53 protein-coding genes (2 of these 53 running past the window's edge) are annotated in these 55,729 nt (G+C 73.5%); 21 read left to right on the forward strand and 32 right to left on the reverse strand.

The window, feature by feature from the left end:
* From ACGF2Y_RS24355 to ACGF2Y_RS24380, 6 genes are all read right to left on the reverse strand, one after another.
* Window positions 1-307: the 5' portion of a spherulation-specific family 4 protein gene (locus ACGF2Y_RS24355; RefSeq protein WP_392951139.1), read on the reverse strand. It extends 518 nt beyond the left edge of the window; only the first 307 of its 825 coding nucleotides appear in the window; it begins with the start codon at window positions 305-307; its stop codon lies off the left edge, out of view.
* Window positions 295-1,260, reverse strand: coding sequence for an NAD(P)-dependent oxidoreductase (locus ACGF2Y_RS24360; RefSeq protein WP_030580443.1), 966 nt, complete (start codon window positions 1,258-1,260; stop codon window positions 295-297). The genes ACGF2Y_RS24355 and ACGF2Y_RS24360 overlap by 13 nt, the downstream gene beginning before the upstream one ends.
* 218 nt (window positions 1,261-1,478) lie before the next feature.
* The gene (locus tag ACGF2Y_RS24365; RefSeq protein WP_392951143.1) at window positions 1,479-2,693 is read right to left on the reverse strand and encodes a hypothetical protein; all 1,215 of its coding nucleotides are present in this window, start codon (window positions 2,691-2,693) and stop codon (window positions 1,479-1,481) included.
* Between the two features lie 34 nt (window positions 2,694-2,727).
* On the reverse strand, window positions 2,728-4,734 hold the full coding sequence (locus tag ACGF2Y_RS24370) for a DUF3492 domain-containing protein (protein WP_392951146.1): 2,007 nt from the start codon (window positions 4,732-4,734) through the stop codon (window positions 2,728-2,730).
* A 328-nt stretch (window positions 4,735-5,062) separates the two neighbouring features.
* The gene (locus tag ACGF2Y_RS24375) at window positions 5,063-6,487 is read right to left on the reverse strand and encodes a DUF3152 domain-containing protein (RefSeq protein WP_392951149.1); all 1,425 of its coding nucleotides are present in this window, start codon (window positions 6,485-6,487) and stop codon (window positions 5,063-5,065) included.
* Between the two features lie 8 nt (window positions 6,488-6,495).
* Entirely contained in the window at window positions 6,496-7,461 is a 966-nt protein-coding gene (locus ACGF2Y_RS24380) for an alpha/beta fold hydrolase (protein WP_392951152.1), read from the reverse strand.
* Between the two features lie 112 nt (window positions 7,462-7,573).
* On the opposite strand from ACGF2Y_RS24380, the gene ACGF2Y_RS24385 reads away from it, so the two are divergent.
* The 4 genes from ACGF2Y_RS24385 (at window position 7,574) to ACGF2Y_RS24400 (ending at window position 9,624) form a co-directional block, all read left to right on the forward strand.
* Window positions 7,574-7,789, forward strand: a complete 216-nt coding sequence (locus ACGF2Y_RS24385; RefSeq protein WP_392951155.1) for a hypothetical protein — start codon at window positions 7,574-7,576, stop codon at window positions 7,787-7,789.
* 167 nt (window positions 7,790-7,956) lie between these two features.
* Window positions 7,957-8,598: a TetR/AcrR family transcriptional regulator gene (locus ACGF2Y_RS24390; protein WP_164615869.1), complete on the forward strand. Its 642-nt coding sequence runs from the start codon at window positions 7,957-7,959 to the stop codon at window positions 8,596-8,598.
* A gap of 140 nt (window positions 8,599-8,738) precedes the next feature.
* Window positions 8,739-8,966, forward strand: a complete 228-nt coding sequence (locus ACGF2Y_RS24395; protein ID WP_010061602.1) for a DUF3107 domain-containing protein — start codon at window positions 8,739-8,741, stop codon at window positions 8,964-8,966.
* 385 nt (window positions 8,967-9,351) lie between these two features.
* Window positions 9,352-9,624, forward strand: a complete 273-nt coding sequence (locus ACGF2Y_RS24400; RefSeq protein WP_392951158.1) for a hypothetical protein — start codon at window positions 9,352-9,354, stop codon at window positions 9,622-9,624.
* 43 nt (window positions 9,625-9,667) lie between these two features.
* On the opposite strand, the gene ACGF2Y_RS24405 is transcribed toward ACGF2Y_RS24400, so the two are convergent.
* A complete protein-coding gene (locus ACGF2Y_RS24405) occupies window positions 9,668-10,414 on the reverse strand; it encodes a ferritin-like fold-containing protein (protein ID WP_392951161.1) in 747 nt (248 codons plus the stop codon).
* Window positions 10,415-10,865: 451 nt separating this feature from the next.
* On the opposite strand from ACGF2Y_RS24405, the gene ACGF2Y_RS24410 reads away from it, so the two are divergent.
* Both ACGF2Y_RS24410 and ACGF2Y_RS24415 read left to right on the forward strand, forming a co-directional pair.
* The gene (locus ACGF2Y_RS24410; protein WP_392951164.1) at window positions 10,866-13,109 is read left to right on the forward strand and encodes a DEAD/DEAH box helicase; all 2,244 of its coding nucleotides are present in this window, start codon (window positions 10,866-10,868) and stop codon (window positions 13,107-13,109) included.
* A gap of 181 nt (window positions 13,110-13,290) precedes the next feature.
* A complete protein-coding gene (locus tag ACGF2Y_RS24415; protein ID WP_392951167.1) occupies window positions 13,291-14,148 on the forward strand; it encodes an alpha/beta fold hydrolase in 858 nt (285 codons plus the stop codon).
* Window positions 14,149-14,182: 34 nt separating this feature from the next.
* On the opposite strand, the gene ACGF2Y_RS24420 is transcribed toward ACGF2Y_RS24415, so the two are convergent.
* A complete protein-coding gene (locus tag ACGF2Y_RS24420) occupies window positions 14,183-15,079 on the reverse strand; it encodes an NYN domain-containing protein (protein WP_392951170.1) in 897 nt (298 codons plus the stop codon).
* A gap of 207 nt (window positions 15,080-15,286) precedes the next feature.
* Here ACGF2Y_RS24420 and ACGF2Y_RS24425 point away from each other — a divergent pair, with 207 nt between their 5' ends.
* Window positions 15,287-15,439, forward strand: coding sequence for a hypothetical protein (locus ACGF2Y_RS24425; RefSeq protein WP_006127395.1), 153 nt, complete (start codon window positions 15,287-15,289; stop codon window positions 15,437-15,439).
* Window positions 15,440-15,613: 174 nt separating this feature from the next.
* On the opposite strand, the gene ACGF2Y_RS24430 is transcribed toward ACGF2Y_RS24425, so the two are convergent.
* From ACGF2Y_RS24430 to ACGF2Y_RS24445, 4 genes are all read right to left on the reverse strand, one after another.
* Window positions 15,614-16,219, reverse strand: a complete 606-nt coding sequence (locus ACGF2Y_RS24430; RefSeq protein WP_392951173.1) for a MarC family protein — start codon at window positions 16,217-16,219, stop codon at window positions 15,614-15,616.
* 421 nt (window positions 16,220-16,640) lie between these two features.
* Window positions 16,641-17,507, reverse strand: coding sequence for a PHP domain-containing protein (locus ACGF2Y_RS24435; protein WP_392951176.1), 867 nt, complete (start codon window positions 17,505-17,507; stop codon window positions 16,641-16,643).
* A 142-nt stretch (window positions 17,508-17,649) separates the two neighbouring features.
* Window positions 17,650-18,327, reverse strand: a complete 678-nt coding sequence (locus ACGF2Y_RS24440; RefSeq protein WP_392951179.1) for a DUF6758 family protein — start codon at window positions 18,325-18,327, stop codon at window positions 17,650-17,652.
* 212 nt (window positions 18,328-18,539) lie between these two features.
* A complete protein-coding gene (locus ACGF2Y_RS24445) occupies window positions 18,540-19,124 on the reverse strand; it encodes a suppressor of fused domain protein (protein ID WP_392951182.1) in 585 nt (194 codons plus the stop codon).
* Between the two features lie 464 nt (window positions 19,125-19,588).
* Between ACGF2Y_RS24445 and ACGF2Y_RS24450 the strand changes: the two genes are divergently transcribed.
* Window positions 19,589-20,716 carry a magnesium and cobalt transport protein CorA gene (locus tag ACGF2Y_RS24450; protein ID WP_392951185.1) on the forward strand — a complete coding sequence of 376 codons (1,128 nt, stop codon included), beginning with the start codon at window positions 19,589-19,591 and terminating at the stop codon, window positions 20,714-20,716.
* A gap of 47 nt (window positions 20,717-20,763) precedes the next feature.
* Window positions 20,764-21,300, forward strand: a complete 537-nt coding sequence (locus tag ACGF2Y_RS24455; protein WP_392951188.1) for a hypothetical protein — start codon at window positions 20,764-20,766, stop codon at window positions 21,298-21,300.
* A gap of 30 nt (window positions 21,301-21,330) precedes the next feature.
* Here ACGF2Y_RS24455 and ACGF2Y_RS24460 read toward each other — a convergent pair whose 3' ends face one another.
* Window positions 21,331-22,101 (reverse strand): hypothetical protein, encoded by a 771-nt coding sequence (locus tag ACGF2Y_RS24460; RefSeq protein WP_392951191.1) that lies wholly within the window; start codon window positions 22,099-22,101, stop codon window positions 21,331-21,333.
* A gap of 189 nt (window positions 22,102-22,290) precedes the next feature.
* On the opposite strand from ACGF2Y_RS24460, the gene ACGF2Y_RS24465 reads away from it, so the two are divergent.
* The 3 genes from ACGF2Y_RS24465 to ACGF2Y_RS24475 are packed head-to-tail and all read left to right on the forward strand — an operon-like array spanning window position 22,291 to window position 25,292.
* On the forward strand, window positions 22,291-23,565 hold the full coding sequence (locus tag ACGF2Y_RS24465; protein ID WP_392951194.1) for a magnesium transporter MgtE N-terminal domain-containing protein: 1,275 nt from the start codon (window positions 22,291-22,293) through the stop codon (window positions 23,563-23,565).
* Complete coding sequence (locus tag ACGF2Y_RS24470) at window positions 23,555-24,115, forward strand: DUF1003 domain-containing protein (RefSeq protein WP_392951197.1); 561 nt, start codon at window positions 23,555-23,557, stop codon at window positions 24,113-24,115. The genes ACGF2Y_RS24465 and ACGF2Y_RS24470 overlap by 11 nt, the downstream gene beginning before the upstream one ends.
* Before the next feature lie 43 nt (window positions 24,116-24,158).
* Complete coding sequence (locus tag ACGF2Y_RS24475) at window positions 24,159-25,292, forward strand: Mrp/NBP35 family ATP-binding protein (RefSeq protein WP_392951200.1); 1,134 nt, start codon at window positions 24,159-24,161, stop codon at window positions 25,290-25,292.
* A gap of 69 nt (window positions 25,293-25,361) precedes the next feature.
* Here ACGF2Y_RS24475 and ACGF2Y_RS24480 read toward each other — a convergent pair whose 3' ends face one another.
* From ACGF2Y_RS24480 to sigE, 5 genes are all read right to left on the reverse strand, one after another.
* Window positions 25,362-26,021 carry a hypothetical protein gene (locus ACGF2Y_RS24480; protein WP_392951203.1) on the reverse strand — a complete coding sequence of 220 codons (660 nt, stop codon included), beginning with the start codon at window positions 26,019-26,021 and terminating at the stop codon, window positions 25,362-25,364.
* Window positions 26,022-26,146: 125 nt separating this feature from the next.
* Window positions 26,147-26,647, reverse strand: a complete 501-nt coding sequence (locus ACGF2Y_RS24485) for a sec-independent translocase (RefSeq protein WP_392951206.1) — start codon at window positions 26,645-26,647, stop codon at window positions 26,147-26,149.
* 148 nt (window positions 26,648-26,795) lie between these two features.
* A complete protein-coding gene (locus tag ACGF2Y_RS24490) occupies window positions 26,796-28,670 on the reverse strand; it encodes a trypsin-like peptidase domain-containing protein (RefSeq protein ID WP_392951209.1) in 1,875 nt (624 codons plus the stop codon).
* An 89-nt stretch (window positions 28,671-28,759) separates the two neighbouring features.
* Complete coding sequence (locus ACGF2Y_RS24495) at window positions 28,760-29,821, reverse strand: zf-HC2 domain-containing protein (RefSeq protein ID WP_392951212.1); 1,062 nt, start codon at window positions 29,819-29,821, stop codon at window positions 28,760-28,762.
* A complete protein-coding gene (gene sigE, locus ACGF2Y_RS24500; RefSeq protein ID WP_392951215.1) occupies window positions 29,818-30,579 on the reverse strand; it encodes an RNA polymerase sigma factor SigE in 762 nt (253 codons plus the stop codon). The genes ACGF2Y_RS24495 and sigE overlap by 4 nt, the downstream gene beginning before the upstream one ends.
* Before the next feature lie 177 nt (window positions 30,580-30,756).
* Between sigE and ACGF2Y_RS24505 the strand changes: the two genes are divergently transcribed.
* A complete protein-coding gene (locus tag ACGF2Y_RS24505; protein ID WP_392951218.1) occupies window positions 30,757-31,422 on the forward strand; it encodes an O-methyltransferase in 666 nt (221 codons plus the stop codon).
* 106 nt (window positions 31,423-31,528) lie between these two features.
* On the opposite strand, the gene ACGF2Y_RS24510 is transcribed toward ACGF2Y_RS24505, so the two are convergent.
* Window positions 31,529-31,696: a DUF3117 domain-containing protein gene (locus tag ACGF2Y_RS24510; RefSeq protein WP_003966491.1), complete on the reverse strand. Its 168-nt coding sequence runs from the start codon at window positions 31,694-31,696 to the stop codon at window positions 31,529-31,531.
* Window positions 31,697-32,012: 316 nt separating this feature from the next.
* Between ACGF2Y_RS24510 and ACGF2Y_RS24515 the strand changes: the two genes are divergently transcribed.
* A complete protein-coding gene (locus ACGF2Y_RS24515) occupies window positions 32,013-32,825 on the forward strand; it encodes an enoyl-CoA hydratase/isomerase family protein (RefSeq protein ID WP_392951221.1) in 813 nt (270 codons plus the stop codon).
* Window positions 32,826-32,832: 7 nt separating this feature from the next.
* On the opposite strand, the gene ACGF2Y_RS24520 is transcribed toward ACGF2Y_RS24515, so the two are convergent.
* Together ACGF2Y_RS24520 and ACGF2Y_RS24525 are read right to left on the reverse strand one after the other, a co-directional pair.
* Complete coding sequence (locus ACGF2Y_RS24520; protein WP_392951224.1) at window positions 32,833-33,429, reverse strand: DNA-3-methyladenine glycosylase I; 597 nt, start codon at window positions 33,427-33,429, stop codon at window positions 32,833-32,835.
* A complete protein-coding gene (locus ACGF2Y_RS24525; RefSeq protein ID WP_392951227.1) occupies window positions 33,426-33,881 on the reverse strand; it encodes a DivIVA domain-containing protein in 456 nt (151 codons plus the stop codon). The genes ACGF2Y_RS24520 and ACGF2Y_RS24525 overlap by 4 nt, the downstream gene beginning before the upstream one ends.
* A gap of 64 nt (window positions 33,882-33,945) precedes the next feature.
* On the opposite strand from ACGF2Y_RS24525, the gene folP reads away from it, so the two are divergent.
* On the forward strand, window positions 33,946-34,818 hold the full coding sequence (folP, locus tag ACGF2Y_RS24530) for a dihydropteroate synthase (RefSeq protein ID WP_392951230.1): 873 nt from the start codon (window positions 33,946-33,948) through the stop codon (window positions 34,816-34,818).
* Between the two features lie 171 nt (window positions 34,819-34,989).
* On the opposite strand, the gene ACGF2Y_RS24535 is transcribed toward folP, so the two are convergent.
* Window positions 34,990-35,775, reverse strand: coding sequence for a TIGR00730 family Rossman fold protein (locus tag ACGF2Y_RS24535; protein ID WP_392951233.1), 786 nt, complete (start codon window positions 35,773-35,775; stop codon window positions 34,990-34,992).
* A 99-nt stretch (window positions 35,776-35,874) separates the two neighbouring features.
* Window positions 35,875-36,954, reverse strand: a complete 1,080-nt coding sequence (gene dapE / locus ACGF2Y_RS24540) for a succinyl-diaminopimelate desuccinylase (RefSeq protein ID WP_392951236.1) — start codon at window positions 36,952-36,954, stop codon at window positions 35,875-35,877.
* Between the two features lie 61 nt (window positions 36,955-37,015).
* Between dapE and ACGF2Y_RS24545 the strand changes: the two genes are divergently transcribed.
* On the forward strand, window positions 37,016-37,945 hold the full coding sequence (locus tag ACGF2Y_RS24545) for a hypothetical protein (protein ID WP_392951239.1): 930 nt from the start codon (window positions 37,016-37,018) through the stop codon (window positions 37,943-37,945).
* Window positions 37,946-38,236: 291 nt separating this feature from the next.
* Window positions 38,237-38,722, forward strand: a complete 486-nt coding sequence (locus ACGF2Y_RS24550) for an ATP-binding protein (RefSeq protein ID WP_392951242.1) — start codon at window positions 38,237-38,239, stop codon at window positions 38,720-38,722.
* A 95-nt stretch (window positions 38,723-38,817) separates the two neighbouring features.
* Here ACGF2Y_RS24550 and dapC read toward each other — a convergent pair whose 3' ends face one another.
* The gene (gene dapC, locus ACGF2Y_RS24555; protein ID WP_392951245.1) at window positions 38,818-39,912 is read right to left on the reverse strand and encodes a succinyldiaminopimelate transaminase; all 1,095 of its coding nucleotides are present in this window, start codon (window positions 39,910-39,912) and stop codon (window positions 38,818-38,820) included.
* Between the two features lie 141 nt (window positions 39,913-40,053).
* Entirely contained in the window at window positions 40,054-40,374 is a 321-nt protein-coding gene (fdxA, locus tag ACGF2Y_RS24560; protein ID WP_018956287.1) for a ferredoxin, read from the reverse strand.
* Between the two features lie 117 nt (window positions 40,375-40,491).
* Between fdxA and ACGF2Y_RS24565 the strand changes: the two genes are divergently transcribed.
* The 3 genes from ACGF2Y_RS24565 (at window position 40,492) to ACGF2Y_RS24575 (ending at window position 43,498) form a co-directional block, all read left to right on the forward strand.
* A complete protein-coding gene (locus tag ACGF2Y_RS24565) occupies window positions 40,492-41,520 on the forward strand; it encodes a GNAT family N-acetyltransferase (protein ID WP_392951248.1) in 1,029 nt (342 codons plus the stop codon).
* A 222-nt stretch (window positions 41,521-41,742) separates the two neighbouring features.
* Window positions 41,743-42,624 (forward strand): tetratricopeptide repeat protein, encoded by an 882-nt coding sequence (locus ACGF2Y_RS24570; protein WP_392951251.1) that lies wholly within the window; start codon window positions 41,743-41,745, stop codon window positions 42,622-42,624.
* Between the two features lie 268 nt (window positions 42,625-42,892).
* Entirely contained in the window at window positions 42,893-43,498 is a 606-nt protein-coding gene (locus ACGF2Y_RS24575; protein WP_392951254.1) for a LuxR C-terminal-related transcriptional regulator, read from the forward strand.
* Here ACGF2Y_RS24575 and ACGF2Y_RS24580 read toward each other — a convergent pair.
* From ACGF2Y_RS24580 to ACGF2Y_RS24600, 5 genes are all read right to left on the reverse strand, one after another.
* Entirely contained in the window at window positions 43,467-45,329 is a 1,863-nt protein-coding gene (locus ACGF2Y_RS24580) for an ATP-binding cassette domain-containing protein (RefSeq protein ID WP_392951257.1), read from the reverse strand. The genes ACGF2Y_RS24575 and ACGF2Y_RS24580 overlap by 32 nt on opposite strands.
* A complete protein-coding gene (locus ACGF2Y_RS24585) occupies window positions 45,326-47,095 on the reverse strand; it encodes an ATP-binding cassette domain-containing protein (protein ID WP_392951260.1) in 1,770 nt (589 codons plus the stop codon). The genes ACGF2Y_RS24580 and ACGF2Y_RS24585 overlap by 4 nt, the downstream gene beginning before the upstream one ends.
* A 220-nt stretch (window positions 47,096-47,315) precedes the next feature.
* Window positions 47,316-47,447, reverse strand: a complete 132-nt coding sequence (locus tag ACGF2Y_RS24590; protein ID WP_392951263.1) for a SapB/AmfS family lanthipeptide — start codon at window positions 47,445-47,447, stop codon at window positions 47,316-47,318.
* 68 nt (window positions 47,448-47,515) lie between these two features.
* Entirely contained in the window at window positions 47,516-50,152 is a 2,637-nt protein-coding gene (gene lanKC / locus ACGF2Y_RS24595; protein WP_392951266.1) for a class III lanthionine synthetase LanKC, read from the reverse strand.
* A gap of 200 nt (window positions 50,153-50,352) precedes the next feature.
* Entirely contained in the window at window positions 50,353-51,330 is a 978-nt protein-coding gene (locus tag ACGF2Y_RS24600) for a winged helix-turn-helix domain-containing protein (protein WP_392951269.1), read from the reverse strand.
* A 235-nt stretch (window positions 51,331-51,565) separates the two neighbouring features.
* Between ACGF2Y_RS24600 and ACGF2Y_RS24605 the strand changes: the two genes are divergently transcribed.
* A complete protein-coding gene (locus ACGF2Y_RS24605) occupies window positions 51,566-52,861 on the forward strand; it encodes an MFS transporter (protein WP_392951271.1) in 1,296 nt (431 codons plus the stop codon).
* Here ACGF2Y_RS24605 and ACGF2Y_RS24610 read toward each other — a convergent pair.
* Complete coding sequence (locus ACGF2Y_RS24610) at window positions 52,836-53,339, reverse strand: DUF4265 domain-containing protein (RefSeq protein WP_392951274.1); 504 nt, start codon at window positions 53,337-53,339, stop codon at window positions 52,836-52,838. The two genes, ACGF2Y_RS24605 and ACGF2Y_RS24610, sit on opposite strands and share 26 nt — an antisense overlap.
* A 299-nt stretch (window positions 53,340-53,638) precedes the next feature.
* Window positions 53,639-55,729: the 3' portion of a hypothetical protein gene (locus ACGF2Y_RS24615; RefSeq protein WP_392951277.1), read on the reverse strand. 141 nt of this gene lie beyond the right edge of the window; only the last 2,091 of its 2,232 coding nucleotides appear in the window; its start codon lies off the right edge, out of view; the stop codon is at window positions 53,639-53,641.

The raw sequence follows: 55,729 nt of genomic DNA on the forward strand, positions 1-55,729 counted from the left end.
CCAGGTCGAGGTGGCCGAGCAGCCTGCCGCCGGCGGCCCGGACGGTGTCGTCCGGGGAGCCGCCGTGCAGGGCGCGTTCGCGGGCGTTGCGCAGCCTGCCCGCCGCCTCCAGGCAGTGCGGGTCGGGCCGGGAGCCGGGGCCCTCGGCGATGTTGAGGACGGCCCAGTGCAGCGGGGTGCCGGGGCGGGCCAGCTCGGCCCATTCGACGGGGGCGAGCAGGGGGTGGGCGTAGCCCGGGACGCCGAAGCCGAGCTGTTCGCCGCCCGCGGTCCGGCGAGCGGCGGCGGGAGCGGTCAGATACGGCACGCCGCCTCCATCCAGATGTCCGCGAGGGACTCCTCCAGGTTGATCCGGGGCCGCCAGCCGAGCCGGTCCCGCGCGGTGCGGACGTCGGCCTGCTGCCAGGCCCCGCAGCCGTCCGGATACGGGGACGGGGTGGCGGAGAGGTGTTCCATCACGGACTCGGCGGAGGTGCGCGGGGCGCCGATGGGCAGCCGCGCGGGGGGCGTGTCCAGCTCGTGGAGTGCGCCCGCGTACCCGGCGACTCTCGCCAGGACGGCGGCGGCGTCACGGAGCCGGACGGCCCGCCCGGTGCCGATGTTGACGACGCCCTGGGCGGCGGAGAGCGAGGCGGCGTGGACGGCCCGCGCCACATCCCGTACGTCGACGAAGTCCCGCTGCACGCCGAGGCCGCTGAGCTTCAGCTCGCCGTCGCCGGACTGCATGGCGCGGCGCATCGCCTCGGCGAGCCGGCCGAGCGGGGAACCGGCCGGAGTGCCGGGGCCGACCGGCGAGAAGACCCGCAGGACGACGGCGTCGAGGCCGGAGCCGAGGACGAGTTCGGTGGCGGCGAGTTTGCTGACGCCGTACGGGCCGCCGGGGCGCGGGACGGCGTCCTCGGCGGTGGAGGACCCGGGCTGCGACGGCCCGTACTCCGAGGCGCAGCCGACCTGGACGAGCCGGGCCCCGCAGCCGCTGCGGCGCAGGGCCTCGCAGACGGTGGCGACGGCGACGGTGTTGTGGCGGGTGAGGTCCCGGGCGCCACCGCGGGTGGCGCCCGCGCAGTTGACGACGACTCCGGGATGGACGGCGTCCAGGAAGCGGGTGAGCGCCCCGGGGCTGCCGCCCGCGAGGTCGAACCGGACGTCGGCGTCGTCGCCGCGCCCGAGGGCAGTGAGGTGGACGGCGGGGTCGGCCAGCAGCCGGTCGGCGACGAAGCGGCCGAGGAATCCGTTGGCTCCGAGCAGCAGCACCCTCATCGCGCACCGCCTCGGTGCCGACGGCGGGCTGCCGGTGCGGAGGATTGGGTGGTCATGGCGGGTTTCTCCTAGATCAGTCAGTCGGTCGTGCGGTGCTGGACGGGGCCCGCGGCGTCGGCTCCGCGGGAGTGGGTCGGTGGTGCGGTGGAACGCCTTCGGAGAGGTGGTCGGAGGTGGTGCGTCGGCGGGTCGTGCGGTGGTACGTCGGTGGGGCGGGCTCAGGTCCGGGTGTGGGCGGAGGCCCGGGAGAGCGCGAGGGCCGCGTGCAGCAGCAGTCCGAGGGCGGCCCCGCCGCAGGCGAGGGCGGACACGGCACCCGTCCCACCTGTTGAGACGAGGGCGTCCACGGGCCGGGCGAGGGGTTCGAGTCCGGGGAGCCTGGCGGAGAGGACGAGGGCCGGGGCGGCGGCCTCGACGGCGCAGGCGGCGGCGAGCGCGACGGTGCCCGGCGCGGGCAGCCCGTGGGCGGCGAGCAGCCGGGCCACGAAGAGCAGGACCCCGAGGGCGACGGCCGCGACGGGCGTGCCGCCCCCGCCCAGGCCGAGGTCGGCCAGGTACAGCAGGGGCAGCAGCGCGCCGAGGAAGAGGGTGACAGACACCAGGAACAGGGGGCGCACGCCCGCGCCGAACTCCTCCAGAGTGCGGCTGCCGGTCAGTTTGCGGCGGGCGCGGACGGTGAAGAGGTGGGCGCACCAGGCGGCCGGGGCGACGGCGGCGACGAGCCCGAGCAGCGGGGCGGGGCTGCCGTCCCACGGGCCGTCCGGGCCGCCGGTCATGACCTGGGCGAGCAGTTCGTCGCCGTACACCGCGTAACTCAGCAGCCAGCAGCCGTACACCCCGGCGCGGCCCGCTCCTTCAGGGGCGCGCAGCGGCCCACGGACCAGGCACGCCCAGAGCGCCAGGCAGGCCAGGACGACGCCGACGACGGTGACCAGGGTCCGTGTCCCGTCAGCGAGGACGCCCTCGGTGACCCGGAGCACCCCGGCGGTCGCCAGGCAGGCGGCCCCGGGGAGCAGGGCGAGAAGCGTCCAGGCGGCGCGCGCTTCGGCGTCGGGACCGGGGCCGGGCGACCCGCCTGTGGGCTCCTGCGTACGGGGCGGCATGCGGGCGTACAGCTCCTCGGCGAGGGCGAAGACGTCCCGGTGCCGGTAGCGGGCGGCGGTGCGGTCGGTGAGGCCGTGCGCCTCAAGACCTGCGGCGATCTCCAGGGGGTCCACGGCCCGTTCGCACAGGTCACGGTGGTGATGCAGCAGGGACTTCACCGGGTCGGCCGGACCACGGCGGGCCGTGGCGGCCGGGGCCCGGCGTGCCGTGGTGCGGTGCGGGATCTCCGCGGGGCGCTCCGCCGCCGGGGCGGGCGCGGGGCGTTCCGGAGCGGATGCGGGGCGCTCCGGGGCGGCAGCGGGGGTCGCCGGGTCGTCCGGACGGGTCATCGGGTGGTCTCCGTGGTCGTGGAGGGTCGGGTGGTCACGCATCGCCGTCCCCCGCCGGTCGTGCCGCGACCGCGCAGACGCCCTCCGGCGCCGGGACCGGCTCCCGCGAGTACTGCGGCTCAAGCTCACCGGGCCGGTCCGGCAGCCGGGCCCCTGGCACGGCCCGACTCGGCACGGCGGCGACGGCAGCGGGCGATCCGGAAGCCGGGACCGTGACCAAGTCCAGGTCCGAGTCCGGGGCCAGCCCCAGATCCGGGACCGGGCCCACGTCCTGGTCCGGGCCCACGTCCGAATCCCGGTCCGGGCCCACGTCCGAGTCCGGGACCAGGCCCGAGTCCGGGCCCACCGGCTGCCGAAGACGTGCCCCGGGCTGGGTCCAGTGGCCGAGGAGGCGGGCTTCCGGTGGGGTGGCGAAGGGCAGGGGGGCGCCGTGGGCGTCCACCGTGTCGGCCTCCCGGCGCACCGGGGTGTGCGAGATCAGCTCCAGGTAAATGCCGCGAAATGCCGCGAGGTTCTGTTCGACGGTGAAGAGTTCGAGCGCACGGGCCCGCGCGGCGGCTCCCAGGCGGGCCCGGCGCTCGGGGTCGCGCAGCAGCGCGAGGCAGGCGTCCGCGAGCGCCTTGGGATTGCGCGGGGGCACCACCAGGCCGGTGCCGCCGATGACCTCGACGACCGCGCCCACGTCGGTGGAGACGGTGGCCCGGCCGCAGAACATGGCTTCGACGAGGCTGACCGGGAAGCCCTCGACGACACTGGACAGCACGACCACCCCGCCCGCGCCGTAGGCCTCGGCGAGGCCGGGGGCCTCGGGGCCGCCGATCTCCTCGAAGGTGACCGGGCTGCTGCCCTCGGTGTGGGCGCCGGTGGCCTCGTCCGGGAAGAGCTGGGCGGCCAGGGCCCGGCAGTGGGCGAGATGGGCGGCCCCCTCCTCGCCCGGGGCCGGGGCGCCGAAGATCCGCAGCCGGGCGTCGGGCTCGGCGCGGTGGACCTCGGCGAAGGCGTGGAGGAGGGCGATCAGGTCCTTGGCCGGCTCGATCCGGCCGACCCAGACCAGGGTGGCGGGGCCGCCCGCGTCGTCGTCCTCGCCGACCGGGCCGAACCGCTCGGCGGCCATGCCCGGGTAGACCGTGCGCTGCCGGGCGGGGTCGGCTCCGCAGCGCTGCTGCCAGCGGCGGACGTGGGTGTTGCCGGGGGTGACGATCGCGGCCTGCCGGTAGACCTCGGCGGCGAGGCGGCGGTGGAACCCGGCGAGGAGGGCGCGCACGGGGGCTCCGTACGGCGTGCCGGAGGCGGCCAGGAAGTGCGCGCGCAGCGGGACGCCGTGCTCGGTGACGAGCAGCGGTACCCCGAAGAAGCGTTTGGCCAGCAGCCCCGGGAGGGCGGCCGCCCCGCCGGAGGCCGCATGACAGAGGTCGACCGCGCCGAGGCCCTCCTGGTCGTACCAGTCCAGCGAGAGCGGGCGCAGCGCGCGTTCCAGCTCGGCGGCGAAGGCGAGGTGGTCGGGAAGGGTGGCGCTCCGCACGGTGCGGCCGGTGCCGCGGGCGCGGGATGCGGCCTCCAGGATCCGTACGGTGGTCTCGGAGCGCAGGGCGAGGCGGAGTCCGCCGCGTTCACGGGCCAGCTCGGCGAGGCCGTGGAGCCCGTCGGCGAACAGCTCCGCGCCGGGGCCCGTACCCGGTCCCGTACCGGCCTCGTCGGGGGTGCAGATCGCGGCGGCGAGGGCGGAGAGGTGTTCGGCGAAGCGGGTGCGGTCGCGCCGCCCGTAGGACTGTTCGCCGCCGGTCACCAGCCGGGCCAGCAGGCCGCGTTCGCCGCCGCCGCGCGGAGTGCCGTCCTCGGGGGTCCACAGCGGCGCGGTGCGTACCCGGCCGACCTGCTGCGGCAGCCGGACCCAGCCCTGGCCCTCCTGGTGGGCGGAGCGGCTGAGGGCGAACAGGTCGAACTCGTGCTGCGGCAGTCCGCGCACCAGCCGGTCGCACCAGGGCCCGGACTCACCGGTCGCATAGGGATAGCCACCGTCGGTGAGCAGTCCGATCCGCACGTGTGCACCCCCGATCTCCCTTGTGGGTGGCCGCCGTTGAAACGGCGACTCACAGCGGGACGACCGTAAGCGGATACACCGGTGGCGCGACGGACGGTTGTCCGTCGCGCCACCGAAAGGGGTGAACCGTCGTAACTTTCCCGCCCCGGTCGCGTTCCGTCGCGATACAGCGGTCGGTTGTCACGGAGGGTCAGGCTCGGGCCAGCCCCTCGCGGGCCACCGCGAGGGGCTGGGCGAAGCCGGGAACGGCGGTCACACGGAAACGGCCGCCCCGACCGCTGTCACAGCGGAACGGGACGGCCGTCTCACCATCCGGACATCCGAGGGGTCAGCCGGCGGGGTGCACCCAGGGGTTGGCCTTGCACGTGATGCCTTCCACCTCAAGGGTCTTGGTCTGCTGCTGCATGACCGGAGCCAGAGCGCCGGGAGTGCGGCAGCTCACATGGTTGTAGCCCAGACGGTGGCCGACCTCGTGATTGATGAGCATCTGACGGTAGGGCAGCAATTTGTCCGGGCCGAAGGTGGCGGCGCCGTGCGCCCAGCGATAGGCGTTGATCATGATGCGGTCGGTCGCGGCGGAATCGCAGGAGACGTTGTCGATCGTGGTGTCCAGACCGGATTTGGCACACCAGTCGCCGGTGGTGCCGGGACTGGCGAGCGTGATCACGAAGTCCGGGGTCCCCGACGAGACGCGCTCGAAGGTCATCGCGCCGTTGTGCGCCCAGCTCCGGTCGTCGTTGAGCGTCTTGTGCACGGCTTCGGCGAACAGTCCGGCGTCGAGGCCGAGGCCCTTCTCCACATCGATCCGGTAGCGGTGCTTCTGCCCCTTTCCGGGGGCCTTCGCCAGACCGGGCACCGCCTCGAAGGCGCCGCTCGCCCTCAGGTCCGGCGCGATCGGAAACGGCTGCGCCATCTTGTCCGCGTACGAGAGGGGCTTGACCTCGGGCTCGGCCGAGGGCTGCTCCGGGGTCGGGCGGGCGTCGGAGCGGGAGGCCTCCGCGTCCAGGCCCTGCCGCTCCACTTCGGCGGAACGCGCGGCGGCCGCCCGGTCGCCGGAGTCCTCGGCGACCTGCCCGGCCACCACGACCGCGAGCACGGTGGTCACCGCGGCGGCGGCGATCCCGGTGCACGTCCGGCCCTTGGAGCCCCGGGGCGCGGGACGTCCGTCCGGCTCCCCGGACCCGGCGTCGTCCGGCGGCCCGGCCGGGGGTGCGGCGGGCGCGCCCGCCGGGGTCTCGCTGTCGAAGGCGTCCACGAACTCCCGGCGCGGGCCCGGCACCGGGGGGCCGGCGGGCGCCGGCTGCTGGGCCGCCCGGCCGTCCGCGGCGCGCTGGGCCGCGCGCTGGGCGGACACCTGACGGGCCACCGCCTGCTGCCGGGCGTCGGTGTCCTGGGGCCCGGCGGGTTCGCCGGGATACGGCCGGGCGTCGGCGGGGCGGCTGTCCGGACCGGAGTACTGATGGGGCGGACGCGGGGCGCCGTGGGGTGCGGGGGCGCCGTACCCCTGGCCGTGCCGGGGCACCGGTCCGGTCCCCCAGCCGCCGCCCTGCTCACGCTGTTCGGGGTGGCCGCCGCGCACCTGCGGGGCGTCGGGGGAGAACGGGCCCCGCCCGTCACCGGTCGGCGCGGGCGCGGTCCGTCTGCGGCGGCCGCCGCCGGACGTGGGCCTCGCCGCGGCGCGCTCGCCGCCCGGTTCCGCCGCCGCAGCGTCCGGGCGGATCGCCCCGGAGCCCTTTCGACTGTGTCGTCCCACGCCCCGGATCAGCTCCCGCCGCAATCGTCCAGCAGTTCCCGGAACGCCTGGGCGACCGCCTCCGGGTACTCCATCATCGCCACGTGCCCCGCGTCGGGCAGCGTCAGCAGCCGGGCGTCGCGGAAGGCCGCGGACGCCCTGCGTGCCATCCGGTACGAGACGAGCTGGTCCCGTCCGCCGTACACGAGCTGGGTCGGTGCGAGCACCCGCTCGGCCTGGCGCCACAGTCCGTGCTGGCCACCCAGGGTGTACGCGTCGACGATGCCCCGGGCCGAACGCGTCATCGCGTCCCAGAAGTACGGCAGCTCCAGCCGTCGCTCCATCTCGGCCACCGCATGGCGGAAGGCTTCGTCGGAGATCCGTGCCGGATCGCCGTAACAGAGTGCCATGACTCCACGCGTCCGCTGCTCCGCCGTCCAGTCCTTCGTGAGCCGGGCGAACAGGGGAGCGACTCCCGGCACCGCCAGGAGACCGGTCGGGACGGCGGGTCGCTGCACCCGCCATTCCGGCAGGGCCGGCGAGATCAGGGTGAGGGTGCGCACCAGGTCGGGGCGGACGGCGGCGACCCGGGTGGCGACCGCGCCGCCCAGGGAATTGCCGAACAGGTGAACGGGTCCCCGATCCTCCGCGTCCAGCAGCCGGATCACCGCACGGGCGTGTCCGGTCACCGAGTAATTGCCGTCGTCCGGCGGCGGCGAGTCCCCGAATCCGGGCAGGTCGACCGCCTCGCCGTCGACCACGTCGGACAGCAGCGGCATCAGCGCGGACCAGTTCTGCGACGATCCGCCGAGCCCGTGCACGTACAGCGCGGGGGGCAGTCCGGTCCGGTCGCCCGGCCGGCAGCGGACGTTCAGACCGATCCCCGGCAACGACACGGAGCGCAGCCGTTCGCCGTCGGCGACCCGGACGGCCCCGGCCGTGGGAGCCGCCGCGGCGGCGGTTGCGTGGACACCCGGCAGCTCGGTCGAAGACATGCGGCAATGTTACGAGACGATCACGCGCTCATTCATGTGTTCGGCATCACAGGCCGCATCGCGGGGCGGGTTGGTTGCTCCTACGCTTCAGGGGAAGGAAGGGAGCTGCACCATGACGGTCGACCCGAGCGACCCGGACACCTTCGAGGACACCGAACCGGAAGAGGCGGGGCCCGAAGCCCCCGAGGCGGACGCCGCCGAGCAGCGGGCGGACATCCGGCCCGAGAGCGACGAACAGGTGGAGAGCATCGATCCGGCCACCGCCAATGAGGCCGATGTGGCGGAGCAGCGCAGGGTGATTCCCTTGGACGAGGACGATTACCGGTAGTACGCCCCGGTTTGCTCGCGACCGCGAAGAACTGTGGCTTCCACAGCCGTCCGGTCCATGAAATTCTGCGTCCGCGCCGCGCACGCCAGGTTTACCCAAAAGTACGATGGCTGTACGGCGCAGTGTGCACGGACCGGCTGTGCTGGAACACATATTTGGGAGGCGGCGTGACAGCCATCGAGCAGACAGAGGCGGCGCGCCCGCGGGGCACACGCCTGCCCCGCCGCGCCCGACGCAATCAGCTGCTGGGCGCCGCACAGGAGGTCTTCGTCGCGCAGGGCTACCACTCCGCCGCGATGGACGACATCGCCGAGCGGGCCGGAGTCAGCAAGCCGGTGCTCTACCAGCACTTCCCCGGAAAGCTGGAGCTCTACCTCGCCCTTCTCGACCAGCACTGCGAGTCGCTGCTCCAGGCCGTGCGCACGGCGCTGGCCTCGACGACGGACAACAAGCTGCGCGTCGAGGCGACGATGGACGCCTACTTCGCGTACGTGGAGGACGAGGGCGGCGCCTTCCGGCTGGTCTTCGAGTCCGACCTGACCAACGAGCCCGCCGTGCGCGAGCGGGTCGACCGGGTGTCCCTCCAGTGCGCCGAGGCCATCTCCGACGTGATCGCCGGGGACACCGGCCTGTCCAAGGAAGAGTCCATGCTGCTGGCGGTGGGGCTCGGCGGCGTCTCCCAGGTGGTGGCGCGCTACTGGCTCTCCAGCCGGTCCGCCATCCCCCGTGACACGGCCGTGCAGCTCCTCACCTCGCTGGCCTGGCGGGGCATCGCGGGCTTCCCGCTGCACGGCGTCGAGCAGCACTGAGCCCTCCGTGACGGTACGCGGGAGGCCGTGTTCGCTGCGGGCGTTGCCGGTCGGGCCCTGAGCGCCGCTTCCGCCGGGCTAGTGTGGCTGCGTACGGCGCGGTTCGCCGCGCAAGGACTGACCGTCGGAGGGACATAGCCGTGGAGGTCAAGATCGGGGTGCAGCACACGCCCCGCGAGATCGTTCTGGAGAGCGGGCTTTCCGCCGAGGACGTCGAGAGCGCGGTCGCCGCGGCACTGGGCGGCAAGGCGGAGCTGCTCAGCCTCACGGACGACAAGGGCCGCAAGGTCCTGGTGCCGGCCGACCGGATCGCGTATGTGGAGATCGGCGAGCCGACCACCCGGCGGGTGGGGTTCGGGGCGCTGTAGTCCACCGGACGCGTTGACCACAGGAGCGGGCCCGGCGGGGTTTTCCCCCCCGGGCGCCCCGGGGTTGGGGGGGGGGGGGCGGGGGCGGGGGTGGGCCCCCCCCGGGGGGGGCGCCCCCCCGGGGGGGGGGGGGGGGGGCCCCCCCCCCCCCCCCCGCTCCTGTGTGCTGCGTGCGGGGCCGGGTCCGAGGATGCGCCGCCGGGTCCCGTACGCGTACGAGATCGCCGCTGGGTCCCGTACCAGGTCGCCGCCGGTCCCGTACGAGGTCGGCGCCGGTCCCGAACGGGTCGGAACGGGCCGCTGGAGGGTTGCCCCTCACAGCCGGGGGGTAGTACCGCCTACGACCGATTTGCCCGCCCCGCACACCCCCGCGAGGTGATCCTCTGTGATCTGGGAATCCTTCGGCGCCGCCGTGCTCGGACTCGCCCTGTCCTGGGCGGCGGTCCGATCATTGGCCGACCGCCTGCCGTCCGGCCGTGCGGTATTTCTCACCGGTGTGCCGGCCACCCTGTTCGGCGCGTATCTGACGCATGCCGCGCTGGGTCCCGGCCATGTCCTGGCGACGCTGATCGGAGCCGTGTCCGTCGGGGCGGTGACGCTGTCGCTCCTGATCCGACCACGCGGCCGCCGCCTCGCCCGGTCGGCGGCGGCCCAATAGCACGGTGCCGCGCGACAGCACGGTGTCGCGCGGTGGTGCGGTGTTACGCGGCCAGCCCCAGGGCGGCCATCCGCTTGGTGTGGGCCTCGGTGATCCGGGAGAACATCCGGCCCACCTCGGCCAGGTCGAAGCCGTCCGCGACGCCGCCCACCAGCATCGTCGAGAGGGCGTCGCGGTCGGCGACCACCCGCTGGGCCTGCGACAGCGCCTCGCCCATCAGCCGGCGCGCCCACAGCGCGAGCCGCCCGCCGAGCCGCGGGTCGGCCTCGATCGCGGCGCGCACCTTCTCCACGGCGAAGTTCCCATGGCCCGTGTCGTCGAGCACGGACAGGACCAGGGACCGGGTGTCGGTGTCCAGCCGGGCCGCGACCTCGCGGTAGAAGTCGCTCGCGATCGAGTCGCCGACGTACGCCTTGACCAGGCCCTCCAGCCAGTCGGACGGCGCCGTCTGGCGGTGGAAGTCGTCGAGCGCCTTGGCGAACGGCTCCATCGCGGTGGTCGGGTCCTCGTGCACGGCGGTCAGCCGCTGGTTCAGCTGCTCGAAGTGGTGGAACTCGGCAGTGGCCATCTTCGCCAGCTCCGCCTTGTCCCCGAGTGTCGGCGCGAGCTTCGCGTCCTCGGCCAGCCGCTCGAAGGCCGCCAGCTCTCCGTAGGCGAGGGCGCCGAGCAGGTCCACGACCGCGGCGCGGTACTGCGGGTCGGCGGCCGCGGTGGCCCAGTCCTGGGCGGCGATCCCGGTGGCTCCGGAAGCTTCGGCGGGGGTCTCAGTGGCGTGGTCAGGCGTCTCCATGAACGGAACGATAGCCCGCTCCGCACAGGGCGGAAGGGCCTGGTCAGCCCGGGACCTCATACCGTTCCGATGAATTCGTCCAACACACATGCGCGAATCCGGGGTACAGTGGTAATGCGCCTACTGAGCACTGTGCTGTGCCAGAGGCGCGCCCTTTGAATGAGGATGCCCGGTCGGTGGCCCGATCGGCTCCGACCCGACAGCCCTCCACGCGGTGCGTACGACACGTACGACCGCAGCTGAGGGGCCCCCTCAGCGGCACGAGCGCTCGAGCGACGGCAGTGGTCCCGCGCCACCCGGCCCATCCACGGCCGGATGACCAACCCCGGCACGGTACGACCCCCAGCGTTCGCCTCGGACCGCGTCTCACAGAAGAGGCAGCACCCTGACTACGTTCCGCGACCTCGGTATTCTTTCCGAGACGGCCGAAGCCCTTGAGGCAGTCGGCATCATGTCCCCCTTCCCCATCCAGGAGCTGACGCTCCCCGTAGCCCTCTCCGGCTCCGACGTCATCGGCCAGGCCAAGACCGGCACCGGCAAGACGCTCGGCTTCGGTCTTCCGCTCCTGGAGCGCGTGACCGTCCCCGCCGACGTCGAGGCGGGCCGCGCCGCGCCCGAGCAGCTGACCGACGCGCCGCAGGCGCTCGTCGTCGTCCCCACCCGCGAGCTGTGCCAGCAGGTCACCAACGACCTGCTCACGGCCGGCAAGGTCCGTAACGTCCGCGTTCTCGCGATCTACGGCGGCCGGGCGTACGAGCCCCAGGTCGAGGCCCTCAAGAAGGGCGTCGACGTGATCGTCGGCACCCCGGGCCGTCTCCTGGACCTGGCCGGCCAGCGCAAGCTCGACCTCTCCCACATCCGGGGGCTCGTCCTCGACGAGGCCGACGAGATGCTGGACCTGGGCTTCCTGCCCGACGTCGAGCGCATCATCACGATGCTGCCGCCCAAGCGCCAGACGATGCTGTTCTCGGCCACCATGCCCGGTGCCGTCATCAGCCTCGCGCGCCGCTACATGTCGCAGCCGACGCACATCAACGCCACATCGCCCGACGACGAGGGCACGACCGTCAAGAACACGGTCCAGCACGTCTACCGCGCGCACAACATGGACAAGCCGGAGATGCTCTCCCGCATCCTCCAGGCCGACGGCCGCGGGCTCGCGATGATCTTCTGCCGGACCAAGCGCACGGCCGCCGACATCGCCGAGCAGCTGGAGAAGCGCGGCTTCGCCTCCGGCGCCGTCCACGGCGACCTCGGCCAGGGCGCCCGCGAGCAGGCGCTGCGCGCCTTCCGCAACGGCAAGGTCGACGTCCTCGTCTGCACGGACGTCGCCGCGCGCGGTATCGATGTCGAGGGTGTGACCCACGTCATCAACTACCAGTCGCCGGAGGACGAGAAGACCTACCTCCACCGCATCGGCCGCACCGGCCGCGCGGGCGCCAAGGGCATCGCGATCACGCTGGTCGACTGGGACGACATCCCGCGCTGGCAGCTGATCAACAAGGCCCTGGACCTGAAGTTCCCGGACCCGCCGGAGACGTACTCCACCTCGCCGCACCTCTTCGAGGAGCTCGGCATCCCGGCGGGCACCAAGGGTGTGCTGCCGCGCGGCGAGCGGACCCGTGCCGGTCTGCGCGCGGAGGAGGTCGAGGACCTCGGCGAGACCGGCGGCCGCGGCCGCAAGGCCGCCGCCCCGGCTCCCGCCCGTGAGGAGCGCGAGCCGCGCACCCGTACGCCGCGTCAGCGCCGCCGCACCCGTGGCGGGTCCGCCGCGAAGGAGAGCGCCGCGACGGTGCCCGCCCCCGCCAAGGAGGCCGCCCCGGTCGCCCCGGCCGCTGACGAGGCGTCCGACGCTCCGCGTACGCCGCGCCGTCGCCGCCGTACCCGGGTCAGCGCCTCCGAGGCCGTCGCCGAGGCGGCCGTGGCGGTCGCCGAGGCTCCGGTGGTTCCCGCCCCGGTGGCCGAGGCCGCTCCCGTGATCGAGACCGCGCCCGTGGCCGAGGCGGTCGCGGAGGCCGTGGCCGAGACCAAGCCGCGCCGCCGTCGCAGCCGTGCCGCCGTGAAGCCGGCGGCCGAGGAGACGGCTTCGCCCGTCGCCGCGGCTCCGGCCGCACCGGCCGCGGCCGAGTTCCAGACCGTGGCCGTCGCCGCGGGCGTCGCGGAGCCGGTCGCCGAGCCGAAGGCGGTCAAGCCGCGCCGCCGCACCCGGGTCGTGAAGCCGGCCGACGAGGTCGACTTCCAGATCGCCCCGGCCGCCGAGCCGGAGCCCGAGGTGAAGACGCGTCGTCGTCCGGCCCGCGCCACGACGAAGGCGAAGTCCGAGCCGAAGGCCGCGTCCACGTCGGCCGAGCCGAAGGCTCGGGCGACCAGGACGACGAAGTCCCGGGCGAAGGCGGAGACGCCGGAGACCACGGCGACCACGGCGACCACGGACAAGACCACCGCGAAGGTCGCCTCGAAGGCCACCGCGAAGGCGGTCGCCGCCGAGCAGCCCGTCGTCGAGGCCCCGGCCGCCGACGCGGACGCCAAGCCGCGCCGCCGCCGGGCCACCCGCAGTGTCACCTCGACCGCGGGTCAGGAGACCGCCGTGGTCTCCGAGGCCGAGGCCGTGGTGAGCGAGGCCGCCGCCGAGACGAAGCCGCGCCGCCGCCGCGCCACCCGCCCGGCGGGCAAGGCGACGACGACCGAGAGCTGACGCTTCCGGCATCATCGCGGCACCAACGGCCCCGGCCCCCGCACTCGCGGGGGCCGGGGCCGTTTCGCTGCCCGGTGACGCTCAGGAGAGCTGCCCGGTGACCGTCAGGAGAGCTTGCCCCGTGACGTCAGGAGGGCTGCCCGGTGGCCCCGGGAAAGGGCGGCGGGGATAGCCTCGCCGTATGAGCCGCCCGCCCACCTTCACCCCGCCGCCCTGTGCCCGCGCCCGTGTCCTTGGCACCGAGCGCGGCGACTTCGCCGTCCTGGACGCCGTACCGCGTACCCCGGCACGGGCCACCGCCCTGCTGCTGCCCGGATTCACCGGCAGCAAGGAGGACTTCATCGCACTGCTGGAACCCCTGTGCGCGGCGGGCTACCGGGTGGTCGCCGTGGACGGCCGGGGACAGTACGAATCCAAGGGGACGGACCGTCAGGAGAGCTACGCCCAGGGCGAGTTGGCCCGCGACGTGCTGGCCCAGGCGGCGGCCCTGGGCGGCGGCGACGGAGAGCTGCACCTGGTCGGGCACTCGCTCGGCGGTCAGATCGCCCGCGCCGCCGTCCTGCTGGACGCCACCCCGTTCCGCTCGCTGACACTGATGTCCTCGGGCCCCGCCGAGGTCGTCGAGGCGCAGCGGGACAAGGTGAAGATGCTGAGCGACGCGCTGTCCGTGCTGTCCATGGACGAGGTGTGGCAGGCGATGCAGGCACTGGATCCCCCGCAGGACGCGGACACCGGCGGCGGTGCGGACATGCGCCGGCGCTGGCTCGCCCACCGTCCGGCCCAGTTGATCGCCACCGGCGCCCAGCTGGCCGCCGAACCGGACCGGGTGGACGAGCTGGCCGCCGTCGGGCTGCCCGTCCACGTCCTGTCCGGGGAGCGCGACGACGTCTGGCCGGTGGAGCAGTTCGACTCCATGGCGCGACGCCTCGGCGCCCGCCGCACCACGATCGCCGGCGCCGAGCACTCCCCCAACACCGCGCGCCCGCAGGAGACCGCGAAGGCGCTGGCCATGTTCTGGGACGGCTTGCCGGCCGCCTGACACACCACCGGCCGGCCGCCGCTTCGCGCCGGGGTCAGTACTGCGACTGCAGGTGCTGCCAGAAGCCGTCGCGGAGCGCCCGCCGCAGGTGCGCGTGGCCGCGCAGCGAGTACTGGAGCAGGCGTTCCGCCTCCACCAGCAGGTCCTGGTCGACGGAGCCCGGCAGGTAGGGGTGTCCTGGCAGCAGGTCGGCGAGGGATTCCCGGCCCCGGGCGGCGAGCCAGGCGGCGGCGATCTGTGCGCCGACGAAGCGGACGTCCTCCCGGGAGGGGGCCGGGGTGTCGTCCTCGTACGTGGTGACGGGCCGCCGGGTGACGTAGGGGCGGCAGAAGTCGAGCTCGAAGGTGCGCTGGCTGTCGACCTCCCACAGCAGCGGTTCGGCCTGGTTGCGCCCTTCGGCGGCCTCGATGCCCCAGAGGTGCACGCGCGCCCCGTAGCCCTGGGCCGCCTCGACCGCCGAGACCAGGTCCTCGTCGCCGCCGACGAGCGCCGCGTCGCTGATGGCGCGGTGCCGGGCGAGGGATTCGAGGTCGGTGCGGATGAGCGAGTCGACGCCCTTCTGCTGGTTGTTGGCGTTGAGGTTGCCGAGCCGCACCTTGACGTCGGGCAGTTCGGCGATGGCCTGCTGCTCGGTGGTGTGGATGCGGCGCCGGGCCCCGTCGTACCAGTAGACGCGCAGCAGCCTGCTGTCCGCGAAGATCGTGCGGGCCTTGTCGATGAAGGCCTCGATCAGCCCTTCGGCGTCGAGGTCGAAGGAGCGCCGGTCCTCGGTGCCGGTGACGAGCAGCCCGGCCGCGGCGTACACATAGCCGGCGTCCACGAAGATGGCGTGCGTCGACGGGGTCTTGGAGACCTCGATGAGCATGCGCTGGAGCAGCTCGTTGGTGCGGTCCAGGCGGGCGGCGATGGGCTGGGTGTCCGCCTCGTTCATACGAACCTCATGGTCTGTGGTGATGTGACTACCGACGGGTACTTAGACATCCAAAAAATTTCCTTAGCGTAGGGAATGTTTTCGAGAGGCAAGCCGTTGTAACCCACGTGGAACGCGAGGGAAGCCTCGCGTTCCTAGTCTTGCCGGTGGCACGCCCCACCGGCGCCAGCAGTTCTCCAGCAGGAGGATCGGACGAAGGGAAGCCCTGTGCGCTTCGAGATCATGCGACTCGACGACGTCGACGGTACCGCCGTGGACAGCACCGTCGTGGACGCAGCCTCCGTCAACCGGATCGTGCAGCAGGCCGCAGCGACGGGCCAGCGCATCTACATCCGGCCGGCCGACAGCTCGGCTTCGTAACGCTCGATGGGCTCATCACGCCTGATGAGGTCCTGAAGGACCTCACCGCATTGCGCCACTGAAGACGAAGCGCCCCCGCACGGAACGTCTGTGCGGGGGCGCTGTGCTGCGCGCGGGGGTGGCTGTGCCGCGCGGGGCGCTGTGCTGCGCGCGGGGGCTGCGCCGCGTGGGGGCTCAGGAGTTCTGGATGACCTGGGTGACGCCGTTGATGATCTGCTGGACGGCGATGGCGGAGAGCATCATGCCCGCCAGCCGGGTCACCAGCACCACGCCGCCGTCCTTGATCACGCGGATGATGACCAGCGAGTAGCGCATGGTCAGCCAGAGCACCACGTGCATGGCGACGATCGCGGACCACACCGAGAGCTGGCCGCCGAGACCGTCGGCGTGCTGCACCGCGAGGATGACCGAGACGATCGCGCCGGGCCCGGCCAGCAGCGGCATGCCCAGCGGTACGAGCGCCACGTTGACGTCCTTGGTCTGCGTCGGCTCGTCCGTCTTGCCGGTCAGCAGGTCGAGTGCGATGAGCAGCAGCAGGAGTCCGCCCGCGATCATCAGCGCGGGCACGGAGACGTGCAGATAGTCGAGGATCTGCTGACCGAGCAGACCGAAGACGGCGATCACACCGAACGCGACCGTGACCGCCTGGAGCGCCATCTTGCGCTGCACCTTGGCGGGGCGTCCCGCGGTGAGGCCGAGGAAGATCGGCGTGATCCCGGGCGGGTCCATGATCACAAATAGGGTGAGAAAGAGGGATCCGAAGACAGCGACGTCGAACACAGTGAGCCTTGCGAGAGAAGAGCGGGCGGTATGGAGGGGGCGCGGGTCCGGTCAGCGGCCGTCGCGATGCTTCGAGCACGGCGACGATACGCGCAGAGGCGCGCGGGGAGTGGAGACGTGGTGCGGCGAAAGAGGGTGGGACCTAGGGCCTTTCGTTGGGATCAGGCCGGATCAGGGAGCGGGGTCCGGTGCGAGCGGCGGCGAGGAGGCGGAAGTCACGGGTCGGGGAGCCACGGAGGGGGAAGTCACGGAGTCGGGAAGCCACGGACGAAGGAGTCAGGGAGTCGCTGCGGAGCATGGGCGACTGCCGACAGCGCCGGGCCCCTCCTCACTCCGGCGGAGCCGAGAGCCTGGAGGGGGGAAGCGCGCACCGGCCCCCGCGGGGCCGGCCCGATCCGAACGCAAGGCCCTGGCGAAGGCCCTAGCGGCGGACTGCTCCGCCCGCGCCCGGCACCGGGAAGGCTCCCGTGGCGCGCCGGGTGATCTCGCCGTAGATCTCGGGGTCGGTGGTGCACGCGCCGAGCTCGACGGACTTCCGGCTGCCGTGGTAGTCGCTGGAGCCGGTCGTGAGCAGCCCCAGTTCGCGGGCGAGGCCGCGCAGCCGGGTCCGGGCGGGCTCGTCGTGGTCCATGTGGTCGACCTCGACGCCGTCGAGGCCGGCCTCGGCGAGCGCGGCGATCGTGGACTCGGGGACCACCGCGCCGCGTTTCACGGCGGCCGGGTGGGCGAAGACGGTGACCCCGCCCGCCGCCTTCACCAGGCGGACGGCCTCGAAGGGGTCGAACTCGTGCTTCTCGGCGTACGCCCGGCCGCCGTTGCCCAGCCAGTCGGACGTGAAGGCGTCGGAGACGGTGGGTACGACGCCCAGTTCGACGAGAGCGGCGGCGACGTGCGGGCGGCCGACCGAGCCGTCCCCGGCGATGCGGGCGACCTGCTCCCAGGTGATGGGGACGTCGAGGGCGCGCAGCTTGCGGACCATCTCCTGGGCGCGCGGCACCCGGTCGTCGCGCACGAGTTCGCGTGCGCGCTCCAGCTCGGCGTCGGCGGGGTCGAAGAGGTACGCCAGCAGGTGCATGCCCACGCCGTCGACACGGCAGGAGAGTTCGGCGCCGGTGACGAGGGTGAGCCCCTCGGGCAGCGCGTCGATGGCCTGCTTGTGGCCGCCCACGGTGTCGTGGTCGGTGAGCGCGACGACGTCCAGACCCGCGGCGGCGGCGTTCGCGACCAGCTCGGCGGGGGTGTCCGTGCCGTCCGACGCGGTGGAGTGGGTGTGCAGATCGATGCGCACGACGCTTGACTCCAGGGCTCGCGGGCGGACAGGGGGACGGAGGTGGGACCGCTCAAGGATAACCGCCGCGCACCGGGTGTCCGGCCGCGCTCCAAAGGGCGCGAGCGGCGGCCCCGGAACGCGCCGGCGCCTCCCCTGGTCCCTATCGCTCGCCCGTCGCCTGCCGGGGCGGCGCCTCGGGGGCGGTGAGCAGGCGGGGGGTGAGCGCGCCGCAGGGGACGAGGTCCACCTCTCCCCCGGCGTCCCGCAGATCGGTCAGCACCAGCTCGTCGTACATCAGGATCCCCGACTGCTCGGGCCACAGGATCGCCCAGAGCCACAGCCCCCGCGCCTCGCCCGCGAAGACGGCACGGTCCTCCGGGGCGTTGCTCACGTGCCAGAGCGGGGTGGGGCGACCGGCGGCGTGGACCTTGGCGTCGGGGGCGGAGTCGACGTTCAGATGACGGCCGGGGTCCGGCCCCTCGATTCCGGCGTACCGGGCGCCGAGTCCGACGCCGAGCTCCTCGGCGACGAGCAGCAGCTCGCCCATCCCGCCCAGCGGACCGGGCCCGGAGCAGGCCACGGCGCTCGCGCGCCCGCCGCTGCGGTCGTCGCCCACGCTGGCGACACCGGTGAACAGCCAGCCCACGGGGAGCGGCCAGGGCATCCAGACGGGGACCTGCGCACGGTGCACCACGACGCCGAGCCCTTCGACGCTCGGCGGGATGACCGGCTGCATCGGATGGACCTGGCCGTGCACGGAGCACTGCCAGGCGTCGGCGAAGAGACCGGGCGCCCTGACCCGGCCACCGCACTTCGGGCAACTGGGTTCGCCCCTCATAAGGACCCACCGTCCTCCCCGCCGGTCCTCGCGTCAAGGACGATCACCCGTCCGGAGCGTTGCCCCGGCCGGCTGCTGTCGCAGAGACCGGGCCGCTGTCGAAGAGACCCGGGCCGCTGTTCAGGAGACGGGGTGCGGCGTGCGCGCTCCGGAGCGCGCACCGGTCGCCAAAGACGTACGCTCCGTGAAGGCCGAGCCCGCCCAGGGCCCCCTCAGTCCAGGGCTACGGACGTGCGCAGCGGGTCGCGCAGGTCCGTGCCGTGCGTCAGCCACCGCTCCTGGAGCTCCTGCGCGCCGCGCACCCGCTTCCAGGCCGCCTCGTTGCGGGTCATCGGCAGCAGCGGCAGGAAGCGCACCGGGTCCATCGGCTCGTCCAGCTCCAGGTCCTCCACCAGACCGCCGGACTCCGCGACCAGCACCGACGTGAACGGCGCCCCGGCCCACAGCGGCTCGCCCAGGTCCAGCGAGGCGCCGGCGGCCACGATCAGCCCCTCGACCTGCGGGGACGCGGCCAGCACGGCGAGCGGGCGCAGCACCCGGTCGGTGTCGGCGAGTCCGCCCCGTACGGAGAGGATCAGCTCGGCACGGGGGCCCTTCACCGGGTCGGCGAGCGGGGAGGTGGGGTCGGCCATCGGCCGGCCGGACATGCCGAGCGTCGCGTAACGCACCACGTCACCGTCGAGGAAGCGCAGCACTTCGATGCGGTCCGTGCCGAGGAACGTCACATCGGCGCGGGCGTCCGGTTCCCCGAGGGCTGAGATGAGCCGGGCCTCGACCAGAGCGAGAATTTCTGCCATGCCGCGAGCATAGATCGCGTACGGAATGGGCAAAGGACGGGATTGGGCCTTGGGTGGCTGATAGCCTGGCCGCCGGTCGGGACAGCACGCAGAAGCGTCGCTCTTCTTCGTCCCGACGACACGTCGTCCCCCACGGGGGACCGGCCGGAGGAGGTGGGGACTGCCATGGATCCAAGTCGACCGTGCAGTACCAACCGCTCTTCCGCGCCTCGCGTTTCCCGTTGATCCGACGCCTCGTCGGTTGCCCGGTGCCGACATCGGCGTCGTGTCCGGGTGACTCCCCGACAGCAGTGCGCGCGACGGAAGAGCCTTTCGTTTTCGCCTGTCTGTAGCGAATTTGCCTGTCTGTAGCGAACGCCGTCATCGCGCCCGCGCGGTGCCGCCCGCTTTGCGGACGTGAGCGCACGTCCCCATTCCGGGCTGTTCCACGCCCTCGCCGACGGCCCTCCGTGAAGGAGCCAGCCATGTCGATGATCCGTGACCTGCGCGCCGCCGTGCGCCCGTCCCTGCGCCCGTCCCTCCGTAAGAACAGCGCCCCCTACAACGCGTACGACACCACCCGCGACCCGTCCGCCTCCAGCGCCGTCGTCGACTGTGCCGTCTACCGAGACGGCCGCCGGCTGGTGACGCCCTCGCCGCCGACGCCGCACGAGGCGATGCTCCGGGTACGGGAGGAGGGCGGCTTCGCGTGGATCGGCATGCACGAGCCGACCGAGGCCGAATTCGCGGGCATCGCCCGGGAGTTCGGGCTGCACCCGCTGGCCGTCGAGGATGCCGTGCACGCCCACCAGCGGCCCAAGCTGGAGCGCTACGACGACACGCTGTTCACCGTCTTCAAGACGATCCACTACGTGGAGCACGCCGAACTGACCGCGACCAGCGAGGTCGTGGAGACCGGCGAGGTGATGTGCTTCACCGGCCAGGACTTCGTCATCACCGTCCGGCACGGGGGCCAGGGCTCGCTGCGCGCCCTGCGCCACCGGCTCCAGGACGACCCGGAGCTGCTCGCCAAGGGCCCCTCCGCCGTGCTGCACGCCATCGCCGACCATGTGGTCGACGGCTACATCGCGGTGGCCGAGGCGGTGCAGGACGATATCGACGAGGTGGAGATCGATGTCTTCTCCACCCCGGCCAAGGGCAGCCCGCGCGGTTCGGACGCGGGCCGGATCTACCAGCTCAAGCGCGAGGTGCTGGAGTTCAAGCGGGCCGTCTCGCCGCTGCTGCGGCCCATGCAGCTGCTGAGCGAGCGCCCGATGCGGCTGATCGACCCCGACATCCAGAAGTACTTCCGCGATGTCGCCGACCACCTCGCCCGGGTCCAGGAGGAGGTCCTCGGCTTCGACGAACTGCTGAACTCGATCCTCCAGGCGAATCTGGCGCAGGCGACCGTCACGCAGAACGAGGACATGCGCAAGATCACCTCCTGGGCGGCGATCATCGCCGTGCCGACGATGATCTGCGGCGTCTACGGCATGAACTTCGACTACATGCCGGAGGTGGAGTGGAGGTACGGCTATCCGATGGTGCTGGGCGTCATCGGGGTGGTCTGTTTCTCCATCCACCGCATCCTCAAGCGCAACGGCTGGCTGTGAATCCCCGCGCCGGTCGCTGAGTACGGACGCTGAGTAAGCTCGCGCCCATGACTGATGCCGCCGCGCCCGACGCCGCCGCCGACCTGCTGGAGAGGGCCCTGGTCGAGGAGGCCACGAAGAAGTCCGGGCTCGTCTGGGTACGGGGCACCGGGCCGGCCCGTGCCGTGTGGCACATCTGGCACGAGGGCGCGGCGCACCTGGTCGGCGGCGGCCCCGGCGAGCAGCCGCTGCCCGAGGGTCTGGCCGACGGGGGCCGCGCCGAGGTGACCGTACGCAGCAAGGACAAGGGCGGCCGGATCGTCGCCTGGACCGCGGTGTCACGTTTCCTCGCCCCGCGTTCCGAGGAGTGGGAGGCAGCGGTCGCCGAGCTGAAGGGCAAGCGGCTGAACGCGCCGGACGCCGAGTCGATGACCGAGCGGTGGGCGAGGGAATGCACGGTCGTGCGGCTGACGCCCGACACCGTCAGCACCGTGCTGCCGGACGCCTCGCTGGCGGCCGTCCCGCTGCCGACCGGGGCCACCACCCGGCAGCCGGCCCCGGCGGCGCTCCCCCGGCTGCTGCTGAAACGGCGCGGAAAGCGCTGAGCCGGCCTCGGAACGGGCCTTCGGCTTTCCTCAGCCGGAGGACTTGGGGAGCTGGCCGCCGTAGTCGACGGTGTCGTCCTCCTGGGGGGCCTCCAGGGGGAAGGCCTGCCCCCAGTCGGACAGCGTGACCGTGCCCCCGCCGCCGCCCCGGGCCACCCGTACCGGATACGGCTCGCCCTCCAGCGAGACGTCGAACGCCCCGCCCTCGCCCTTGCCGCCCAGGATCTGGACGGTGCGCAGGCCGGCGACCGTGTCACGGCCCCCCTTGTTGACCTTTCCGTGCAGCGCGAGCAGCCCGCCGAGCAGGACCCTCTTGTCGGTGAAGCCGCGCAGATGCCGGTAGCTGGGGTCGTCCTCGGGGACCTTCACGTACTTGCCGCCCAGCTTGTCGGCGGCCGCCACGTCGGCGGACTCGCCCTCGCCGCCGCCGCTCCCCTCGTGGGTCCAGAACTCGGCGGGCGCCTTGAGGAAGAGCTCGTCCCCGACCCGCAGCAGGGCGAAGCTCTGCTTCTTCGAGGTCACCGAGCCCATGCCGCCCTTCGCGTTGAGCTTCATCTCCAGCCGGTAGGTGCCGCCCTTGCTGACGAGCGTGCCCGAGAGCCGCACCGCGCTCGCGGCGTCGGCCGCCGCTCTGGCCTTCGTGTCGATCTCGGCGGCGGTGAGTCTGGCGACGCCGTTGGTCCCCTTGTCCGGGTCCTCCTCCGTGCCGCAGGCGGCCAGGGCCACGGTGAGCCCTCCGCACAGCACGAGAGCGAGGGCGGTCCGGCGACGGTTCCGCACGGCCGGGGCAAAAGAGGTCACGGGCGCACTGCCTCTCAACTGCGATCGGGGGTGGCAGTCGGCAGCGTACCCGGGAGGCGGGCGCCGTCCGGCAGCCAGCCGTACGGATGGGTTCGCCGGGGCGAGATGCGGCGGTACGGGCTAGCCTGATCCCGCGTACGGCGTTCCGCGTACGGTGAAACGCGCTGGTCACGGAGAAGGAGGCGGAGCATGGCGGCAGCGGCCCCCAGGGTCTTCGTCTCGCACCTCTCCGGGGTGCCCGTGTTCGATCCGAACGGGGACCAGGTCGGCCGGGTCCGCGATCTGGTGGCGATGCTGCGGGTCGGCGGACGACCGCCGCGCATCCTGGGTCTGGTCGTCGAGGTGGTCAGCCGGCGGCGGATCTTCCTGCCGATGACCCGGGTGACGGGCGTCGAGTCCGGGCAGGTCATCACCACCGGCGTCGTCAACATGCGGCGCTTCGAACAGCGGCCCACCGAACGTCTCGTCCTCGGCGAGTTCCTGGACCGGCGGGTGCGGCTGGTGGAGGACGACGAGGAGGTCACCGTCCTGGACGTGGCCATCCAGCAGCTGCCGGCCCGCCGCGACTGGGAGATCGACAAGTACTTCGTCCGCAAGGGGCGCGGCGGGGCGCTGCGCCGCAAGGGTGAGACGCTGACGGTGGAGTGGTCGGCGGTCAGCGGGTTCTCGCTGGAGGAGCACGGGCAGGGCGCCGAGAGTCTGGTCGCCACGTTCGAACGGCTGCGCCCCGCCGACGTGGCCAACGCCCTGCACCACCTCTCCGCCAAACGGCGGGTCGAGGTGGCCGCCGCGCTGGACGACGACCGGCTCGCCGACGTCCTGGAGGAGCTGCCCGAGGACGACCAGGTGGAGATCCTCGGCAAGCTCAAGGAGGAGCGGGCCGCCGACGTCCTGGAGGCGATGGACCCGGACGACGCGGCCGACCTGCTCTCGGAGCTGCCCGAGGAGGACAAGGAGCGGCTGCTGGCCCTGATGCGTCCGGACGACGCCGCCGATGTGCGCCGCCTGATGGCGTACGAGGAGCGCACGGCGGGCGGTCTGATGACGACCGAGCCGATCGTGCTGCGCCCGGATGCCACGGTGGCCGACGCGCTCGCCCGGGTCCGGCAGGCGGACCTGTCGCCGGCCCTCGCCGCACAGGTGTACGTCTGCCGCTCCCCCGACGAGACGCCGACCGGCAAGTACCTGGGCACCGTGCACTTCCAGCGGCTGCTGCGCGACCCGCCGTTCGCCCTGGTCAGCTCGATCGTCGACAGCGACCTGGTGCCGCTGCCCCCGGACACCCCGCTGCCGACGGTGACCAGTTATCTGGCCGCGTACAACCTGGTCTCGGCGCCCGTCGTGGACGAGAGCGGTTCGCTGCTGGGCGCGGTGACCGTGGACGACGTCCTGGACCATCTGCTCCCCGAGGACTGGCGCGAGACCGACTTCCTCGGCGAGGGGGGCATCCGCCATGGCCGGTGAGGAGCGGACGAAGGCCGCCTCGACGGGCGCCTCCGGCCTGATGCGCCCGCCACGGGCCCGGCTCGACCAGCCGAGGTCGCCCCGGCGCAGGCTGCTGCCGGAGTACGACCCGGAGGCGTTCGGCCGGGTCTCCGAGCAGATCGCGCGGTTCCTGGGGACCGGACGGTTCATCGTCTGGATGACGTTGATCGTCATCGTCTGGGTGGCGTGGAACATCTACGCGCCCAAGGGGCTGCGGTGGGACGAGTACCCGTTCATCTTCCTGACGCTGATGCTCTCGCTCCAGGCCTCGTACGCGGCCCCGCTGATCCTGCTCGCCCAGAACCGGCAGGACGACCGGGACCGGGTCACCCACGAGCAGGACCGCAAGCAGAACGAGCGCTCCATCGCCGACACCGAGTACCTCAGCCGGGAGATCGCGGCGCTGCGGATGGGCCTCGGCGAGGTCGCCACCCGCGACTGGATCCGCTCGGAGCTCCAGGACCTGGTGAGGGACATGGAGGACCGGCAGATCCTCCTCACATCCGAGAGTGACGAAGGCGACCGCTGAGGGGCTACCCGCCCGTAGGCCCCAGCGCCGTAACATCGTCGGTATGGCTACGGAAGACGCGGTGCTTGAGGCACTGTCGACAGTGAACGACCCGGAGATCCACCGCCCGATCACCGAGCTGGGCATGGTGAAATCGGTCGAGATCGATCCTGACGGTGTAGTGGCTGTCACGGTGTATCTCACGGTTTCCGGCTGTCCGATGCGCGAGACGATCACCCGGAACGTGACCGAGGCGGTCGCCCTGGTCGAGGGCGTCTCGCGGGTCGAGGTGACCCTCGACGTCATGAGCGACGAACAGCGCAAGGACCTGGCGAGCTCGCTGCGCGGCGGCACCGCCGAGCGGGAGGTGCCCTTCGCCCAGCCCGGCTCGCTGACCCGGGTGTACGCGGTCGCCTCCGGCAAGGGCGGCGTCGGCAAGTCCTCGGTGACGGTGAACCTCGCCGCGGCGATGGCGGCCGACGGGCTGAAGGTCGGTGTCGTGGACGCGGACATCTACGGGCACAGCGTGCCCCGGATGCTCGGCGCGGACGGCAAGCCCACCCAGGTCGAGAACATGATCATGCCGCCGTCCGCACACGGTGTGAAGGTCATCTCCATCGGCATGTTCACCCCGGGCAACGCGCCCGTGGTCTGGCGCGGTCCGATGCTGCACCGGGCGCTCCAGCAGTTCCTCGCCGATGTGTACTGGGGCGACCTGGACGTCCTGCTGCTCGACCTGCCGCCGGGCACCGGCGACATCGCGATCTCGGTGGCGCAGCTCGTGCCGAACGCGGAGATCCTGGTCGTCACGACCCCGCAGCAGGCGGCTGCCGAGGTGGCCGAGCGGGCCGGCTCGATCGCCGTGCAGACCCACCAGAAGATCGTCGGCGTGGTGGAGAACATGTCGGGCATGCCGTGCCCGCACTGCGACGAGATGGTCGACGTGTTCGGCTCGGGCGGCGGCGCGCGGGTCGCCGAGGGGCTGACGCGCACGGTCGGCGCCGAGGTGCCGGTGCTCGGCTCGATCCCGATCGACGTACGGCTGCGTGAGGGCGGCGACGAGGGCAAGCCGGTGGTCCTGTCCGACCCCGACTCCCCGGCCGGCAGCGCGCTGCGCTCGATCGCGGAGAAGCTGGGCGGCCGTCAGCGCGGCCTGTCGGGCATGTCCCTGGGGATCACCCCGCGCAACAAGTTCTGACACCCCGCACACGGACGCCGGGCGGGCCGGGCTTTCCCGGTCCGCCCGGCGTTCCTCGCGCTACCGGCCCTATGTGTACGTGGCGATGTCCTCGATGGCCGCGAAGCCGAGCCCGTAGGCGCTCATCCCTCGCCCGTACGCCCCGATGTGCACGCCCTCGTGTGCGGATCCGGCGAGCACCCAGCCGAACTCGGACTCGCGGTAGTGGAACTCCACCGGCACCCCGTCCACCGGCAGGGAGAGCGTCGACCAGGGTGCGCTGCCGAGGTCGTCGGCGAGGGTGAACGCCGTCTCGGTCTGCTGGTCCAGCCAGTCGTCGCGCAGGGAGTGGTCCATCTGCGGCGGCCAAGTGTACGCCAGCAGCCCGGAGCCCGCGAGCCAGGCCGCCGAGGACACCGTGGTGGCGTCCAGCACGCCCGTACCGTCACCGCTGCGTCTCACCGGGCTCGCGGCCACGGTGATCACCGCCGCGAACCGCTCCTTGTCGGCGGAGCCGTCCGACTTCACCGACGGCTCGTCACCGTGGCCCGTCGCACCGTGCTGCACCGTGCCGTCCGCGGCGGTGCCGACCTGCATCAGCCAGCGCGGGCCGGTGAAGGCCTCGTCCAGCCCGTACCAGGGGAAGGTAGCTTCCAGGTAGCCGTCGACGGTACGCCGGGCCGCCGGCACCTCCTCCGCCGTGGCCGTGCCCGGTACACCGTCCGTATCAATCCGACTCGTCGTCTCCATCTGCGCGGCCGCCTCCTCGATCAGTCATGATCCGGAGCGGCCCGCCCCCCGCGGGCTTGGGCGTCCTCGCAACCGGACAGATGGAGAATAGCCATACCGTCCGGACGAGTCGGGATTGACCGGGGTCAGGTGGCGTCTGCGTCGAACGGCGGGCGCTCGGGCCGATCCGGCGGCGGAGTCTTCTTCAGCAGGTCAGGAGCGGTGTCGCCGGTCTTGGTGAGGCTGGTGGTGGAACCGTCCGCCGACGCGCCCGCCGAGCCGTTCGCCGCACCGTTGGCGGTATCGGACGCGGCCGGGGTGCGCCCGTTGACCGCGTCGGTGACGTCGGCCATCTCCTTGCGCAGATCGAAGCTCTCGCGGATCTCCTTCAGCCCCAGGTCGTCGTTGCCGTCCATCAGCTGCTTGCGGACGAACGTCTTGGGGTTGAGGTCCTCGAACTCGAAGTCCTTGAACTGCGGGCCCAGCTCGGAGCGGATGTCTTCCTTGGCGCTGTCCGAGAACTCGCGGATCTTACGGACGGTGCGCGTGACGTCCTGGATCAGCTTGGGCAGCTTGTCGGGGCCGAAGACCAGCACGGCCAGCACCCCGAGCGTCAACAGCTCCAGTGCGCCTATGTCATTGAACACCTTGCTGCTCCTCGTGTTCTCCGCGTGTTCTCCGTGCGATCGCGGCCCGGGTCCCCCAGCTGCCCGGACCGCTCAAAGGTACCTGTCGAAGGTGTCCGGGCGGTACCTCGCGGTGGCCGCCGGGCGGACGGTCGTGCGACGACTTCCCTCAGCTGCCGCTCGCCGAGCCGAGCGTCAGGGTCACGGTCTGTTCCTTGCCGCCGCGGGTCAGCTTGAGGTCGAGGTCGTCGCCGGGCCGGTGGGCCCGGATCTTCACGATCAGCTCCTCGCCGCTGTGCACGCGCTGGCCCTCGACCTGGGTGATGACGTCGCCGGACCTGATGCCCGCCTTGGCCGCGGGGCCGTCCTTCGCGACGGCGGGAGTGCCGTCGGCGCCCTTCGCGCCGACCTTGGCCCCGTCGCCGGTGTACTTCATGTCCAGCGTGACGCCGATGACCGGGTGGGTGGCCTTGCCGGTGCTGATCAGCTCCTCGGCGACTCGCTTGCCCTGGTTGATGGGTATCGCGAAACCGAGGCCGATCGAGCCGGACTGGCCGCCCGCCTCGGGGCCCCGGCCGCTGTCGGCCGCGCGGATGGCGCTGTTGATGCCGATGACATGGGCCTGGGTGTCGACCAGTGGTCCGCCGGAGTTGCCCGGGTTGATCGGGGCGTCGGTCTGGAGGGCGTCGACGTAGCTGATGTCGCTGCCGTCGCCCTTCTCGCCGCCCGCGGTGATCGGCCGCTGCTTGGCGCTGATGATGCCCGAGGTCACCGTGTTGGACAGGTCGAAGGGGGCGCCGATGGCCACCACCGGGTCGCCGACCTGGACGTTGTCGGAGTTGCCCAGGGGCAGGGGCTTGAGTCCGGATACCCCGCGGACCCGGACGACCGCGAGGTCGTAGCCGCTGTCCTTGCCGACGAGCTCCGCGGACGCCGTCTCGCCGCTGCTGAACGTCACGGTGATGTCGCCGCTGGACCCGGCCGGGGCGACGACGTGGTTGTTGGTGAGGATGTGGCCCTGGCCGTCGAGGACGAAGCCGGTGCCCGTGCCGGACTCGGCGGTGCCGCTGACGTGCAGGGTGACCACGCTGGGCAGGGCGCTGGCGGCGATGCCCGCGACGCTCTCGGGGGCCCGGTCGCCGTTGTCGCGGCCCGCCTGCGGCAGCTCGACGGTGGTCAGCCCGCCGTTGCGCTCGATGTACGCGCCGACTCCGCCGCCGATGCCGCTGGCCACCAGGGCCAGCAGGAGCACCCCCATGAAAGCCCCGCCCCGGCGCTTCTTCCCACGGCCGGACTCGACGCCCTCGGGGGGTCCCGGCCGGGACAGCGGCTGCCCCGGAGCACCCCACGGGTCGTACTGGAGCCACTGCGTGTGCTGCTGGGCAGGTGCTTGGGGCTGGGAGTGCGGGGGCGGGGGCGTGAACGCGTCTGCGGGCGCGGGCTGCGGGGATGCGAAGGCGTCGCCGGGCTGGGCGGGCGGGGGCGTGAACCCGTCGCCGGGCGCGGGCTGCGGTGCCGGGGTGGACGCCGGGGCCGGGGCCGGGATGCCGGCGCCGTTCGTCGCGGCGTACTGCGGGGCCGGTCCCGCGGCCCCCGGGGGTACGGCGGTGCCGTGGGCCGGGGTCGGCCGCTGCACCGGCGGGGCGGGCGCCCAGGGGCCGGGGCCGCCGTAGGGCGGGGTGCCGTACTCGTCGGGCTCGTGCAGCGGGGACCCGGACGGGCGGGGACCCGGGACCTCCCGGCCGCCGTGCTCGTCCGGCCGACCGGAGCTGTCGGAGCTGTCGGAGCTGTCGGAGCTGTCGGAGCTGTCGGAAGGCTGAGCCGCGGTCAGGGCCGGGTCAGGGGCCTGGGCCGGGGCCTGGGCCGTGTCCGGGGCGGCCGGCTCGCGGTCCTCGGTGGCCGGAACGTCCGGCAGGGCCGGTGCGGGCGCAGGCGGCCGGGCGTCGTCCCCCCGGTCGGCGGCGCCTGGCTCCCGCCCCGTGCCGTCCGCCGCGGGGCGGCTCCACCACTTCGCCTGCGGCCCGGTGGGCTTCCCGTCGTCCATGCTCTCCCCGCAACTGGCCTCTGCACGCCCCACAGAGGCGTCCCTCACCGGAATTCAACCAGGTTTACGAACCGTCGCGCAGGGTCCGGTCAGGGCCGGGGGGAAAGCGGGCTCGCCAGATCGTTGGCGGGCGAGCCCGGGGGCGGCCCCGGGGTGACCGCGGAAGGGTTCGTCCTCGGCACCGCACCGCTGCCGAGCGCCGCCGCCGGCAGCGGGGCGCCGGACATGGTCGGACGTATCAGCGGCGACACGGACACGTTCAGCGCGGGGAGCGTGAACGGGTGTGCGCCCGAGGGCGGGACGCCGAACAGCGTCGGAACGTTCGACGACCCCTCCTTGTCCACCGGAGGAGTGAGAACCGGAGCCACCGGGGTCGCCCCGGTGAGCGACCGCGGCATCCCGTTCGTCGCGGTGGGGGCCGTGCCGGATCCGGGCTGCCCGGCCGCCCGGCCCTCGCCGGTCACCGCGAGGGCGCCGCCGCCCCGGCGGCTGACCGCTTCGGTGCCGTTCTCGGCGCGGGTCCGGGCGTCGAGCGGGGTGACGTTGTTCCCGGCGCCCTCGGCGCGCAGGGAGGATTCGGGGCCGGAGTCCAGCGGCAGCGTGCCGCCCAGCGCGATGGCCGCGAGGGAGACGGCGCTGGCCGCGGCGAACGCGAAGCGCCGCCCGCGCCAGGGCGAGCGGTCCGCGTCGCGGGCCACCTCGTGTATCCGGAAGACCGAACCGGCCGCGGAGCCGCCGGGCAGCACGGCGGTGGAGCCGTGGGTGGCGGGGAGATATCCGAAGCCGTCCAGGGGGGAGCGCGCGGTGTCGGCGCGGGTGCTGCCGCCGGAGGGACGCAGCGCGGGGAAGAACTCGTCGGCGAAGGCTCCCCGGCCGCCGAACGGTCCGCCGGAGCCGGCGTCGTCGCCGCCAGGACCGCCGGGAAGGCCCTGCAGGCGGGCCAGGAACCCCTCGGAGGGCGACGGTGAGGCGGACATGGCGAAGGCGCTCTTGAGGCGGCGCTGGGCATCGGCCTCGGCCTTGCACCTGGCGCAGGTCGCCAGGTGGGCCAGGACCCGATCGCGGGCGTCGTGTTTCAGCTCGCCGTCGACCAGCGCGGCGAGGCGGTCCCCCAGGTGCGCTTCCGCGGGGGTGGGTCCGGTGTCGCTCACGCCGTTCCGCCCTCCCCCGCCAGGACCGCGTCCGCCAGGGAGCGCTGCTCGGCGCGGGCCTCGGGCGAACGGTGCTTGAGCGCCTTGCGCAGGTGCGAGCGGCCGCGGTGGATACGGCTGCGGACGGTGCCGAGCTTCACCCCGAGGGTCGCGGCGATCTCCTCGTAGCTGAGGCCCTCGATGTCACAGAGGACCACGGCCGCACGGAACTCGGGCGCGAGGGTGTCCAGCGCCTGCTGCACGTCGGCGTCGAAGTGGGTGTCGTTGAAGACCTGCTGCGGGGACGGCTCGCGGCTGGGCAGTCGCTCGGCCGCGTCGTCGCCGAGCGAGTCGAACCGGATGCGCTGCTTGCGCCGGACCATGTCCAGGAAGAGATTGGTCGTGATGCGGTGCAGCCAGCCCTCGAAGGTGCCGGGCGTGTACGTCGACAGCGAGCGGAACACCCGGACGAAGACCTCCTGGGTCAGATCCTCGGCGTCATGCTGGTTTCCCGTCAGCCGGTAGGCGAGGCGGTACACGCGGCTGCTGTGCGTGCTGACGATCTCTTCCCATGAGGGCGGGGTCCACGCCTGAGAGTCCGCATCAGAGGCGAAGGTCGCGGTCGGTGCGGAGTCTTCGGAAGAACGGTCAGCAATGTTGGTCACGGATTTCGGCTCACCGGCCGACCTGAGCAGGCGCCGCAGCACCCCGCCCCGGTCCACAGGCGCAGCCGCACCTCCCCTATCGGCTCTGGTGGAGTCCAGTGGAGCCCCTACCATAGCCACCTCGCCCGTTAGCTCCGGATAAGCCTTTTCCCTGATGGGGCCGGGCGTCACCCGGGACTTCCCCGCAGCTCGCCGGTCCGATCCGCGGACCCGGTCGCTGCGCTTTCCCCACTGCTTGCACAACGCCCGGTCCCATCTGCGGGTTCCCGGGTCCAGCGGATACAGTCACCGTTGCGCCAACTACGGGGACAGGAGAGGGTCATTACCGCCAACCGGCAGACGAGCTGGGCGTTCGCCGACGCCTTTGTCGCCGAGGACGAAGCACTGCACGGGGCCCGGGAGCGGGCTCGCGAGCTGGGGCTTCGCTCGGTGTCACCGGGCACCGGCGCCGCTCTGCGCCTGCTGGCCGCCGCCGCGGACGCCAAAGCGGTGGCGGAGATCGGCACGGGCACCGGCGTGTCCGGCATGTATCTTCTGCACGGAATGCGGCGGGACGGGGTCCTGACCACGGTGGACCCCGAGCCCGAGCGTCAGCAGTTCGCCCGGGAGGCGTTCCGCGAGGCGGGCTTCGCCACCAACCGGGCCCGGTTCATCCCCGGCCGCGCCCTGGACGTCCTGCCCCGGCTCGCGGACGGCGGTTACGACCTCGTCTTCTGCGACGGCGACCGGCTGGAGAGCCTCGATGTGCTCGCTGAATCGTTGCGCCTGCTGCGGCCCGGCGGCCTGGTCTGCTTCGAGGGCGTCTTCGCGGACGGCCGTACCGTCGACTCCGCGGCCCAGCCGGCCGAGGTGCTGCGGCTGCGGGAGCTGCTGCGGGCGGTGCGCGAGAGCCAGGAGCTGATGTCGGCCCTGCTGCCGGTCGGCGACGGCCTGCTCTGCGCGGTCCGGCGCGGCTGAGCACCGTGGATCCTCGGCTTCGGGTCCTCGGCTTCCTCATCAGGACGCACCACTGCCCGGTACGGATTCCGTACCGGGCAGTGGTGAAGGTGATGGGCGTTCCGCGTCAGCCGACGACCTTCTTCAGCGCGTCGCCGAGGGCATCGGCCTCGTCCGGAGTCAGCTCGACAACAAGCCGACCGCCGCCTTCGAGCGGAACGCGCATGACGATGCCCCGCCCCTCCTTTGTCACCTCGAGCGGGCCGTCGCCCGTCCGCGGCTTCATGGCCGCCATGCTCGTTCCCCTTCCTGAAACCAGCTCATCGCAACCGGCGGCCCCATGACAGGCGCTGCCTCACCGGCATCGAACACATTGCTTCTTCGCCATTATCCCGCATCAATGACCCGGATGACCAACATCGGTCTGCATCGCTTGCGCAACGCGCTCTCTCAAAACCACCCAATTCGGCGATCCGGCTGCGATACTGCGCCGCCCCGGACCTCCAGGTGAGAGCCAATTGTTAGACGCAGGTCACATCTCTGCCCATCCCCGCATCGGCCATGCTTGCCTCCAGTGGCAACGATGCCCGAGCAGCGAGGGGATACCGGAAATGGCCGACGAGCCGGCGAACACCGTCCTGTACGACGTGAGCGAGGGTCTCGCGACGATCACGATCAACCGACCCGGCGCGATGAACGCCATGAACACCGCGGCGAAGGTCGCGCTGCGGGACGCGCTGCTGGAGGCGTCGGCGGACACGGACGTCCGGGCGGTGCTGCTCACGGCCACCGGGCGCGCCTTCTGCGTCGGCCAGGACCTCAAGGAGCACGTCGCCTCGCTCACGGCCACCCGCGAGGCGGGCAGCGGCAACGCGCTGAGCACGGTGCGGGAGCACTACAACCCGATCGTCCGGGCGATCACCGAGATGGCGAAGCCGGTCGTCGCCGGGGTGAACGGCGTCGCGGCCGGGGCCGGGTTCGGTTTCGCCCTGGCGGCCGACTACCGGGTGGTCGCCGACACCGCTTCCTTCAACACCTCGTTCGCGGGCGTCGCCCTCAGCGCCGACTCGGGCGTGTCCTGGACCCTGCCCCGGCTGATCGGGCCGAGCCGCGCCGCCGATCTGCTGTTCTTCCCGCGTTCGGTCTCCGCGCAGGACGCCTTGGAGCTGGGTCTCGTCAACCGTGTCGTCCCGGCGGCCGAGCTGGCCGAGCAGGCGGCCGAGGTCGCCCGTACCCTCGCCGACGGCCCCACGGTGGCGTACGCGGCGCTGAAGGAGTCGATGGCGTACGGCGCCGGGCACACGCTCGCCGAGGCGCTGGAGAAGGAGGACGAACTCCAGACCCGGGCGGGCGCGTCGCAGGACCACACCATCGCGGTGGAGGCGTTCCTGGCCAAGGAGAAGCCCGTCTACCTCGGGAAGTAGCCCCGGCTCAGCGCGGTGGGCTGCCGCCGCCGCGCGCCACGCAGTCCGCGAGGTGGTCGTCGACCAGTCCGCAGGCCTGCATCAGTGCGTAGGCGGTGGTGGGGCCGACGAAGCGGATCGAGCGCTTCTTCAGCTCCTTGGCGAGCGCGGTGGACTCCGGCGTGACGGCCGGAACGTCCGACAGCGTGCGCGGGACGGGCCGGCCGGCCGGGTCGGGGGCGTAGGACCAGATCAGCTCGTCCAGCTCCCCGGCCGGCCAGTCGGCGAGCACCTTCGCGTTGGCGAGGGTCGCGTCGACCTTGGCCTTGTTGCGGATGATCCCCGGGTCGGCCAGGAGCCGCTCCCGGTCGGTGTCGGTGAACTTCGCGACCGCCTCGATCCGGAATCCCTCGAACGCGGTACGGAAGGTCTCGCGGCGGCGCAGGATCGTGAGCCAGGAGAGCCCGGACTGGAAGGCCTCCAGGCAGAGCCGTTCGAACAGGGCGTCGTCCCCGTGGACCGCCCGGCCCCACTCGGTGTCGTGGTAGTCGAGGTAGTCCTCGGTGGACAGGCCCCACGGGCAGCGCAGCCCGCCGTCGGGGGCGGCCAGGGCTCCGCCGCTCATCGCCCGTCCTCCTCGGTGCGGCCGGGGCCGCCGGTCTGCTGGTCGCCCGGCCCGGCGGGCCGGTCGCCCGGCTGCTCGAAGAGGTCGGTGCTCTTCGTCAACGCGGCCGCCTGTGCCCCGGCCAGGCTGGATTCCAGCTCCGCGATCCGGGCGTCGCGCTCGGCCAGCTCGGCGCCGAGCCGGGACAGCGCCTCGTCGACGTCCGCCATCCGGTAGCCGCGGGGGGCCATCGGCAGGCGCAGCGCCTCGACGTCCGCCCGGCCGACCGGGCGGGTCGCGGGCAGCGGGTCAATGAACCGCTCGGGCGGAACATCCCGGAGCACGGCGCTGCCCCCGCCGCCGACCACCGCGAGGGTGACCGCGGTGACGACCACGACCATCGTGAGCAGCAAGAACCAGAACACGCGCATCTCCCCGGGGGCGGAAACCTCGTCCGGCTCCGATCGTGCCATGCGGCACTGACCGATCGGGCCGACCGTTAGGGTCGCAGGCGGGCTACTGAGGAGGAAACACGGGATGCGAAGCGGTGCACTCAGGCTGGGGCGGCGGGAGTTCGGTCCGCACGAGCCGGTGATCATGGCGATCGTGAACCGGACCCCGGACTCCTTCTACGACCAGGGCGCCACCTTCGGGGATGGGCCGGCGCTCGCCCGGGTCGAGCAGGCGGTGGCCGATGGCGCCGCGATCATCGACATCGGCGGGGTGAAGGCGGGCCCCGGCGAGGAGGTGAGCGCCGGGGAGGAGGCGCACCGCACGGTCGGGTTCGTCGCCGAGGTCCGCCGCCGCCACCCGGACGTGGTGATCAGCGTGGACACCTGGCGGCACGACGTGGGCGAGGCGGTCTGCGAGGCCGGGGCGGACCTGCTGAACGACGCGTGGGGCGGGGTGGACCCGAAGCTGGCGGAGGTCGCAGCGCGGTACGGGGCGGGTCTGGTGTGCACGCACGCGGGCGGCTCGGAGCCGCGGACCCGGCCGCACCGGATCGCGTACGAGGACGTGATGGCGGACATCCTGCGGGTGACGGTGGGGCTGGCCGAGCGGGCGGTGGAGCTCGGGGTGCGGCCGGACGGGATCATGATCGATCCGGGTCACGACTTCGGGAAGAACACCCGGCACTCGCTGGAGGCGACGCGGCGGCTCGGCGAGATGACGGAGACCGGGTGGCCGGTGCTGGTGTCCCTGTCCAACAAGGACTTCGTCGGGGAGACGCTGGACCGGCCGGTGAAGGAGCGGGTGATCGGCACGCTGGCGACGACGGCGGTATCGGCGTGGCTGGGGGCGCAGGTGTACCGGGTGCATGAGGTGGCGGAGACACGGCAGGTGCTGGACATGGTGGCGTCGATTGCCGGACATCGGCCTCCGGCCGTGGCACGGAGGGGGCTGGCGTAGGGCCTGGCGCCTAGCGCCTGCCCGGCGGGGCCCGGGGCCGCTGCCCCTGGACCCCGCTCCTCAAGCGCCGGAGGGGCTGAAAGATGTCCTCAAGCGCCGGACGGGCTCGGCTCTGCCGAACGCGCTCAGTTTTACCGGACGGGCTCGGTTCTGCCGGGCAGGCTCAGCCGTTCACCGCCCGACCTCCTTCGTGACCAGCGTCACCGCTTCTTCCACGTCGTCCGTCACGTGGAAGAGCATCAGGTCCTTCTCCGACGCCTTGCCCTGGGCCACCACCGTGTCGCGCAGCCAGTCGATCAGGCCGCCCCAGTAGGCGGTGCCGAACAGGACGATCGGGAAGCGGGTGACCTTGCCGGTCTGGACGAGGGTCAGCGCCTCGAAGAGTTCGTCCAGGGTGCCGAGGCCGCCGGGCAGGACCACGAAGCCCTGGGCGTACTTCACGAACATCGTCTTGCGGACGAAGAAGTAGCGGAAGTTGACGCCGATGTCGACGTGCGGGTTGAGGCCCGACTCGAAGGGCAGCTCGATGCCGAGGCCGACCGAGACGCCCTTCGCCTCCCGGGCGCCCTTGTTGGCGGCCTCCATCGCGCCCGGACCGCCGCCGGTGATCACCGCGAAGCCCGCGTCGACCAGCGCCTTGCCGATCGCCACCCCGGCCTCGTACTCCGGCGAGCCGGCCGGGGTGCGGGCCGAGCCGAAGACGCTGATCGCGCTCGGCAGTTCGGCGAGTGCGCCGAAGCCCTCGACGAACTCCGACTGGATGCGCATCACCCGCCAGGGGTCGGTGTGCACCCACTCGGAATCACCCTCGGAGTCCAGCAGCCGCTGGTCGGTCGTGCCGGGCTGGACCTGCTCCCTTCGGCGCAGGACCGGGCCCAGCCACTTTTCCTCGGGGCTGACCGCGCCCTCGGGAACTTCCGCACCCTCAGGGATCCGTGCGTCCTCGGCGTTGCCCATGTTCCGCTCCCTCCACCGACCCGCGTCGTGCTGGGTCGTGTCGTACTGCGTGCGGCCAGCGTAGATCGGCGGAGGTTACGTACGGGGGAATGCCGTGCGTCAGGTGGTCAGCCAGGAGCGCAGCCGGTCCTCGCAGTGGGTGATCCTCTCGACGGCCACGTGCTCGTCGCGCTTGTGGGCGTACATCGGGTCGCCCGGCCCGTAGTTCACCGCGGGCACGCCGAGCGCGCCGAAGCGGGAGACGTCGGTCCAGCCGAACTTGGGGCGGGCGGTGCCGCCGACGGCGGCCATGAACGCCTGGGCGGCGGGGTGCGAGAGGCCGGGCATGGCCGCGCCGGAGTGGTCGTCGACGACGAATTCCGCCACCCCGCAGCCGGCGAAGACCTCGCGGACGTGGGCGACCGCCTCCTCCTCGGTGCGGTCGGGGGCGTAGCGGTAGTTGACGACGACGGTGCAGGCGTCCGGGATGACGTTGGTGGCGACGCCGCCCTCGATGCCGACGGCGTTGAGCCCCTCGCGGTATTCGAGGCCGTCGATGACCGGGCGGCGGGGCTCGTACGCGGCGAGCCTCGCCAGGACCGGGGCGGCGGCGTGGACGGCGTTGGAGCCCCGCCAGCCGCGTGCGGAGTGGGCCCTCTCCCCCGTCGTCCGCAGGTGGACCCGCAGCGTGCCCTGGCAGCCGCCCTCGACCTCGCCGTCGGAGGGCTCCAGGAGGACGGCGAAGTCTCCGGCGAGCCACTCGGGGTGGGCGTCGGCGATGTGGCCGAGCCCGTTGAGGTGCGCGGCGACCTCTTCGTTGTCGTAGAAGATGAAGGTCAGGTCGCGGTTGGGCTCGGGGACCGTCGCGGCGATCCGGAGCTGGACGGCGACGCCGGACTTCATGTCGGAGGTCCCGCAGCCCCAGAGGATCCCGTTGCCGTCGAGGCGGGAGGGGACGTTGTCGGCGATCGGCACGGTGTCGATGTGCCCGGCGAGGACGACACGTTCGGCGCGGCCCAGGTCCGTGCGGGCGACGACGTTGTTGCCGTGGCGGTCGACGGTGAGGTGCGGCAGGGCGCGCAGGGCCGATTCGACCGCGTCGGCGAGGGCCTTCTCCTCCCCGCTGACCGAGGGGAAGTCGACGAGCCGGGCGGTGAGCGCCGGTCCGTCCAGGGTGAGGTCAAGGGTGCTGTCGGCCATGGACCCGACCCTAAGCGACAGGGGTATCGGCCCCGGCCGGGCCCTCCAGTACGGTGGGCCCGTGCCCCGGACAGCCAGCCCCGCCCGCCGCAGCCGCATCGTCCGATTCGCGGCTGCCTTCGCCGTGCTCGCGGCCCTGGGCGGCTATCTGGCCGTGCAGTACGACTCCTCCGGCTCGAAGAACCGGCCCCGCTGCGTCGTCGAGGCCACCGAAGAGGACGGCGGTACATCGCACACGTACGAGATGAGCCTGGCCCAGGCGGTGAACGCGGCGACGATCTCCGCGGTCGGCACCACCCGGGGCATGCCCGAGCGGGCGGTGACGATCGCGCTGGCCACCGCGCTCCAGGAGTCCACGCTCCGCAATATCGACTACGGGGACCGGGACTCGCTGGGGCTGTTCCAGCAGCGCCCCTCGCAGGGCTGGGGCACGCCCGCGCAGCTCATGGACCCCGTCTACTCCTCCGGCGAGTTCTACGACCATCTCGCCGAGGTCCCGGGCTACTCGCGGCTGCCGCTGACCGTGGCCGCGCAGCGCGTGCAGCGCAGTGGTTTCCCGCAGGCGTACGCGAAGCACGAGCCGGACGCCGCGCTGCTGGCCGCCGCGCTGACGGGGCGCAGTCCCGCCGCGCTGAACTGCACCCCGTCGACGGCCACGGCGGACGGTCCCGGGGACGCCTCGCGGGTGCGGGCCGAGCTGGTGCGCGCCTTCGGCGAGGACGTGCTGCCCGACGCGGTGGCCGCGGGCTCGTCCGCCGCCTCGACCGTGTCGGTGCCCGTCCCGGCGACCGCGGAACGGGCCGAGGACAAGGCCTCGCCGCGACGCGGCTGGGAGCTGGCGCACTGGGCCGTGGCGCAGTCCGAGGCGCTGCGGATCGAGCGCGTGAGCTACGCGAACCGGGTCTGGGACGCCGGTACGGGCTGGCGGACGGAACGCTCGAAGGGTACGGAAACGGACACGGCGGCGGTCAGGATCAAGGTCGCTCAGTAGTACGGCCCGTCACCCGTTCGGACCCTGGCAGCCAGGGCTCCGGACCTTTTCCGCGCGACTTCCCACAACCTTGTGGGCCTGCTCCGATTCCCTTGTGGCCCAGGGGAAGTGACGGTTCATCGGGCTTCGGCGGTATGGATTGTTTGCCCGGGTTCTTCCGCTGCGGATAATCGGACCCATTACTCAGTCTTTACCTTTGCCCACCGCAACCTTCCCCTCCCCCGAAGCGGTTGATCAGTGCGTCCGATCACCGGACAGACAGATTCGCGCACAACCCGCTGAAGGAGCATCATGTCCCTCCCCCTGACCCGTCGGATCGCTCGTGCCGCGCTGCTGATCGCCGCAGGCGCGGCCCCCGTGGTCGGTGCGGCCGGCGCCGCGAGCGCCGCAGATCTCCCGGCGACCCCGGACCTGGGCGGTCTGACCGCGCTGGACGGTGCGGGTCTCGGCGCCACCGTGGACAGCGCCGCCCAGCAGGGCACCAAGGCGGCAGGCGAGACCGGCGGCCGGCTCGTCGGCACGGCGGTTCCCGCCGCGGGCCAGACCCTCGGCAAGTCCGCCGCGGTGGCCGTCCCGGCCGCCCAGGAGACCGTCGGCCAGGCCGCGGGCAACGCGGGCCAGGCCGTGGGGGGTGTGACCGACGCAGCCGGTGGTGGTCTGCCCACCGACGCCCTCACCCAGGGCGGTCTGCCCACGGACGCGCTCGGCGGCGGCCTGCCCACCGACGCCCTCACCAAGGGCGGTCTGCCGCTGGGCGGCCTGCCGATCGGCGGCTGATCCACCCGCCCGCACCAGGAACGCGCCGAGGGCCTCGGGAGTGCGCACTCCCGAGGCCCTCGGCGCGTTTCCGCCGCCCGCGGCGGCGACCCCGGTCAGGACAGGCGCTTGACCGCCGCCGCCACCCGCTCGTCGGTCGCGGTGAACGCCACCCGGACGAAGCTCGCGCCCGCCGGGCCGTAGAAGTCGCCGGGCGCCACCAGGATGCCCCGCTCCGCGAGGTACGCCACGGTCTCCCAGCACGGCTCGTCGCGGGTCGCCCACAGGTAGAGGCTCGCCTCGCTGTGCTCGATCCGGAAGCCGTGCGCCTCCAGGGCCGCGCGCAGGGCGAGGCGCCGGTCCGCGTAACGGGAGCGCTGCTCGGACACGTGCACGTCGTCACCGAGGGCGGCGACGGCGGCGGCCTGGACAGGGGCGGGCGTCATCATCCCGCCGTGCTTGCGGATCAGCAGCAGCTCGCCGAGGACGGCCGCGTCGCCCGCGATGAAGGCGGCCCGGTATCCGGCCAGGTTGGAGCGCTTGGAGAGCGAATGGACCGCCACGATGCCGTCGTAGTGACCGCCGCAGACGTCCGGGTGGAGTACCGAGACCGGCTCGGCGTCCCAGCCCAGCTCCAGGTAGCACTCGTCGCTGAAGACCAGCACGCCGTGCTCGCGCGCCCAGGCGACGATCCGGGTCAGCTCGTCCTTGGGCAGCACCTTCCCGGTCGGGTTGGACGGCGAGTTGAGCCAGAGCAGCTTCAGCCCCGCCGGGTCCAGCTCGGTCGGGTCGTCGTAGACGACGGGCTCCGCGCCGCAGAGCCGGGCGCCGACCTCGTACGTCGGGTAGGCGAGCCGGGGGTAGGCCACCTTGTCGCCCGCGCCGAGCCCGAGCTGCGTCGGCAGCCAGGCCACCAGCTCCTTGGAACCGACGACGGGCAGCACGTTGGCGTGGGTCACGCCGGCCGCGCCGAGGCGGCGCTCCACCCAGCCGGTGAGCGCGTCCCGCAGGGCCTCGGTGCCCCACACCGTCGGATAGCCGGGGCTGTCCGCCGCGGCGACCAGCGCCCGCCGGACCAGCTCGGGTACCGGGTCGACCGGGGTGCCGACGGACAGGTCCACGATGCCGTCCGGGTGGGCCTGGGCCGTCGACTTGTAGGGCGCGAGCTTGTCCCAGGGGAAGACCGGGAGGCGGGAGGAGACTGCGGACACGGCGTTCTGCTTTCTCGGGTGTTCTCGTACGGGCGGCGGCGGAACGGGCGCACGGTGAGACCCCCGGCGGTACGGGGAAACGCCTCGGTCCCGCACGGTGACAAGCCGTACGGGACCGGGCTGCGCGCGTGGTGCCGCCGGTTACTGGTTCTGCGGCGGCAGTGCGGCGATGAACGCGTGGTCGCGCTCGATGAGGCCGAGCTTGGAAGCACCGCCCGGCGAGCCGAGGTCGTCGAAGAACTCGACGTTCGCCTTGTAGTAGTCCTTCCACTCCTCCGGAGTGTCGTCCTCGTAGAAGATGGCCTCGACCGGGCAGACCGGCTCACAGGCTCCGCAGTCGACGCACTCGTCCGGGTGGATGTACAAGGACCGCTGGCCCTCGTAGATGCAGTCGACGGGGCACTCTTCGATGCAGGCCTTGTCCTTCACGTCGACACAAGGCTGCGCGATGACGTAGGTCACGCTGTCGTTCCTCCTCGGTAGGGCGTTGGCTCTCGCGCGGGAGCGCGGCGTCGTCGATGCCCGCACCTAGTATCTCCGTTCTCTGGCACGATCCGAACAGGAGGGGCGGACAGAGCTGTGGAATTCACCATCGGCGGACGGCTGGAAGTCCGCATCACACCCGCTGACGTGGGCAAACGCGTGTCCGTGCGACGGCGGACGGACAGTGACGGCACGGGCGCGGAATTCACCGACGCGGTCGGTGTGCTCACATCATGGGACAACGGTGTGCTCTCGATCACACGAAAGAGCGGCGAATCCGTCCACATCGTGGAATCGTCCCTGGTGGCGGGCAAGGTCGTGCCCGCCGCCCCGGCCCGCCGGCGCGGCCCCGCCGCCTCCTTCGAGGAACTGGCCGTCCACGCCGCGCGCGCCTGGCAGCCCGTGGAGAGCGAAGCGCTGGGCGACTGGCGGCTGCGCGCCGCCGGGGGCTTCACCCGGCGCGCCAACTCCGTGCTTCCGCTCGGCGATCCGGGCCTGCCGCTCGACGAGGCGCTCGGCCGGGTCCGCGACTGGTACGCGGAACGGGGCCTGCCCGCGTACGTCCAGACGGCGACCGGGGCCGAGGGCACGCAGGAGATCCTGTGCGCGGAGCTGGAGCGGCACGGCTGGCGGCGCGAGGTCTCGGCCCAGATGCTGACCGCCGCGCTGGCGCCGGTCGGTGACCTGGAGGCGGACGTGTCGGCGGTCCGCCTGACCCGCGAGCCGGACGCGGCCTGGCTCACCCGCTACCAGCGCTTCTCCACCCCCGGCCCCCACGTGCTGCGGGTGCTGGGCAGCGGCCCTTCGGTCTGGTTCGCCACGGTGCCGGGGGACGCGGCAGCGCCGGGCACTTCCGACGCTGGTCCGGCGGCCGCGCCCGCGGCGATCGGACGGTGTGTCGTGGACGGGCGGTGGGCGGGGTTCATGGCCGTCGAGGTCGCTCCGGAGCAGCGGCGGCGCGGTCTCGCCACCACCGTGATGACCGCGCTCGCGCGCCGGGCGCTGGACGAGGGCGCCTCGGCGGCCTGGCTCCAGGTGGAGGAGGACAATGAAGGGGCGCGGGCGTTGTACGACGGCATGGGCTTCGCGGCCCACCACCGCTACCACCACTACCGCTCGGCGTGAGGGACCAGGCGGTGGACCGCCGGACGGTGGTCGCAGGGACGTGAGCCACCCGGATGTGGGTCACCGGGACGCGGGCCATAGGGACGCGGGCCACCTGAACGCGAGCCGCCGGAACGCGGGCCACGGGCACCTGGGTCATAGGGACGCGGGCCACCTGAACGCGAGGCACCGGAACGTGGGCCACAGGGACGTGGACCACCGGGACAGGGACGTGGGTCGCATATGAGCGCGCTGGATTCCGGGACGGCCGAGCGGCGGCGGCAGTTCGCCGAGGAGGCCCGGTCCGAGCGGCCGGACCTCGCCCTCCTGTGCCTGCTGCTGGGCGCGGAGGCCGGACCGGTGGGCCCGGCCGAAGTCCGCGCGGTGACCCCGGGGGAGGCCGACCCCGACCCGTACGGCATCGATGCCGCGCAGATCGAGCTGGACCGGCTGGCGGGCCTGCTGCCCCACGGCTCCGGGTCCCCCGCCGCCTGGGCCTCGGCCCTGGCCGAACTGCTGGGCGAACGCTGCGGATTCGGCGGCTCGCCGGCCGACTACCAGCGGCTGGACTCCTCGCTGCTCCAGCAGGTGCTGCGCCGCCGCCGGGGCCTGCCGATCCTGCTGTCGGTCGTCTGGATCGAGGTGGCCCGGCGGGCGGGCGCGCCGGTGTACGGGGTGGCGCTGCCGGGCCATTTCGTGGTCGGCTTCGGCGATCAGGAGCACCTGGTGCTGGCCGATCCGTTCACCGGGGGCGCGCCGCTGACCGGTCAGGGTGCGGAGCTGCTGGTCACCGGGGTGAGCGGGGCGGCCCTTGAGCCGTCGATGATGACGCCCGCACGCCCGCTGGAGATCGTGCTGCGGATCCTGAACAACGTCCGGGCGTGGGCGGCGGCCCGGCCCGAGCGCACGGATGTGGCCCTGTGGGCGGTGGAGCTGTCGCTGCTCCTGCCCTCGCATCCGGCCAGGCTCCGCTACGAGCGCGCCCAGCTCCTCGTCCAGCGCGGTGAATTCCTGCGCGGGGCGGCGGAGATGGAGGAATACGCGGAGATCCTCGACGGAATCGAACCGACGACGGCCGAGACCATCCGGCGCAAGGCTCATGCCGCGCGCGCCCTGCTGAACTGAACCGGCTGTCCGGAGGGGAAAGCCGCGGAATCCGCCCTGCGCCTGCCCTCCGGACGCCCCGGGTGGTGAGGCGGATGGGCCCGTGGGCGATGTGCGCTCCCGTTTTGCATCCGAACGCCCCCATCCGCGCCCAACGGGGGCGTTATTCAGCCCGTTCGTCGGCGAACGCGAATGCCCATGCGCTCAACTGGAAACCCGTCACCGGATGCGTTCAGTCCGTCGCACTCCGCGTCGGTCGGGCCGGAAGAGAAAAGCTGAGGGCAGATCGATGACAACCGTACTGTTGATCCACACCGTGCCGCTGTGGCGCGCATCTTTGGCCTCACTCCTCGGCACGGGACGGGGAATAGAGGTCCGCACCGCCGAACACGGTGCGATACGGGCCGAGCTGAGTGGGCCGGGCCCCGACGTGATCCTCACCGACCTCGACTGTCCGGGCACACTGGACGTCCTGGACGAGGTGAAGGCGAGGACCGCACCGGACGGTGGGCCGTATCCGCTCGCCGTGCTCACCCGGAGCGACCGGCCGCGCGGTCTGCGGCGGGCGTACGAGGCGGGAGCGCTCGGCTACATCGACAAGTACCGCCCGGTGGACGACCTGTCCGAGGTGATGCACAAACTGGCGGACGGCGGACGGTATATCGACGAGTCGCTGGCCTTCAGCCTCTTGCAGGTGGCCGACATGCCGTTATCACCGCGGGAATTGAGCGTGCTCTCGATGGCCGAAGGGGGTGACACCGTGGCCGGGATAGCCGCTCGACTGCACCTGACGCCGGGGACGGTCCGCAACTACCTGGCCGCGGCCATACGGAAGTCCGGGGCGCGCAATCGGCTGGACGCGATCAGGCGGGCGAAGGAGGCGGGGTGGATCTGATGCCGCGTTCCTGGCCGCGTTCCTCCTCGGGCTCCTCCGGACCCGGCGGCTCCTCCGGATCCTCCGGTTTCCAGAGGCCGGACAGATCCCGGTAGAGGGCACAGGAGCGCAGGAGCTCGTCAGGGGTGCCGCACTGGGTGCGCGGGCCGTCCATCACCAGGGTCCGCCCGGCGCGGCGGGCCGAGCCGAGCCGGTGGGCGACGACGACCAGCGCTCCCGGCAGGGCCCCGAACGCCAGCTCGGCGCGGGTCTCGGCGGCCGGGTCGAGCCGGCTGGTGGCCTCGTCGAGGATCAGCAGCGGCGGGGCGGCGAGGTAGGCCCGGCCCAGGGCTATGAGTTGCCGTTCGCCCTGGGAGAGCCGGTCCGGTTCGAGCGTCGCGTCCAGGGAGCCGAGCCGGGAGAGCAGCGCGTCCAGGCCGAGTGTGTCCGCCATGGCCGCGATCTCCCGGTCGCCGGCGTCGGGGCGGAGGTAGCGGAGGTTGTCCCGCAGCGAGCCGCTGAACACGTAGGCGTGCTGGGGCAGCAGAACGCGTACGGACGTGGCGTCGGCCGGGCGCGCCGGCCGCCCTTGCCACCGTACCGCTCCCCCGGTGGGCCGCTCGGTCCCGGCGAGGACGGCGGCCAGGGTCGACTTGCCGCTGCCGCTCGGTCCGACGACGGCGAGGTGCTCCCCCGCCGCGATGGTCAGGGAGAGCCGGTCCAGGACGGGCTGGGCACCGGGCCCGTACGCGAAGGTGACCTCGTGGAGTTCGGCGACCGGGGTTCCGCGCGGCGGCGGGGCGGCGTCCCGGGCGGGCGGCGGGTCCTCGGCGGGCGGGGGCGGCGCGTCCGTGAACCGGTCCAGGACCACGACGAGTCGGCCCCCGACGGTGCCCAGCATGGTCATCAGGGCCTGGACGGCGGGGGCGAGCGCCTGGGTGAGATAGGTCAGCGCGCCGACCAGCGCGCCCGGGGTGAGCCCGTTCCGCAGCAGCCAGGGCGCCGCAAGGAGCAGCAGGAGCGGTGGGAACCGGCCGCAGACGGCGAGTGCCAGCACCCGTACGGCCGACCAGCGGGCCAGCGAACGGGAGGCGGCGAGCTGCACGCCGGCGAGGGTCCGGGACTCGGCCACCGTCCGCCCGGCGGCCCCGGCGGCGGCGATGTCCCGTACGGAGACGGCGAGCCGGCCGGCGTGGGCGGCGTACGCCTCGTCGGCGGCGAGGTAGTCGCGCTGGCGGGCGGCCATCGGCGGCAGGGTGCCGAGGAACAGGGCGGCCCCCAGGAGCAGCGGGGGCAGCACGATCAGGAGGAGGGCGGGCGAGAGGGCCAGTAGACCGGTGACGGCCCCGGCGGCCGTGAACACGAACGAGCGCAGCGTCAGGACGAGTCCGGCCCAGCCGTCCCGGGCGATCTCACTCTGATGGGTGACCTGCGACAGGGACCGGGTGCTGACGTCGCCGGAGCGTTCGAGCGCGCCGGACAGCGCCCGGGACACGGCGCGCCGGACCAGCCCGTCGCGCAGCGGCTCCACCAGGTCCGCGAGCCGGCTGAACACGCCGCGTGCGGCGGGTACGGAGGGCAGCACGGCGATCGCGGCGAGGGCCAGCCAGAGGAGGCCGGTGAGCGGGCGTCCGGCCAGGAAGCCGTCGTCGAGCGCGCGGGCGACCCCGAACCCGCCGAGGAAGGTCTGCGCGAACTCCAGCAGGGACCAGCCGGCCAGCCGCAGGACCACGCCGGTGCGGACCCGCAGGAAGGCCCGGGCCTCGCGGCCGACCCGGCGCAGCGAGCCGTCGCGCCGGGGGCGGGCCGCGGGTTGCGCGGCGGGCCTGGGGCGGGCCTCCTCGCCCTTCACCGGGCCTCCGCTCCTGCGACCGGCGCCAGGGGTGCACGGCTCGCGGGAACAGTGCCCTCGGCGGTTGCGTCCGTGCGGAAGACCGCGCGGTAGTCCGGGTCCGCCCACAGCTCGTCGTGGCGGCCCGTCGCGCGGAGCCGGCCGTCCTCCAGCCAGGCGACCTGGTCCGCCCGCGCGGCCGAGGACAGCCGGTGGGCGACGATGATCCGGGTGCAGCGGCCGGCCCGGGCGTCGAGCGCGCGCCGGACGTGGTGCTCGGTCACGGTGTCGAGGCTGGACAGCGCGTCGTCGAGGATCATCAGGCGGCCCGGGTGGGCGAACGCGCGTGCCAGTCCGAGACGTTGGCGTTCGCCACCGGAGAGCGGGGCGTCGGCGACCGGGGTCGCGTAGCCGTACGGGAGCAGCGCGAGGAACCCGTCGGCGCGGGCCGCGCGGGCGGCGTCGCGTACGGCTTCGGGCGAGGCGGTCCAGGGCCCGTAGGCGATCGTGTCCTCGACGGTGGCGCCGGGGAGGGCGGGGCGGGCGAAGGCGTATGCCACCTCGCGGCGCAGCCTGGCCGGTTCCATGCCGTCCATCGGGACGCTGTCCAGCAGCACACTGCCGGTGTCCGGGTCGAGCAGCCGCCCGGCGACCGCGGCGAGCACCGACTTGCCGGAGCCGGAGCGCCCGACGACGGCCAGGGAGGTGCCGCCGGGGACGGTCAGGTGGACGCCGGTCAGCAGCGGGCCGCCGTCCTGTTCGACGCCGACGTCCCGGAGTTCGAGGCGTCCGGGGGCGTCGGGCACCGGGCGAAGGCCGCGGTGCGGCAGCGGTGCGAGGGTGAGGAGGGGCTCCAGGCTCCGCGCGGCCGCGCGGCTGCGGGCGAGGGCGCCCAGGGCGCCGGTCAGGGCGCCGATGCCGACGGCGAGGCTCGCGTAGCGGGAGGCGGCGACCAGGTCGCCGACGCCGATCGCGCCCGCGTGGAGCCGTAGCCCGGCGACCGCGAGGACCAGCAGGAGGAGCAGCGGCAGCAGGAGGCCGCTGCGGCCGACGGCCCGCCCGTACACGGTCCAGGTGCGTCTGCCGTGTTCGGCGAGGGCGGACAGGGGTTCCAGCACGCGGCGGTGCTCGCGGGCGCCGGTTCGGGCGGCGCGGATGGTGTCGGCGCCCTCCAGGGCCTCGGTGAGCCGGTGGGCGATGAGCGACTGGGCGCGCTGGTAGTCGGCCCCGGCGTCGGCGGTCCGGCGGGTGAAGGTGCGCAGCAGCGCGACGAGGAGGGGTGCGCCCAGGAGCAGGGCGGCGGCCGTCCAGACGTCGATGAGGAGGAGTCCGGCGATCGCGCCGAGCGGGAGCAGGACGCCCGCGACGGCTCCGGCGGCGGTGACGGGCGCGGACGCGGCGTCGGCGGTGCGGGCGGTGAGCCGGGCGGCGAGGTCGCCGGTGGGCAGGGCGAGTGCCCGGCGGGGTTCGGCGGCCAGGATCCGGGCGGCGGTGCGGGTGCGCAGGGACGCGGTGAGCCGGGCGGTGGTGGTCGTGCCGGTCACGGCGGCCACCGCGTCGAACCCGGTCTCGGCGAGGGTCAGGGCGGCGCAGAGCAGCAGCCCGGACCAGGGCACGGGACCGCCGGAGACGAGCCGGTCGACGGTGTGGCCCAGGGCGGCGGGCAGGGCGAGGGCGGCGAGCGCCCCGCCGGTGGAGCAGAGGAGGAGCCCGAGGAGGGCGGCCGGGTGCTGCCGGGCGAGCCGCCGGATGCCGGACGCCGCCGCGGGGCGGGGTGTCAGTCGCACGCGGTCCTCCTTCCGGGGCCCGTCCCGGTCCGGGGCACTGCTCGGTGGCTGCGGCGCAGCGGGAATCCGCCGCGTGGCCTGTGCCGGTACGGAACTCCGGCTCGGGACCTGTGAGGACCGGTACGGACGCCACCGGTCCCGGGCGGACGAACCGCTCGGAACCGGCGGACGGGCCGCCCGGTCCGCCGGTGCGATCACCGGCAGACCGGGCGGCGGGGTGTCACGGGGTGCAGAGGGTCACGCTGAGGGAGCTGTACTCACAGACCAGCAGCGAGACCTGGCTGCCCGTGGCAAGCTCGCCGAAGGACTCCTCGGCCTGAGTCTCCATCACCTGAAGGTCCAGAAGCGCCATGATGGTGTTCCTTTCTTGGACGGTAACCGGAACTAGCTGCTCCGGTTGTGTTCCGAGCGGTTGTGCTGCTACGACCCCTGAGGGAGCCGGTCCGTGGGGCCGCTCGCGCGGCCGGGGTACGCCGCCCGGGGTGCGGCGAGGAAGGGAAGCGTGGCGGACCCGCCCAGCGCGCTGCCCAGGGCGAGCAGGCAGCCGGCGGTTCCGGTGGCCAGGTCCATCGACAGCCGCATCAACTGCTCGCCGGGGAAGGCGAGGCCACCTTCGTACGCGAGTGCGTGGCTGGACAGGAGTCGGGTGTGGAGGCCGATCGCCCGCTCTCGGGCCGCTTCGTCGCACAAGGGTGTGGCCGCCAAGTGCATGAGGAGTCCGGCCGAGCCGCGCAGGAGTCCGGGCTGGACGTAGAAGGCGGAGAGCGCGGCCGGGAGCAGGGCGTGGCCCGCGGCCTCCAGCTCCCGGTCGGGGCGGTGGGCCAGAAGGGCGTCGATGACGGCCGCGATGCCGGCGCTGCCCGCTCCGAGGTACGGCATCAGCCGCTTGCCCTCGACGACGAGGAGTTCACCGTCGTCGCCCGCCCGGCACCGGTCCACCTCGCGCCGCAGCGCGGCTGCCGCCATGTCGAGCAGGGCGGTGTCCCCGGTGGTCTCGTACCGGCGGATCAGCAGCAGGGCGACCCCGCTCGCACCGTGGAGGAGTCCGGTCCGGGGCGACGGTGGGCCTTCCATGAGCGCCCGGACGGCGAGAGCGGTGCAGTGGGCGGCCGCGGCGGCCAGCGCCTGGCCCTCGGCGGCGGGGGCGGTGCGGGCCAGGTCGTCGAGGGCGAGGCCGATGCCGGCGTAACCGCTGTGCAGACCCGGCGCCAGCCCTTCCAGGGGCTGGTCGAGGATGATCCGGGTGAGGTCGGCGGCCTCGGCGGTGCGGCCGATCCGGTGCAGGGTCCAGGCGATGCCGGTGAGTCCGTCGTAGAAGCCGAGGGGGCTGCCGGACGCCGGGGCCTTGGCGTGCCGCAGGAGCCAGTCCTCGGCCGGTTCGCACGGCGGGGCACCCGTCTCGTGGAGGGCGTAGAGCACTCCGGCCGCCCCGTACGCGAAGGACTGGCCGCCGGTGGCCGTGGCGAACTGGGCGATGTCGCCGGGGAAGCACCGGTCGTCGCGGTCGGGCGTGCAGGAGGCGGCGATGGCCCGGACCATGGCGTCACGGCTGCGCGGCCAGTCGCCGGGGACCGGGACGGAGGCAGGAGCGGAAGCAGGAGCGGCCTGGACGTCGGGCTCCGCCGTGTCGCGCAGGATCTCCGCGACCGCGGGCCGCAGTGTCTCCTCGGTGACCGGGAAGATGCGTGCGATGTCCCCCGCCAGGCCGACGGACTTCGTGCGGTCGATGCCGAAGAGCGTGGTGAGCGGCAGGTACAGGGCGAGCCGCAGACAGGCCAGCGCGTAGCGGTCGATGTCGGCGCCGCGCCGGTCGGGCGGGGCCACGAAGGCCGGGTTGGCGACGATCTGGCGGCGCTGGTCGACGGCCGGGAAGGCGGCCTCGAAGTCGAGCAGGACGACCCGGGAGGTCTCTTCGTCGACCATGACGTTGCTCATGTGCAGGTCGCTGATGACGATGCCACGGGCGTGTACGGCCTCGACGGCGCGCTCGATCCGCCCGTACAGCTCCTCGGCCCACGCGGCGTGCTCGGCGAGCAGTTCCGGGGCGGGGTCCTGCCGGGCGAGCGGGAAGCGGCGGGCGAAGACGGTGTTCAGGGTGACGCCCGGTATGTACGCCAGGACCAGGAAGTGGTGGTCGCCGACCTCGAACACGTCCCGGACGGCCGGTACGCAGTCAAGCCCGGCCAGCTGCTCCAGCGCGGTCCTCTCGCGCTCCAGCCGGGCCACGGCGTCCGCCCCGTCGGCGGCCAGACCTGCGTACGGGCGGGCCTCCTTGAGGACTACCTGCTCGCCGGTACGGGTGTCGCGGCCGAGGTAGACCCCGCCGCCGTTGGAGAAGTGCAGCGCCTTCTCCACGGTGTACGGCAGGTCCGCGAGGCCCACGGCGGCGCGGGCTTCGAGATGCGGCATGAGGAAGCCGGGCGGGGTCACCCATGAGGGGACGCGGAAGGACGGGCCCCGGTCGTCGGGGACGAGCCGGCCCCGCGGATCGGCGACGGCGGGCACGGGCCGCCCGTCCGGGCCGGCGCAGAAGCGGGCGGCGAATGCCCCGTACCGGGTGTGCACGGGCCCGTTCCCGCAGCGCAGATCGCTCAGGATGTACGGGCCGTGCTCGCCCTCCAGCAGCTGCGTGAGGGCGGTGCACACCTCGGGGAACGCCTCGTCGGACGGCGGGTAGACGGTGATGAACTTCCCGCTGCCCGCCCGGTCCGCGTACTTGGCGTTGCGCAGGGCCAGCAGCCCCGGACTCGGTACGCACTTGAAGGCCAGCCGGTGTTCCAGGCAGTGGGCAAGAACCCGGTCCAGCACGGAGGCCGCGTTGTCGAGGGCGGCGGAGACGTGGATCTTCCAGCCCTGGGGCGGCAGCCGCAGCCCGTCGGGGCTGTACGAGAGCCAGTCGCCGCGCCGGGAGCGCGTCCAGCCCCGGGGTGCGGCGCCACGGAGCGGCGCGTAGTACGAGCGTTCCTCGTCGGCGACTCCGCCCGGACCGGAGAAGCGGTGGGGCGCGTCGTAGAAGCGGCGGTCCGCCTGGCAGTACGCGGCGTACTCCGGATTCACGCACGGTCCCCTCGCTCGGTTCTTTCGCGGCGAGAGAGAAACTGTCACAACGATGAGTGGTGCCCATAGTCACTGTTGTCACGACTCGTACATGCGCACCAAGCATGCGGAACGCACCGTGTGCCGATGCGCTTCCGGCGGTCGCCCAGCCGGGGACGGGTGCGAGCCGGGGGCGTGCGCGGGGCGCTCTCAGCTCTCCTCTAGCCCACACCGTGCACCAGCACGTCCCCCGCGTCCGTACGGAAATAGAGCACGGAGCGGCCCGCCCGGCGGCGGCGGACCAGCCCGGCGTCCAGCAGGATCCGCAGATGACGGCCCACCGAGCCCAGCCCCTGCCCGGTCAGCGCGACGAGCTGGGTCGTGCTGAGCGGGGAGGCCAGCAGTAGCAGGACGGCCGCCCGCGCCGGGCCGATCAGCGCGCCCAGGGCCGCGGGCACGGGAACGCGCCCGGCCTCGGCGAGCGCGCCGGAACACGGGTACACCACCCCGTAACGGCGCGGGATGTCCCAGCAGACCCAGCACTGGTACGGCGTGACGGGGATGAACAGCAGTTGGGCGCGGCCCAGTTCGCGGGGCGGGTTGTCGTAGGTGTTGATCTGGAGCCGGCTGTCTCCCAGCCAGCGGACTCCGGGCCGCATACCGTTCAGCGCCTCGGCCCAGCCGCCCCGCCCCAGCTGCGCGGCGCGGGCGATCACATCGGCCTCCAGGATCCGCTGCCGCCTCGGCCAGTCGGGCAGCACGGTGTGCGTCCAGACCCACTCCACGGCGTCGGCGGCGCGCTCGGCCAGGTCGTCCCGGTCCAGTGCGGCGGGCAACGGGCCGCGCAGCGCCTCGGCCAGCTCGGCGCGGGCCAGGTCGGGCGGGGTCGCCCGGATCCGGGCGACCTCCTCGGCGAAGGCGGGTTGGGCCCGGCCCGGCGGGGTGGGGACCGGGGCGGGGATGAGGAAGTCGGCGATCCAACGGGGCGCGAGGGCGGCGCGGATCACCAGCGCGGAGAGCGGATCGTCGGCCGCCCGCTGCCGGTACGCGGGCAGGTGGGTCTCCAGCCAGGCGCGCTCCCCCGGGTGCGCGGCGGTGGCCCGCTCCAGGAGCAGCAGGCACGCGACGACCTCGGCGAGCGGCGAGACGACGAACCGGCTGTTCGCGAGCGTGTCCGCGCTGACCTGCCACCAGCCCACGCGCTCCCGCCTCCCTCTTCCCCTGTACGCGCTTCCCGCCGGCCCCGGCTGGGCTCGCTGGTCCCGCCAGTCCCGCCGATCCTGTCAGCCCTGCCGAACCCGCCGAACCCGCTGGTCCCGCCAGTCCCGCCAGTCCCACCGGTCCGGAAACCCGACCCCGCCGCCTCGCCCCCCGGGCTTTCGCGTCCGCGCGAAACAGTAACGGCTCCGGCGACCGCTTCCGGAGACTCCGCTCATGCGCACCTACCGCGAACTGTTCCGGACCCCGGAGTTCACCCCCTTCTTCGCGGCCGTCTCCGTGCAGACGGCCGCCCAGACCGCGACCGGCCTGGCACTGGGCACCCTCGTGTACGCGCGGACGGGCTCGCCCCTGCTGTCGGCGCTGGCCATGTTCGGCCCGTCGCTGGCACAGGTGGCCGGGGCGCTCACCCTGCTGTCGGCGGCGGACCGGCTGCCGCCGCGCGCCGCGCTGACCGCCCTGGCCCTGCTGTCGGCGGGGGCCGCCGGTGTCCAGGCCGCTCCCGGACTGCCGTTGTGGGCCGCGTTCGCCGTCCTGCTGGTGGTGGGCGTGGTCTCGTCACCGGGCGGGGGCGTGCGGTACGGGCTGCTCAACGAGATCGTTCCGCGCGAGGGATTCCTGCTCGGCCGCTCCGTGCTCAACATGACGGGCGGCGCGATGCAGATCTGCGGGTTCGCGGTGGGCGGGCTGCTGGTGGCGGTGTTCTCGGCGCGCGGCACGCTGCTGGCCGGGGCGGCCCTGTACACGGTCGCGGCGGCGGTGACCCGCTTCGGGCTGACCGCCCGGCCGCCGAGGGCCACCGGCCGCCCTTCGGTCCGCGAGACCCGGCGGACGAACGCGCTGCTCTGGTCTTCGGTGCCGCGCCGGTACGTGTTCCTGGCGCTGTGGGTGCCCAACGGACTCGTCGTCGGCTGCGAGTCCCTGTACGTCGCGTACGCACCCGGGTACGCCGGGATCCTCTTCGCCGGCGGGGCGCTGGGGATGCTGGCCGGGGACACGCTGGTCGGACGGTTCGTGACGGCACGGTGGCGGGCCCGGCTCGGGGCCCCGCTGCGGCTGTTGCTGGCCGCGCCCTATCTCCTCTTCGCCCTGCGGCCGGGGCTGCCCCTCGCGCTGGCTGTCGTCGTTGTGGCGAGCGTGGGCTTCGCCGCGAGTCTGCTGCTCCAGGAACGGCTGATGGCGCTCACCCCGGACGCGCTGAGCGGCCAGGCGCTCGGGCTCAGCTCCTCGGGGATGCTCGCGATGCAGGGGGTGGGGGCGGCCTTGGCGGGCGGCATCGCCCAGCTGACCTCCCCCGCGACGGGCATGGCGGCGGTCGCGGGGCTCTCGGTGGCGGTGACGCTGGCCCTGGCCCCGGGGCTGGCCCTGGCCCCGGGGCTGGCCCCGGTTTCCCCCCGGCCCGCCACAGACAACGCCCCGGGTTCCACACGTAACGCCCCGGCTTCCAGACGTAACGCCCCGGGTTCTCCACGCAACGCCCGGGGCGCTACGCGGCCCGCCAGGCGTCCGTGACGCACGAGACCTCGAACTGCCACCAGCCCTCGTCCCGGCCCCGGGCGAGCAGCGCCTTGACCCCGCGCAGGTCCGCACCGCCCGGCACGGTCAGGGCGACCAGCGGGAACTCGGCGCTGAAGACCTCTCCCGTGAGCCCGAAGCCGGCGAGCCGCTCGTGCACGGCCCGTGCGTCACGCCCGAGCGGGCCGTCCGGCACGGGCAGCACCCGCACGGTGCAGTTGCCCGATTCCGCCACCCGGCCCACGGCCCAGTGCACCCCGTCGTCGTCCGTCCGGAACCGTACGGTCTCGCCCTCGGCGACCCCGTCCTGGAGGAAGGGAACGTTGTCCACCCGTGCGGTGTCCGGGCCGAGCCGCGTCGCCCACAACCCCTCGGTGTCGTACGGCAGCCAGCCCTCGCGCGGGACGAAGCGGAACCAGACCTTGATCTGGTCGGCTTCTCGGGGCGGGCGTTCCGGACCGGCGGGGGAACTCATGGCCCCATGGTCCCCCGCGCGCGGCGCGCCCGCCTGTCCACCACGACGGCCGGGCACGACATCAGCTTCTGAGGCCGCGGAGCGCCCCCACCGCGCCCGAACGGCCAATTCCACGGCGTCCACCGTCAGTTGCCGGATCCATCGGCATCTTCTGAGGCTCCTGACGCACACCTCGACGGAACTCGTCGGCATCGCGGACAAGCCCTCCTCCGGCCCCTCCGCCGCTCCACCCCTCCGCCCCCGGCCGGAGACGTTCCCGGGCGGGGGCGGAGGGGTGGAGCGGGTGTCCGTGCGGGGCGTCAGCCCTGGCCGGTCAGGTCGATGGTGACCGTGCGCTCGGCCGGGGTCCTCCCGGCCAGGGCGGTCTTCATCGCCTGGGCCACGTCGTCCGCGCCGACCTGGTACTTCTTGCCGTCGCCCTTGACCGCCATGATGCCGTCGAAGACGCCGTCCAGCAGCGTGTCGATCGCCTTCTTGTCGTAGACCTCGACCAGCCGGCCGTCCACGGCCTTCATGGAGAGGATCTGCGGCAGCGACAGGGCAGGGCCGAACTGGATCTGCTTGGGACCGGCCTTGATGGTGATCAGGCCGGACATCGCGGGCTCGGCGAACTCCTTCATCGCCCGGTCCAGTTCGGCCTTGGTGATGGTGGGTTCGGTGGTGGTGACCGGGAGTTCGACCAGCCGGGCCTGCCCGGTCTGCACCTGGGCGCGGTAGGCGTCCCGGACCGAGACCAGGGACTGGCCGGCGTCCAGCGCCTTGCCCGGCTTGCCCGGCACCGCCACGGCCTTGTTCGGCTCGAAGCGGATCGTGCCGTCGTCGACCGAGCCCGAAGCGCCCGCCAGATCGGACAGGGCCACGCCGAGCTTCTCCTCGTCGACCGGGATCACCGGGTCGGCGGGGCGCTCCCCGCCGAACAGCGAACCGATCACCGAGACGGGGTTGTAGTCGCTGCCCGCCGCGCCGCGCACGGTCTCCTGGCTGTCCAGGGTGAGTCCCGCCTTTGAAGGGTCGAGCTTCTCCTCCTTGCCGTCCACCGACAGCTGGAGGGGCGTCCTGGCCCGCTCACCGAGGGTGGCTTCGAGCTTGGCGACCGCCTCCTCCTTCGTGCCGCCGCCGATGTCGACGCCGAGCACCGTGGTGCCCTTGGGGACCTCGGAGTGGTTCAGCAGGAGACCCGCCCCGTACGCGATGCCGAGCAGCACGACCGCGGCCGCCCCGAGCAGGACCAGCTTGGAGCGGCCCTTCTTCGCGGGGGCCGGGGCCGCGGCGGTCTGCCGCGCCGGACGCGGGGCGGCGGGGCCGGGCGCGGGAACACCGGGTTCCCCCGGACCGCCGGCTCCACCGGGTCCCCCCGGACCGCCGGGACCACCAAGTCCGTCGGGGGTTCCCGGGCCGCCCGGGAACGTGCCGCGGGGCTCGCTGGGCACCACGGGGATGCCGCTGGTCAGCGTGTCGCCCGAGACATGGCCGCCGGGGCCGGGCTCGGGCGCCGGGGCCTGCGGCGTGAGGATCGCGGTGTCGTCGGACATCCGGGGCGGTACGCCGCCGGGGACGCCCGGGACCATCGGCCCGGGACCGCCGAGGCCCGGGACGCCGTCGAGGTTCGGGGTCAGCGAGGAGCTGCCGGTGACCGGTCCCGTGGTGGGGCCGGACGGACCGGGCGTACGCGCTCCGGGGCCGGGGGCGGGACGCGGGCCTCCGCCGGGCGGCTCGGTGCCGTAGCCGTCGAGCGCGCTGCGGCCGGGGCCGGGCGCGCCCGGCCCGCCGCCGGACTGCGGGGCGTCCGAGAAGTACGGCAGGTCGGGACGCGAACGGCCCGCATCGCCGTCGGGCCCGCCACCGGGGCCGCTGAGACTGCCGGGGCCGGTAGGGCCGGTGAGGCTGCCGGGGCCGCCCGCACTCGGACCGCCGAGGCCGCCCGGACCGCCCGCGATCGGAGCGCCGGGGCCGCCGAGGCCGCCCGCACCGGAAGGAGCTCCGCCGGGGGCGCCGGGCGCGTCGGCGCCCTGGGTGGCTGCTCCCGGCCCGGTCGCCGGGGCCTTGCGCGGGGCGAACCAGTCACTGCCGCTCTTCTCCCGGGCCGGCTTCTCCGCGGGCGTCGGGCCGGCGGCGGGGCCGCCGTCCCTGGACCGGTCCGCGGGCGCTCCGCCGTCCGGGCCCGCGAAGCGGTCCCCCGGCCCCGATCCGGGTGCCGGCGGCGGTGTGCCGGGGCGTGGGGCGGCGCCGGTGCGCTCCGCGTCGGAACGGCCGCCGGCGGTGTCGCCCTCCGCCATCGGCGTACGCATCACGACCGGCGGGATCGGACGCGACCCGGGGATGTTGATCCGGATGCGCGTCGTCAGCGTCGTCTCGGTCTTCGGTTCCTCGGGCCGGGACGGATCCACGGA

This window comes from Streptomyces sp. NPDC048142 (assembly GCF_043202835.1).
In the GTDB taxonomy this organism is placed as follows: Bacteria; Actinomycetota; Actinomycetes; order Streptomycetales; family Streptomycetaceae; genus Streptomyces.

Coding starts and splice junctions, on each gene's coding strand:
- ACGF2Y_RS24360 (WP_030580443.1), bottom strand. CDS start 1,260: ATGAGGGTGCTGCTGCTCGGAGCCAACGGATTCCTCGGCCGCTTCGTC.
- ACGF2Y_RS24365 (WP_392951143.1), bottom strand. CDS start 2,693: ATGACCCGTCCGGACGACCCGGCGACCCCCGCTGCCGCCCCGGAGCGC.
- ACGF2Y_RS24380 (WP_392951152.1), bottom strand. CDS start 7,461: ATGTCTTCGACCGAGCTGCCGGGTGTCCACGCAACCGCCGCCGCGGCG.
- ACGF2Y_RS24385 (WP_392951155.1), top strand. CDS start 7,574: ATGACGGTCGACCCGAGCGACCCGGACACCTTCGAGGACACCGAACCG.
- ACGF2Y_RS24405 (WP_392951161.1), bottom strand. CDS start 10,414: ATGGAGACGCCTGACCACGCCACTGAGACCCCCGCCGAAGCTTCCGGA.
- ACGF2Y_RS24410 (WP_392951164.1), top strand. CDS start 10,866: ATGTCCCCCTTCCCCATCCAGGAGCTGACGCTCCCCGTAGCCCTCTCC.
- ACGF2Y_RS24415 (WP_392951167.1), top strand. CDS start 13,291: ATGAGCCGCCCGCCCACCTTCACCCCGCCGCCCTGTGCCCGCGCCCGT.
- ACGF2Y_RS24420 (WP_392951170.1), bottom strand. CDS start 15,079: ATGAACGAGGCGGACACCCAGCCCATCGCCGCCCGCCTGGACCGCACC.
- ACGF2Y_RS24440 (WP_392951179.1), bottom strand. CDS start 18,327: ATGAGGGGCGAACCCAGTTGCCCGAAGTGCGGTGGCCGGGTCAGGGCG.
- ACGF2Y_RS24445 (WP_392951182.1), bottom strand. CDS start 19,124: ATGGCAGAAATTCTCGCTCTGGTCGAGGCCCGGCTCATCTCAGCCCTC.
- ACGF2Y_RS24450 (WP_392951185.1), top strand. CDS start 19,589: ATGTCGATGATCCGTGACCTGCGCGCCGCCGTGCGCCCGTCCCTGCGC.
- ACGF2Y_RS24455 (WP_392951188.1), top strand. CDS start 20,764: ATGACTGATGCCGCCGCGCCCGACGCCGCCGCCGACCTGCTGGAGAGG.
- ACGF2Y_RS24465 (WP_392951194.1), top strand. CDS start 22,291: ATGGCGGCAGCGGCCCCCAGGGTCTTCGTCTCGCACCTCTCCGGGGTG.
- ACGF2Y_RS24470 (WP_392951197.1), top strand. CDS start 23,555: ATGGCCGGTGAGGAGCGGACGAAGGCCGCCTCGACGGGCGCCTCCGGC.
- ACGF2Y_RS24475 (WP_392951200.1), top strand. CDS start 24,159: ATGGCTACGGAAGACGCGGTGCTTGAGGCACTGTCGACAGTGAACGAC.
- ACGF2Y_RS24480 (WP_392951203.1), bottom strand. CDS start 26,021: ATGGAGACGACGAGTCGGATTGATACGGACGGTGTACCGGGCACGGCC.
- ACGF2Y_RS24490 (WP_392951209.1), bottom strand. CDS start 28,670: ATGGACGACGGGAAGCCCACCGGGCCGCAGGCGAAGTGGTGGAGCCGC.
- sigE (WP_392951215.1), bottom strand. CDS start 30,579: ATGGTAGGGGCTCCACTGGACTCCACCAGAGCCGATAGGGGAGGTGCG.
- ACGF2Y_RS24510 (WP_003966491.1), bottom strand. CDS start 31,696: ATGGCGGCCATGAAGCCGCGGACGGGCGACGGCCCGCTCGAGGTGACA.
- ACGF2Y_RS24515 (WP_392951221.1), top strand. CDS start 32,013: ATGGCCGACGAGCCGGCGAACACCGTCCTGTACGACGTGAGCGAGGGT.
- ACGF2Y_RS24520 (WP_392951224.1), bottom strand. CDS start 33,429: ATGAGCGGCGGAGCCCTGGCCGCCCCCGACGGCGGGCTGCGCTGCCCG.
- ACGF2Y_RS24525 (WP_392951227.1), bottom strand. CDS start 33,881: ATGGCACGATCGGAGCCGGACGAGGTTTCCGCCCCCGGGGAGATGCGC.
- folP (WP_392951230.1), top strand. CDS start 33,946: ATGCGAAGCGGTGCACTCAGGCTGGGGCGGCGGGAGTTCGGTCCGCAC.
- ACGF2Y_RS24535 (WP_392951233.1), bottom strand. CDS start 35,775: ATGGGCAACGCCGAGGACGCACGGATCCCTGAGGGTGCGGAAGTTCCC.
- dapE (WP_392951236.1), bottom strand. CDS start 36,954: ATGGCCGACAGCACCCTTGACCTCACCCTGGACGGACCGGCGCTCACC.
- ACGF2Y_RS24550 (WP_392951242.1), top strand. CDS start 38,237: ATGTCCCTCCCCCTGACCCGTCGGATCGCTCGTGCCGCGCTGCTGATC.
- ACGF2Y_RS24570 (WP_392951251.1), top strand. CDS start 41,743: ATGAGCGCGCTGGATTCCGGGACGGCCGAGCGGCGGCGGCAGTTCGCC.
- ACGF2Y_RS24575 (WP_392951254.1), top strand. CDS start 42,893: ATGACAACCGTACTGTTGATCCACACCGTGCCGCTGTGGCGCGCATCT.
- ACGF2Y_RS24590 (WP_392951263.1), bottom strand. CDS start 47,447: ATGGCGCTTCTGGACCTTCAGGTGATGGAGACTCAGGCCGAGGAGTCC.
- ACGF2Y_RS24605 (WP_392951271.1), top strand. CDS start 51,566: ATGCGCACCTACCGCGAACTGTTCCGGACCCCGGAGTTCACCCCCTTC.
- ACGF2Y_RS24610 (WP_392951274.1), bottom strand. CDS start 53,339: ATGAGTTCCCCCGCCGGTCCGGAACGCCCGCCCCGAGAAGCCGACCAG.